Source organism: Petralouisia sp., assembly GCF_056822245.1.
The window spans coordinates 1-45,558 of the sequence record NZ_JBQIOP010000032.1 but is presented as its reverse complement, the minus strand read 5'-3'; the positions used below and the strand labels follow the sequence as shown (position 1 = coordinate 45,558).

The following is a 45,558-nucleotide window of genomic DNA, read 5'->3' as shown; positions in this document are numbered from 1 at the left end:
TGGGTCATAACCAAAAGCAGAGAGTATGGCAGTGCGCCACTGGTTAAAGCTTCTAAGAATGTGGTGCTTTTCACGGGAAATGGCTCTATGGAGCTTTTTATCAATCTCCCGGTGGCGGGCATAAATGCCGCCGTAACGGATCATTTTGAAATGCTTTTCCGGGATATGGCGGATAAGACGCTCTATGAACTCCATAACAGGAAGGGTTTCTTCCATATAGGAGTCATCTTCGTGGCGGTTGTAATGGAAGGTAACAAAGTCGCCATCATAGTTGTCAATCCGGGACGTGGCAATAACGGGGCGCCCCAGATAGCGCCCGATATATTTTATGGCAGTGTTGGGGTCACATTTATTCGGTTTTGCATAGATATAGAAACCGTTTTTGTGTTCACGGTAACAGCGGGATTTTACCTTTTTAAAAGAAGGGCCGATTCTGGATTCCATTTCACCCAGCAGGGCAGTGCGGAAAGCAGTGCGGAGGTAGGTATAGTTGAAGTAATTGATATTGCGCCAGAAACCGTTATCGCTGTAGCCGCCTTCAGAAATCAGGCAGTGGATATGAGGGTTCCATTTCAAATCTCTGCCAAAGGTGTGAAGGACCATGATGAAACCGGGAGTGAAGTTCATGGTCTTATTCTGCTTAAAAAACATACGGGAAACAACACTGTTCACGGCATGGAAGAGGCAGTCAAGGAGGGAACGGTCACCCAGAAAAAACTCCCGGAGCTGCTCATCAATCGTGAAGACGCAATGGCGGTGGATGACATTTACGAGCTTAAAGGACATAGAAGTAGTGCGTTGCATGGCGTAGAGATTACCACAGGTAGGGCAGAAGCGGCTGTGACAGCGGAAAGGGACAAATTTCAGCTTGCCGCAGTGGGGACAGCCGTACATGGCGCCGCCGAAAGAGGGATCACCACAGTTGATCATTTTATCTACGTTGTCAATAACAGACTGACGTGGATGTAATATATAAATCATTTCTTCATAATGGTCTCTAAAAATATCCTGTAGTATGCTCATGAGATTATTATGAAGGAAAACGACACAAAAAGGAACCCCTAATTCCCCCATGAATGGGGGCTAGGGGGTTGAAGTGTCGAAGACACTTTTTTATATTTGAAATATGGAATAACAGAGCAGTCATATATTTGGCTGCGGGCAAAACTGCCGGATTGCTCTCTGGCACGCAAACCGGACAGCAAAATAGATTTGCTGCTTAAAAATATTCTAAATCGTATTCCCTACAATCAGCAGTTCTACGGCCATCCGGTCGTTTAAATTTCCGGTTTTAACGCTTTCTTCTGTTTTCACGCAGTTTAAAACGGCGTTTTTTAACTGTTCTGTGGTAAATCTGCCTGACTGGGACAGATTCCGCCTGACCGTAAACTCCGGAATGCCTGCTTTGGAAGCAATAAACTTGTGATCGTATCCCTGCCTGCCCAGTTCTTTCACCTGCAGAAGAATCTGAAACTGTCTTGCGATGAGAAATAAAATCCGCATAGGCGGCTCTTTTAAAGCAAGCAAATCATAGTACAGCTCCAATGCCTGTTTCCGCTTTCCCTCTGCAATGCAGCTGATCATCTCAAAGATCCGTCCGGTGGTCTGCACGGTGCAGACCGCTTCCACATCCTCTGCCGAAATTACTTCTTTTCCCAGGGTATAGCAGAACAGCTTTTCCAGTTCCCTGTCGATATTCTCCATGTCATTTCCTGTTTTTTCCAGAAAAAGCTGCATGACAGACTGAGTTATTTTTTTATTTTCCCGTTTCAGCCGGCCCAGTATCCACGGAACAAGCAGGGCGTCCTTCTGTCTGGCAAATTCCACCGCACGGCCTGCGTTTTTCACCGCCTTGTACATTTTGCTGCGCTTGTCCACGTCCTCTTCTTCAAATACAAACACTGTGGTTTCTGCAATGTGTTTCATATACTCCGCCAGTTCTTCACAGGAGCTTTTGAAGCAGCCGCTGTTCTCCACCAGAATCAGCCTGTACTCTGCCAAAAAAGGAAGGGTTTCCGCCAGATCAATCATTTCTCCGATATTACAGTTTTTCCCTTCATAATACGCGGCATTCAGAGTATCTCCCGAGGGAGCCAGGGCATTTTTTAATTTCTGCTTATACTGCCGTTTCAGATAGCTTTCTTCGCCGTACAAAAGATAGACCCGCTGAAAACTGCCGTTTTTAATATCCTCATCAATGCTTTTCATAAACACCTGCTGTTCTACTTATAAGCCCGCAGAATCTGATAAATCTCATCCATATTTTTGTTTCCCAGAAGCACCTCTTTTTCATTAATAATGGTCATGGGAATCCGTTCGATCTTGTATTTCTCCACCAGTTCCGGATACAGCCGGGCGTCAATCATCCTGGCCTCCAACACCGGGCACTCTGCGGCCATTTTCTGGCAGGTGATAACCTGTTGGGCGCAGTGATGGCAGGAAAGGGAAACAAATATTTTAATCTCGCTTTTATGGGTAAGCTTATCCAGTTTTTTCTTCATCCGCTTTTCCAGTTCCTGTCCGGGGCCTGCCACATTATAAATGGCAAAAATCAGGGAATTCATTTCCTTCCCTCCGGTGACTCCGTGAAACGAAATGCCGGCATACTGTTCCTGCCGGTACAGCCCGGTAACAGGCAAAAGAGAAGTATCCAGTTCCGGCGCTTTTTCTTCTGCCTCCGTCTTATCGTAAATCCGGCAGGAAAGTTTCCCGGTAAGGCCGGAAATATGACGCACCAGCTCTGCCATTTCCACAGATACGGCGTCCTCCGGGTCAATGACGCATACAAGTCCGGCCTCACCCTCCAGTTTCTCAAACACTCCCTGCATCTGCCCTTCCAGTTCCGGAGTAATCAGACTGCTTGACGAAGCAATTTTATCAATATCCATTCTATTCCTCCTACAACATTCCCACCAGATCCAGGCTGGGGCTTAAGGTCTCCTCTCCGGGCTGCCATTTGGCCGGGCATACCTGGTCTCCGTGCTCCTCCACAAACTTCGCTGCCTGTACTTTTCTCAAAAGCTCCGCCGCATTCCTTCCAATGCCCATATCATGAATTTCGTAAGCCTTCACCACGCCTTCCGGATTCAGAATAAAAGTTCCCCGAAGGGCCTGTCCCTCTTTTTCCACCAAAACTCCGAACTGACGCGCCAGCTCCCCTGCCGGATCTGCCAGCATCACATACTGGATTTTCTTAATGGTTTCAGAAGCGTCTGCCCATGCCTTATGAACAAAATGGGTGTCCTCTGAGACAGAATAAATCTCGCATCCTTCTTTTTTAAATTCTTCATAATGATCTGCCAGATCTCCCAGTTCTGTGGGGCATACAAAGGTAAAATCTGCCGGATAGAAAAACAGCACTGACCAGTGTCCCATCAAGTCCTCCTGGCTTACCTCTGTAAAATCTCCCTTTGTATAAGCAGAAACATGAAATTCTTCTATTTTTCTGTTAATCATATGCTCCATTGCATCTTCCTCCTTTTATTCTTTGCTTTAAATTATAAAGATCTTTCCTGCAAAATGCAACTTTATTTTTTCCTTGTACACATTATCCCAAATGTCAAAAACCTATCTTTTCCACTTGTAACCAAAAAGGAATCAGGATATAATAAAATTATCATATGTATTTGGGACTATTTTATCCATCGAACAGGAGGAGGAACCATGGAGAAGAAGAATTTAGATATTACCAACATGAACGGTGTAAGCAACGATGATGATACCACCTGCGGATTGAATGACATGAACTGTCTGGGAAACACTGCAGAGGACGACAGCACTTGCAGCATCACCAATATGAACTGTAATTCTGACGACGATGATACTACCTGCAGCATTACAGATATGAACTGCACCGGCGACAAATAGTACATTTTTCTGAACGTCAGCGGCGTCGCAGCTGGATTGGCATTTGCTGTCCTGCTGCGGCGCCGTAATTGTTTTTGCCCAGTGTTACGGAAGGGGCTGAATCAAAATCTGCCCTCGTTCCATGGTACTCACCACCCGGCTCCCCGCTTCCCGCATCCTCTCTACCGCCTCTTTTCCCGGATGCCCGTAAGAATTCCCTTCCCCACAGGAAATCACGGTAAGTTCCGGCGACAGCAGCTCCAGGAATTCCTGACTGTTGGAACCGTCAGAGCCATGATGGGCAGCCTTATAATACGTAATCCCCCGGATTCCCTTTTGCTCCATCCATTCCTTGATTTTTCCCTCTTCCACCAACTGCCGCTCCTGCTCTGCTCCGATGTCCCCGGTAAAAAAACCGGTGAAATTCCGGTACTCCAAAGACAGCGCCAGAGAATTCCCATTCCGATCCCCTGCACACTCTGCCTGGGGATGCCAGACTGTAAAAACTGCTTCTTCGCTTCCAAACTGCATTCCAGGCGAAACAAAAAGAATCCTGCATCCCCTGCGCTCAGCCAGTTTCAGCAATTCCGCCCCTGCTTCGTCTCTGACCATCCCTTCCGCCACGATCAAAGCTTCGACAGAATATCCCGCTTCCAGCAGCTCTTTCAGGCCGCTGATATGATCCTGGTCTGCATGGCTTACCGCCCATCCCTGGATGGATGTGATGCCCCTGGACTTTAAAAAAGGCAGAATCCGGTAAGTTCCGGCTTTTGGCACATCGCTGCTGCCGCCGTCCACAAAGAAATGCTCTCCTGTTTCCGTCTGAATCAAAATACCGTCTCCCTGGCCCACATCCAACACATCAATTTCAAACTGAGGGGGCTTGCGCAGAACTAAAATCATGAAAACTGCCGCCCCAAGAACTGCCAGAAATCTTCTTTGGCCCTTGAACCGGTACAGGTATAATGCAGCCGCCAAACTCACGTAATAACACGCAATAAGCGCCAATTCCGGCCTTCCGGCTGTCCACACCGCGCCGGGCAGCTCTAAAGATTTCCTGCAAATCCATTCATTATTTGCGAGCATCCATCCCACTGGATACAGAAAGGTTTTTCCAGCCGGGAGAAAAATACTCCCGACACATGCCCCCAGGGCCCCAAGGGATAACAGCAGCCCCAGAAAGGGCAGAATACACCCGTTTACCAGAATGCCGTAACAGGGGATTTCATAATAAAAGTACAGAGAAAGAGGCAGCGTTGCAAGCTGAATACAGCCGCTGATAAACAGGGAATCCCCAAAACGCTCCAGCCATTTTTTCCAGGCAGAATTGTATTCCTCCTGGGCTCCCTGCGCGGCCTGTTCCTTCCTGTCCCTTTGTTTCTTAAAAATCCTTCGGAAAAAAGACGTTCCAGAACACCTTTGATCCGCATCTTTTGAGGCAGGCTCTTTCAAAACCGCCGCAATCACGGCAACTCCCAGTACTGCTCCGTAGGAAAACAAAAATCCTGCATATTCCAGTACAAAGGGATTCTCCCACATCTGAATTCCGGCGCTGAATCCCAATGCGGTTAAGGTATCGTAACTGCGCCCCAAAAGATAAGCCGCCATCTGTACGGCAAACATCAGTAATGCCCGCACTGTGGAAATTTCCAGGCCGGAAAGCTGCCCGAAGCCAACAGCAATTGCCACAGCAGCCAGGCTGCTGAGTTTCCCGGGACAGCCCAGTCTGCGAAGCAGACGGAATACCCCCATGCCGAACAGAGACACATGCAGGCCGGAAATGGCCAGAATATGGGAAATTCCCGCCCTTTGGTATAAATCCTTCACTTCCCGATCCAACAGGCTCTTATCTCCAAGCGTCATGTCCGCCAGCAACCCGGCGTCTTTTTCAGACATGCACTGCAGATAAACCCTGCGGAATTTTTGCCGCAGATTTTCCAGAAACACTGACATTTTACGCTCCCTGGCTGAAATCAGCGTTTCCTCTTCTGCGTACAGGCGGAATTCTATTTTTTTACTCTGGTAATATTGTTTTTCATCGAAATTCCCTTCATTGCGGGATATTTGAAATGGCGCATAGCTGCCGGTAACTCTCAGTATATTTCCCGGCCGGATATGCAGATTAGAACTGTAGACCAGAATCCCGCAGGAAGGGTAAATACTTTCCCCTGCCAACACCCGGGTATCTGTCAGATAATATATGCACTGCTCTTCCTTCTCTTCTCTCTTCTTTACTTCTCCCCAAAGGGTAATCTGAGCTCCTTCTTCCAATACCGTTTCCAGGCGGTTCCGTACCTGCTGCTGCGTCTGAAACTGAAAAGAACCGGCGCAGAATGCCAGCAGGCAACACAGGCTGCGGAACAGGATTGCCGCACGAATGCTCCATTTCCTGGAGACGGCAGAAAGTGAATCCTGATACCCGGCCGCTTCCTTACGGCAATCCATATCTTTTAATCCACGGCAGCCCGCTTCCCCGTAACAGCCGGTATTTTCTGCAAAAAGGCGGCTCCTTTCCCATGCCTTTTTCCTGTCTCTGCCTGCCGCCAGGCCCAAAGCAGCCGCAAATGCCAGAAAGCCCGCCGCAAACAGGAGATTCTGTTCTTTTCCGAAAAGAATTCCCAAAAGAAGAGAAAGAGCCAGGCAGCAAATCATACGGTTAGTCACCGGCTTCCTCCTCAATCACTACTTTCTCCGCGCCCTCTTCCATCTGCTCCTCCTTGGTACGGGCGCTTTCATCCAGGTAATCCAGATTTCTTTCGTACATAACATTCAAATCCATTTTTTCCCGGTAAGTCATGTTGCTGTCTCCGTTGACGGAAATCTGGACTTTATTGATGTTTGACAGCTCCGCCAAAGAATTGACAATAGAATAAATCACCACAGGCTCCGCAATCTCGTAATTCTGGGTGAGAAACCCTTCATTCAGATTTACAAATCCAACGCCGTCCAACACGGATATATTGACCAGTTTGGTGCCCTCCGGAATGGCGGAACGCTCGCCTGCGCCCTCCGGCCCCTTCAAAAGCTGCTCCATCACCAGTTTTTCAATGGAAATATTGCTGCTGTAGTGAACCTCCTGCACCTTTGGAATTAACCCTGTCCCGTCTTTGTTGGAAAAATACAGGGTAATACTGGCTGTCTGAATGGTATTGATCTGCTCTCCCGGATTCTCAATGAAGGTTTCCGCCGTCATAAGACCAATCAGGCTTCCGCCCGCATCCATCAGCGGGGAATCCTCCACATAAAAAGAAATGCAGTCCACTCCTTCTACCTGGGTTAAAGTCCTTACAATCGCAGCCCGGCACAGCACCTCCGTGACATTGTCCATTTCCATATAACTGCTGCCAAAATGCAAATACAGCTGGGCATTTTCCAGCTTCCAGGACACCAGCTTCACATCCAGAGGCACTGCCTGCCGGTAATCCTTATTTTCTTCCGCCTGAAACAGCCGGTCCAGAAACTCCTGGATCATCCCCTCAGTATCCTTCGCTTCAGGCTCATATCCCCTTGCCACTGTTTTGGTATTTTCTTTATTCACATAGAATATCCTGTACTCCGAATCATCCTCCTGGCCTCTTTCACATCCTGCAAGCCCCACAAGGGAAAGAATCAGAAGCAACAGATACAGACCTTGTTTTTTTCTTCTCATTCCATCCTCCTATACAATATACATCAGGGGAATACGGACCGTAAAAACCGTTCCCTCTCCCTCTTTGCTGTGGGCTTTGATGGCGCCCCGGTGCATCAGAACGGCATTTCTTGTGATGGCAAGGCCAAGGCCCGTTCCGCCGATTTCTCTGGAATGGGACTTATCCGCCCGGTAAAACCGCTCATAGATATGCTCCAGGGATTCTTCCGGTATTCCGATTCCGGAATCCTCCACCCGCACAAAGAAATATTTGTGGTCTGCATTCAGGGAAACATGCACCCATCCTTCCGGTTTATTATACTTGATGGCGTTTTCCACCAAATTCGAAAGGGCAAGAGAAAGCTTTACTTCATCCACTTCTGCGCTGACAGGCCGGAAACTTTCCAGTACCAGTTCAATGTTCTGCCCTGCCGCAATGGGCCGCAGCCGTTTCAGAATCGTCTCTAAAAGTTCATTGATATTTACTACAGAAACATTCAGAGTTCCGGCAGATTTATCCATTTTCACCAGGGACAGCAGATCATTGATAATTTTATTCTCCCGTTCAATCTCCTCTGCAATATCCCCCATAAATTCCTTGTACAGTTCCGCCGGAACATCTCCCTGAGCTAACAGGGAATCCGCCAGAACCTTCATGGAGGTCAGGGGAGTTTTCAGTTCATGGGACACATTGGATACAAATTCCTGCCTGGAATCATCAATCACGCGCATTTTGCCCCAAATCTCATTAAAAGCCTGGGAAATCGCTTCTGTCTCCGCATAATCGGAAATCATTAACTGCTCTTCATCCTCTGTCTGCACCTCTTCCAGATATTTGGTTAATTTTCCCAAAGGCCGCACCAGACGTCCGGACCAGAACAGGGCAAATCCCAGAATCACTGCCAGACAGGCCAGTTCCACAATCATAGCGTTGTCCTTCAGATAATCATAATTCATCATAATGCTGTCTGTGGACACACTGACTAGCATAACGCCCTGGTTCTCTTCCGAATCTGCCTTTTTCAGAGGAATGGCAAGCTCAATATAGCGGTTTCTGGAATCATACTTTGTGATTTCCTCTCCCTGAAAACTCTTCACCACTTCCTCAGAGATAATGGTTTTCCCGGTATCCAGGCCATAGGTATCTTTTACAATCTGAAAACGGCTGTTGATAATCATAATTCTGCCGTCATAGATATTAGACAGCATTTCCAGCTGGACATTGATCATTTCTTCAGAAGGGTCCTGGAGATAATTGTATGTAATCACCTGATTTCCCAGCATCTTCGCCTGTCCTGCAATGTCAATGCTCCGGTTGGATACCGCCCGGCTTTCATAACTGATAAGAATTCCTGTGCGCAGTACAAAGTTCGGAATAATCCCCACCAGCGCCATCAATAAAAACAGCCGGAATTTCAGGCTGTGCAAAAATTTCAGTTTTTTCATTTCTTTCCTTTATATCTAACCCTGATAATAGTAGCCTACGCCCCATTTTGTGTGCACATATTTCGGCTCACTGGGATTGGCTTCAATTTTCTCCCTCAGACGCCGCACATGCACATCCACCGTACGTACATCCCCTGGGTACTCAGGCCCCCACACCAGGTTCAGAAGATTTTCCCGGCTGTATACTTTATTGGGATTTAATACCAGATGCTCCAACAAGTCAAATTCCCTGGCTGTCACATTGATTTCCCTGCCCAGAATAAACAGCCGCCGGCTCTCCTGATCCAGTTTCAAATCTCCGTTTTCTATCACTTTGGACTTCTCTTTTTTCGGCTGATTGGGCGAGGTTCTGCGCATAATGGCCTTAATCCTTGCCTTGACCTCCAGAATGTTAAAGGGCTTGGTTATGTAATCATCCGCCCCATATTCCAGGCCCAGAATCTTATCCATATCGTCCCCTTTGGCGGTAAGCATTACAATCGGCACGGTAGAAAATTCCCGTATATGCTGACATACTTCAAAGCCGTCCATTTTGGGAAGCATAAGATCCAGCAGTATCATATCATACGGCTGCTCCGTTGCAAGCTTCAGCGCCTCTTCTCCATCGTAAGCGCAGTCCACCTCCATGCCGTCCTGCTCCAGACTGAACCGGATTCCTTTCACGATTAACTTTTCATCATCCACTACAAGAACTCTCTTTGCCATAATCTGCACCTCAATCAACTTTAACGCTGTCCTTTATTTTTGCAAATACACCGTCTTTGATTCCCTCAACCTTCATCAAATCTTCTATCTGACCAAAACCGCCGTTTTTTTCCCGCCAGTCCAGAATGCTTCCCGCCTTGGCTGCTCCGATTCCCGGAAGGGCCATAAGCTCCGCTTCTGTGGCGGTATTCAGATTAACTCTGCCGTCCTCATTTCGGGATTCCCCGAAAGAATCCTCCGGTTCCTCCTCGCCGGCGGCCGGAATATAAATCATCTGGCCGTCCTTTAAGCACTCTGCCTGATTGATTTTATCCGCTTCTGCCTGCTCCAGCAGGCCCCCTGCCAGTTCCACTGCCTGAAAAATGCGGCTGCCCTCCGCCAGCCGATAGACGCCGGGGGATTTTACGGCCCCGCTCACCTGCACATAAAGCGCATGTTCTTCCTGTTCCGGAACCTGGCCCTCTGCCGGCTTCTTTGCCTGGGGCGAACCTGCCTCAGACGGATTCTTCCCTGGAGACGGATTTTCCCCGGAAGCATTCCCGGTCACAGCCCCGTCGTTCTGCATCGATTCTTCCAACAGAATATTTTCCGGCCCGGGGCTCCCGCAGCCGCCTGCAAGCAGCAATGCTGTCATACTGAAAATGATAATAATTTTTGCCATAGGTTTCTCCCTTCCCGCTGTATGCGTTTGCATCTCTTACAATTTGCCTCTTTCAAAACAATACTGCAAGAAGAGAAAATCTTATTCACGAATCTTTTCTATTGTAACGAACTTCCCCAATTATTACAAGAGTATTTCAAAAATATTGAGAAATTTTTGTTACAATAAGGTCCAAAACTGATCCGGGGCAAATTTTACCGGGTCTCCCATTTAAAAAGGATAATTCCTCCGATACAAACTGCCATCCCAATCACTTTACGCCATTCAAAGGGCTGCTTTTCCATGCCGAACAAGCCGAATATCTCAATCAGATACGCCACAATCAACTGGGCAATCACAATCAGCATTACCGCCTGGGCCGGCCCCAGCGCATCCATGCTTTTAATCACCGTGTAGGTAATAAACGCCCCGATTACGCCGCCCAGCAGCATGTATTTGGGCTGTACCTGCAGAATCCCCGCAAAGCTTGTCCGATCGGTAAAAAACCACCCTACCAGGCAAATCACCAATGCCGAAAACTGCACCCAGCTGTTGCTGACCCACATACTGGTTCCCTTGGTCACCTCTGTGTTAAACACTCCCTGAACACTCATCAGCGCCCCTGACAAAAGGGCAATAAAAATTCCAATCATGATAATCCTCCTGACTGTTTTATTTTATACCCGTGAGCCGAATGTTTTGCCAAAAGTTTTGCTGTGTAACTACAGCAAGTCCTTGGGCAAATACGTATACTCTCGAATATATGTAGGATATACCATAATTGGAATTTTTATACCGGGAAAACCTGTTCCCTTTAATAACGTCCGTTTATCTGTTTTTCTTTTTAAAGTAATCGTCAATCTCTTTCTTAATCTTCTCCGGAGCCAAAGACTTCAAAAGATATCCGGCCGGCTTTAAGGATATGACTTTCTGAACGCTCTCTCTGTCTACCCGGCTGGTCAGAAACATAACCGGAATATCTGCAAATTCCTTCTCAGAACGAATCATCTCCAACACCTGTCTGCCGTCGCAAACCGGCATCTCATAATCCATCAGCACCAAATCCGGCCGGTTTAAGGTAATGCAGCGAATAGCTCCCAATCCGGAATCCGTTTCTGCAATCTCATAGTCCTCTCCCAGAAGCTCCTGCATAGCCAGACGCATAAATTCCGAATCATCCACAACCAGCAGTTTCTTTTTCCCGCTCACCTGTTTCTGATGCTCATGGCTTTTATTCAGGTATTTTTCCACCTCAGACATGGCGTTTCCTGCCTGAATGGAAGCTGCGCTTCCCAAAGCAGCTCCCTTTCCGTCCTGAATCAGATGAGGCGCAAGGGCACAGAAAGCGAAATAGCCTTTCCCTGTATCGAACAGCAGGCTGAACTGCGGCTTCTCGCCTGTAAACCGCTTCTCAAACTGCTCATGGCTGAGCAGATTTTCTTCTTTTACCTCATACATGTCAGGAGGAAGGAACTGATCCCGAATCCGTTCCACAAACTGACGCGCAGTATACCGGGCTGCATTCATCACCAGAACGCTCATTTCCTCTGATTCTGCTCCCAACAGGCTTCCTATGGTTTTCACCAGGAGCTTTTCTTCAAAAACCAGCATTATCTCCCATTTTTCTTCTTTGCTTGCACCATAAACAAGACGGTAGTAAATCCCTTTTCCAAACTGCTCCCCGCCGTAACATTCACTGACTACCCGGGCCTTTAACCCGAACATTTCATCCAGAAGATTGAGAATCATTCTTCTCATTGCCGACTGCTCCTCTTCCGGAAGCAATTCTCTCCACCGGCTCTCTACTCTCCCGGTAATCGCACGATCTTCTGTCAGTGTGTGTCCAATCAGCCATCCGGCGCAGACTCCCAGAAAATGTTCCATTGCCTCTTCTGAGTAATTGGACTGATTCAGCTCTTTTTCCAGAGACGGAAGGGTTTTCTTCCGAAAATTGTCGTGCACCCGTCTGTGGGTTTCAAACCCCGGATAACTGATGGACGCCATATAGACTTCTTCTTCTGCAAAATGTTTCATGGCATGCTCTTTAAAGTATTTGATTCCTTCCTGACAGGCCCATTTGTGCTTCTCATCCTGACCTTTATTGGAAAAGAGCTTACCCAGAATACTGAAAAGTTTTTTGTGTTCTTTGTCGATTACTTCTACTCCTATGTTGAATCGATCCTGCCACACTAATTGATTTCCCATGATATCCTCCTTGCGTAATGATACAATATTATAATATAAGATTTTTTTCGATTTGTCATTACCTTTTCCCCTTTTTTTTGGGTAAATTCTCCTACAATTTTTCACATAATCTTTCTGTATCGGAGGACTTTCTACGGCTGATATTCTCCCAGCACATTGCGAAGGATTTCTGTCATTTCATCCACATGCTCCTTCTCAAGCACAAGAGGCGGAAGAAACCGCAGCACATTGTTTCCTGCCGTAATCAGAATCAGTCCCTGCTGCAGCGCTTTTGCGCTTATTTCGCCTGCCGGCACGCTGGATATCAGCTCCAATCCCTGCATCAGCCCCCGGCCCCGCCGTTCCGTAATGCAGGGGAATTCTGCTTTCAGCTCTTCCAGACGTTTCCTTAAATATCCGGAAATGTCCTGTACATGCTCCAAAATTTTCTGCTCTTCAAAAATATCCAGCACCTTGCTGACCGCTGCGCCTGCAAAGGGATTTCCGCCGTAAGTGGTGCCGTGATCGCCGGGCTTCAAAGAAGCATCCGCCACCTGCTTTGTCATCAAGAAGGCTCCCACCGGAATGCCGCAGCCCAGGGCTTTGGCGCATGCCATAATATCCGGCTTTATTCCGTATTCCTGCCATGCAAACATGGTTCCCGTCCTTCCCATGCCGCATTGAATTTCATCCAGGATCAGAAGGATATCATGCTCTTTACAAATTTTTTTCACTCCTGCCAGAAATTCTTTTTGGGCCGGATAGATGCCGCCTTCTCCCTGAATGGTTTCCATGAGAATTGCACAGGTTTTGTCATTTACCAGGGATTCCACGCTTTCCAGATGATTGTACTCTGCAAATTTCACAATTCCCGGCAGCGGCTCAAAAGGCTCCCGGTAATGGGCGTTTCCCGTTACCGCCAAAGCCCCCAGGCTCCTTCCATGAAATGAATGCTCCATCGCAATGATTTCGTGGTCTGTGGTCTGATCCTTGTCATAGGCATATTTCTTGGCAGCCTTGATGGCGCCCTCTATGGCTTCCGTACCGCTGTTGGTAAAAAATACCCGGTCCAAACCAGAGACTTTACAGAGTTTTTCCGCCGCTTCTATGGTAGGCTGATTGTAATACAGGTTGGAAGTGTGAAGCAGCCTGTCAATCTGCATTTTTAAGGCATGATTGTATTCCTGGTTTCCATAGCCCAATGCCTGCACTCCGATTCCCGCTGCAAAATCCAGATATTTTTTCCCCTCTGTGTCATAGAGGTACATGCCCTGCCCCCGTTCCAACACAATCTGATAACGGTTATAGGTATGTAAAATGGTCTCTTCCGCCTGTTCCATCCATTTCTTTGCTTCCATTCTGATTCTCCTTTTTCGTGATCCCATTGCTGGGGGAAACTTTAATTTTTCGAATAAAACCGCTCTTCGCTGTCTCCTAAAATAGCGGTTCCGATTCCCCGGTTGGTGAAAATCTCCAGCAGCAGGCAATGGGGAATCCGACCGTCTAAAATATGCACTCTTGACACCCCGTTTTCAATGGCGTCAATACAGTTATTCAGCTTCGGCAGCATCCCGCCGCCGATAAATCCGTCGCCGATCAGCCTGTGGGCTTCGGATGCAGACAGTTCGGAGATCAGCGTGGATTTGTCGGAAGGATCTTTGTATACCCCCTCAATGTCCGTGAGAAACGCCAGTTTTTCCGCACTGACTGCCCTTGCAATGGCGCATGCCGCATCATCTGCATTAATATTGTAGGTGTCAAATTCATCTCCCAGGCCGATGGGGCATACAATCGGAAGAAAATCTTTTTCCAGAAGGTCGAAAAGAACTTTGGGATTGACTTCTTTCACATCTCCTACAAAACCAATGTCCTGCCCGTCAGAATATTTCTTATCCACTTTCAGCAGGCCGCCGTCCTTGCCGCTGATCCCAATGGCGTTTACTCCCAATTCCTGTACCATCTGCACCAGGGATTTGTTTACTTTTCCAAGAACCATTTCAGCAATTTCCATGGTCGCCGCGTCGGTTTTCCGAAGGCCGTTGACAAATTCCGGTTCCATGCCTGACTTCTCCACCCACTTGCTGATTTCCTTGCCGCCGCCGTGAACGATAATGGGCTTAAATCCCACCAGCTTCAGCAATGTCACGTCCTGAATGACGCTTTTTTTCAGTTCTTCATCCACCATGGCGCTTCCGCCGTATTTTACTACGATAATTTTGCGGTTGAACCGCTGAATATAAGGCAGGGCCTCAATCAATACTTCTGCTTTCTGCAGGATTTCCTGCATGTTCTTTTCTTCCATCTTTACTTCCTCTTTTCTCTTTTCTGTTTCTGCAGGCATCCGTATCGCATGCCGTCATATCCGGCCGTTTCTGGCCATATGTTATCTGTCCGGCGCAGCGGCAGATTCGTAATCCCGGCGGATATCTTCTGCCAGTTTCTGCCAGGATTCATACTTCAGCTCTTTTTTTAGTTTCTCCCAGCCGCCTTCCGCTTCAAGAGGAATCTTCCTGCGGCCAAACTCCCGGCCAAGCCACCGGGCATAATCATACACATCCTCAGGGAACCGGCGTTCAAACCCATCGCTGAAATATTCTGCGCTCCACAGCCATCCTCCGTTAAAACTACGTTCTGCGCCGTCCGCCATTTGAAATTCAAAGGTCAGTACACCCTGAAAATCCCCACGCAAAGTAAAACATTCCACATCTTGCCAGGTATATTCCTTTTGATAGAAAAAACAGCGGTATTCCACCCCGTCCAAGGTAAACCTCTGATACCAGCACATGCTCCCAATCATCCCTGTTACAGCAAGCAAACAAGCTGTCAGCCCGGCCAGATATTTCTTTTTGCCGGAGAAACCGGCCCTGCTTCCCTCCCCGTGTTCTCCTTCAAAACAACCCGCCAGCCCATCCCTGCGAAACAGCCAGAGAACTGCCATAAATAATACCAGAGACAGCAAAATGGGAATCCCTGTTCCGGTAATCAGATAAACGCTGTCGGCCCCGTAATAACGCTGATACCCTTGCTCCACCATTGGAAGCAAAACAAAAAAAATGATCAGAATGCACAAAGCCGCCGCCAACAGGCGGCAGAAAACGTCTCGTATTCTCATAGGCGTTCTCCTTAAGATCGGTAATCCGCATTAATTTTCACATATTCGTAAGTCAGATCACAGCCCCAGGCCGCCGCCTCTTCGTCTCCCATCTTCATATCCACAAGAACTGTCACTTCCGGATCTGAGAGAATCTTCGTGGCTTCCTCTTCACTGTAATCTGCGGCAGTTCCATTCTGATAAATCTGAATCCGGCCGGATTTGCTCTGGAAAAACAGTTCAATGGCCTCCGGATCAAATTTGACGCCGGAATAACCCAGGGCGCAGAGAATTCTTCCCCAGTTAGCGTCATGGCCGTAGATTGCGGCTTTTGTCAGGGAAGAGCAGATAACAGATTTCGCCAGAGTGCGGGCATGCTCCTTGGTATCTGCATGAATCACTTTTGTTTCAAAGAGAGCCGTTGCGCCTTCCCCGTCCCCTGCCATCATTTTCGCCAGGGCAGTATTGACATAATTCAGAGCCTCCGCAAATTTCTCATAGTTTTCATCTTTACTGGTAATCTCAGGATTGCCTGCCATTCCATTGGCCAGCAGCAGCACTGTGTCATTGGTGGAGGTGTCTCCGTCCACAGAAACCATATTGTAAGTGTCCACAATATTTTCCCGCAGCGCCTCCTGCAGCAGCTCTTTGGAAATGGCCAGATCCGTGGTAAGGAATCCCAGCATCGTGCACATATTGGGATGAATCATGCCGGAGCCCTTGCACATGCCGCCAAGGGTCACGGTGTATCCTTCCACCTGAAAAGTAACGGCTGCCTCTTTTGCTTTTGTGTCTGTGGTCATAATGGCACAGGCTGCCTGATGGCCGCTTTCTTCGGTATCTTTCAATTCCGGCGCCATGGCCTCAATGCCTGCCGTCAGTTTTTCCATGGGAAGCTGCATGCCGATTACTCCTGTGGAGGCGGTCAATACCTGGTTTGCCGGAATCTTAAGCGTACGCTCCACTGCTTCTGCTGTTTTTCGGCAGTATTCCATTCCTTCCGCTCCGGTGCATGCATTGGCAATTCCCGCATTCACCACAATGGCCCTGGCATGGCTTTCTTCCATAACCAGACGCTTATCCCACTTTACCGGCGCCGCCTGCACCACATTGGCAGTAAAAGTTCCTGCTGATACTGCCGGAACCTGGCTTACAATCATTGCCATATCCATTCTGTCCTGATATTTAATCCCGGCCGCTGCCGCTGCCGCCTGAAATCCCTTTGCCGCGGTTACCCCGCCTGTGATAATCTCCATTATTTCTTCCTCCTGTCCCGACTTTACTGAAATGTGGTAATATTTTCATCATTCAGCACAAAATCATAATAATTCAAATCCTCCCGGAACGTCCATCCTACGCTTTTCCAGAAAGAATTTCCCACCTCATTTTTCTTAAAAGCGATAAGGCATACTTTATTGATATGTTCTTCCTGCAGAGCCTTCATGGCAAATACCGCCATATTTTTCCCAATGCCCTGCTGCCGGAACTCTTCCCTCACGCACACATGGTAAAAGCACCCCCGCCTTCCGTCATGGCCGCAGAGAATCGCTCCCACCACCTGCCCATTTGCCTCTGCCACTACGCTGATACCGGGATTGCGGCGGATAAACCGGATGACGCCCTCCTTAGAATCATCCACGCTGCGGATGCCGAAGCCCTTAATGGTTTTCCATAGTCCAAATACTTTTTCATAATCCGCCTCTTCCATGGAGCGGATGGTAATTTCCTGATTGTAATTTTCCATTTTCATTTTCCTGCTCTGTAATTATTCAAACATTAAAGTACGGACAAAACTGCCCTGGTTTCCGTTAAGGGAACACAGGCGCCAGAACAAGGCCCTCCTGCTCTTTCAGGCCGAACATCAGATTCATATTCTGCACCGCCTGTCCCGCCGCTCCTTTCACCAGATTGTCGATGGCGCCCATCATGATAATTCTTCCGGTACGCTTGTCAATCTGAAATCCGATATCCACAAAATTACTTCCTTCCACCCATTTCGTCTCCGGGCATCCTCCCGGCCCCAGCAAACGGATAAAATATTCATTTCCATAATATTTCTCATAAACGGCCTGTACCTGTTCCTGGGTGGGAATTGCCATTGTTCCGTCCGGCTGCTTTATTTTTCGCAAAGATGCATACTCGGTAGCCAATATCCCCCGGTTCATGGGCACTAAATGGGGCGTGAAATTAATTGTCACCGGACGCCCTGCCCCATAGCCTAACTGCTCTTCAATTTCCGGGGTATGGCGGTGGGTGGATACTCCGTAAGCCTTTATATTTTCGTTGACCTCACAGAACAGATTGGGAAGCTTCGCGCCCCGGCCTGCGCCGGAGGTTCCCGACTTGGCGTCCACAATCAGGGTATCCGGATCAATCAGCCCTTCTTTTACCAACGGATAGGCCGTCAGTATGGAGCATGTGGTATAGCAGCCCGGATTGGCCGTAAGCCTTGCCTGCTTCACCTGCTCTCTGTTGATTTCGCACAGGCCGTACACTGCTTCCCCGATAAACTGAGGGCTTTTATGTTCAATTTTATACCATTCTTCATAAATCTTCACATCTTTCAGCCGGTAATCCGCACTTAAGTCTATAACCTTTGTTTCCTTTAAAATATCCTCCGTCAAAACGCCTGCCAGAAATCCCTGGGGCGTGGCTGTGAAAATCACGTCCGCCTCCCTGGCCAGTTCTTCTATCTTATCATCCCGGCAGACATTCTCCACAAGCCGAAACATATTTCCATAGACCCTGGCATATTTTTCATCAATATAGCTTCTGGAACCGTACCATATAATTTCCACTTCCGGATGTCCCAGAAGAATCCGCACCAATTCCGCCCCCGCATATCCGGTAGCTCCGATAATTCCCGCTTTTATCATAATCTTCCTCACTTTCTTATTCAGACAACTGCATTCTTAAACATATTAATACATCTCTTCTGTTTCGTAAAGTCTTTTTTATTCATTCGAGATTGAATAATTATACATTGATTTCGATTTTTATTCAAGCAGGAATTTTGATTTTCCCAAAATATCACGTTCTGTTTAGCGTTTTGTACGTAAATTTGCATTTTTATTACTTTATTATGTATAATTTTTCACTTGTCTTTTTACGCACATTAAGATATAATGATGTGAGCATTGAAAAATAACGTAAAACAACGGAGGAAATGTAATGAAAGAAAAAGTCATCTTAGCTTATTCCGGCGGCCTGGACACCACCGCCATCATCCCATGGTTAAAGGAGAATTACGATTATGACGTTATCTGCTGCTGTATCGACTGCGGGCAGGAAGAAGAACTGGACGGTTTAGAAGAACGCGCCAAATTATCCGGCGCTTCCAAATTATACATTGAGGACATCACCGACGAATTTGCAGAAGAATACATTATTCCCTGCGTACAGGCAGGCGCTGTCTATGAGAATAAATACCTTCTGGGAACCTCCATGGCACGCCCCGGTATTGCCAAACGTCTGGTGGAAATTGCAAGAAAAGAAGGAGCTGCCGCCATCTGCCACGGCGCTACCGGCAAAGGAAATGACCAGATCCGGTTTGAACTGGGCATCAAGGCCCTGGCTCCCGATTTAAAAATTATTGCAGCATGGAGAAGCGACAAGTGGAACATGCAGTCCAGGGAAGAGGAAATTGCATACTGCAAGGAACACGGCATTGACCTTCCCTTCTCTGCAGACAGCAGCTACAGCCGCGACCGCAACCTGTGGCATATCAGCCATGAGGGCCTGGAACTGGAAGATCCTGCCTGCGAACCCAACTACGACCATCTTCTGGTACTTGGGGTATCCCCGGAAAAAGCGCCGGATGAAGGAGAATACGTTACCATGACCTTTGAAGCCGGAGTTCCCAAAACCATCAACGGCAAAGCCATGAAGGTTGCTGACATCATCCGCGAATTAAACCGTCTGGGCGGAAAACATGGCATCGGCATCATTGACATTGTGGAAAACCGGGTAGTAGGCATGAAATCCAGAGGCGTATATGAGACTCCCGGCGGAACCATTCTGATGGAAGCGCAGCAGCAGCTGGAAGAACTGGTGTTAGACCGGGCCACCATGGAAGTGAAAAAAGACATGGGCAACCGGCTGGCTCAGATTGTATATGAAGGCAAATGGTTCACTCCGCTGCGTGAGGCAGTGCAGGCTTTTGTGACTTCCACCCAGCAATATATCACCGGAGAAGTAAAATTCAAGCTTTATAAAGGAAACATTATCAAAGCCGGAACCACTTCCCCCTACTCTCTCTACAGTGAATCTCTGGCAAGCTTTACCACCGGTGATCTGTATGACCATCATGATGCAGAAGGCTTTATCACCCTGTTCGGGCTTCCGCTGAAAGTGCGGGCCATGAAGATGGCAGAGCTTGAGAAGGGACAGAATTAATCTGCTGCATATGATTTTAGATTTTATCTGAAAAAGACTGCCGCGTGGAAGATGCCTGTTCTTCCTGCGGCAGTTTAGAGTATTTCATAAAAACTTATTTTTATTTAAAATTTCCATCATTTCCGCAGGCGTTACAATGTATTCTTCTTTTGGAAAATGCTTGGTATTTCCCGTGATCAGATAAGCTCCATCGCCCCTCTTTTCCATTACCACTTCATAAAACACCAGATCCGTCATATCCGGCAGTATTTTCCCTGTAGGACTTGGGAATACCTCAATTCCAAAATCCCGTATCATTTTAAGAATCCTCTGTACGGATAACTCTGAAAAGGGAAATTTATCTCTTTGAAGCACTTCGCGATACTCTTTCAAAATTTCCTGATTATAAAGCGGTATCACATCACCTATGGAAATCGCATCAACCACCATTGCCGTTGCCGTATCCGTTCTTTTTGTCAGCAATGAAGATACAAGGACATTTGTATCAAAAACAGCATAACACTTCATTCTCCTGCGTTCCTCTCCATTCTGGCGGCCTGAATTTCTGCATTGATTTCATCCAGTGACAGCTCCGGCATATCTGCCGCCTCTTTTCTCATTGTATCAATAGCGGCCTGAGCCTCCGCTCTTGTCATCTTATCAGCCGGAAGCACAGCCGGAAATGGAAGCCCTCTGACCATTCTGGTTCTCTCCATAAACATTCTGAATGCTGTATTCAAATCCATCCCCATCGCTTCATAGATTGCAACGCACTCTTCTCTGAGTGCCTTATCCGAGCGAAACTGATTTAACACTTGTTCTGACATATTAAGCCCTCCTTTCCCAACTGCAGATCATATCCCAGGAATCCTCTATCACATATATTATTCATACAAAAATCTTTGTTTTGTATGAATAATATATCATATGAAGAATTTGAAGTCAAACACTTAATACCCATACCGCTTCCTGTATTTCAGAAACATAAAAAAAGACAAACCAAGAGCCATCAATTCCGCTGCCGGCGTAGCCAGCCAGATTCCATTAACGCCGAGCACCAGAGGCAGGGCTATCATTGTAATCAGCATAAAAACAAAAGATCTGGAAAATGCCAGAACCGCAGAAACCACTCCATTGGACAACGCGGTAAACATCCCGCTGGCAAAAATATTAAATCCGATAAAAAGCAATGCTGCCGTACAGATCCGATTGCCGGTAACCGCCAAATCATACACCGGATTTTCCGGAGAGGCAAAAACCGCTACCAGCGGCTTTGTCATCAGGAAAGAAGCCGCTACTGTCACTCCGGAGATTCCTCCAATCACCTTCAGGCTCACTTCCACCAGTTTTTTCAGTTTATCATGGTTTTGCTCCCCGTAATAGTAACTCAGCATCGGGGCCACTCCGTAAGAATATCCCGTATACAGAGAGCTTGCAAACATCAACACATACATAATAATGGTAACAGCCGCAACGCCGTCTTCTCCAACGTAATGGAGCATCGTCCAGTTGAACATCATAGTGACAATTCCGGTAACAAGGGCCGTGGCCATCTCAGAGCATCCGTTGGAAGCGGCGCCCGCCAGAACACGGAGCCGAACTGCCGGTTTCTTAAAGTGCAAAAGATTCTTTTTCTGGCTGAACACAAACAATCCCGCCACTGCCGTTACGGAATAGCCCAGGCCGGTGGCCGCTGCCGCTCCGCCGATTCCCATATGAAGCCCTGCCAGAAATACATAGTCCAGAATCATATTGAGCACGCCGCCTGCCACAGAGCAGACCAGGGACAAGGCAGCCTTCTCACTGGCAATCATATAAAGGGTAAAGTTATTCATCAATAGAATCGGCACTGTAAATACCAGATAACGGCTTAAATATTCCACACAGTACTGTTCCACCGCTGCCGAAAGATTCATTCCCCCAAAAATACGGCCCATGGCAAAATATCCCAAAGCGCACATGACAAGCCCCACTATCACATTCACCAGAATCAGAAAGGTAAAATCTTCTTTTGCTTCTTCGGTCTTATGCTGCCCCATCTTTTTCATAATCACTGCGCTGCCGCCGGTGGCAAGCACGGTGGAAATGGCAGTCACAAGCTGAATGACCGGCGCTGTCAGGTTAATGGCCGAAAGTGCGTCTGTGCCGATAAGGTTAGACACAAACAGGCCGTCCACCATGGTGTAAAATGACATAAAAAGAGTCATGGCAATAGTGGGCACTGCGAATTTTAAAATATTTTTCAGAGTTACAGGTTTTAAATATGCATTTTGATTTTCCATACAGGTTCTCCTCTCGTAAACTGTCGTTACTGTATTTCCTGTAACCCATCATAAACCATACAGTAACAGTACGGTCAATATGAAAAATCAAAAAAATAGTCTATAGGAAACCCCCATCATGCTCAGACTTCCGTCCGGCGGGCCGCATGGCCATCCTGGCTATGGAAGCCAAGGGCTTTCATAGCAAATTTGCCCGCTGCAGCGCATTGTAAATCTGCGGCGCAATCATCACTGCAAGAACCATCTTAACCAGATCCCCCACAAGAAAAGGCAGCACTCCAGCCGCCAGGGCAGCGGGAAAATCCATATGGGCCGAAACTGCCAGCCATGCCGTGCCGAACCCATAGCATACCACAGTGCCCAGAACCATGCCGGCAAGGCTTAATGCCGCTTTCCGTCCGGATTTCTCAATAAAAAGCCCGGCAATCACCGCCATGGGGATAAAGCCAATCAAATATCCTCCGGTGGGCCCAAGCAGCTTCTGGGGGCCTGCTGTAAATGCGGAAAATACCGGAACCCCCACCAGTCCAATAAGAAGATAGACGCAATAACTGATGGTTCCCTTTTTCCACCCCAGAATATAAAGCCCGAAATAAATCACCAGGTTTGTCAGAGAGATGGGCACCGGCCCGATGGGAATGGAAAGGGGCGCCAAAATACAGGTTACCGCCGTAATCATTCCGATTGCTGCAATTGTCTTAACCGATAATCCTTTCGTTTCTGTCATACATACTTCCTCCTGCTTAAAATTCTTTTCTTCACGAGTATACATGGAAAACCTTCAATTGTCAACTGTAAATAAATATTAGTTAACAATTGAAGCAGATTTTAAACTTTACTGAAGAAATGCAGCAAAAAAGCAGGAACAGCATTCCTGCTTTTTTATGAAGCGTTCTATCACTCGTCAGAATTTCTGAAAATTAATAAAAATGCTTTACGCCTCTGGTGGCGTCTTCGGCATACACCATGGTGCAGCTTTTGATTTCTCCGGCTTCGTTGTAGAGAAACGCAATGGCTAGATGGGGCTCTGCAGGCACCACAAAATTGTTCTGCTCCAGCTCCTCATCCGAAATCGTCACGTATTTCCCTTTCTGCAGCTCATACTTGCCGGTTACTGCCGTCCCGTCCTCCAGGGTATCCTGAATGTCATAGGTTCCGTAAAACAACCCGTTTTCTACCTGAAAGTCCTGATCTGTGTCCACCGTGTCTCCCAGAGCGATCACCTGATGCCCTGTTCCATTGGGCGCGTCCCCGCTCCAGTCTCCATTATAGACCTCCTTATAGAGACTTTTATCCTCGGTATGGCTGCTGACGTAATACCAGATTCCCTTTCCTTCCCGTTTGCCTTCCTGGTAATCTCCATAGTACCATTGATCGCAGTCACAGTCATTAAAGGTATAAAATCCAATGCCCTTGCCGCTGGTTCCTCCCTCCGGCATATAAAGATAGCTTCCGGTTTCTTTTGCCGCCTTCACCAGCGCCTTTCCTGCGTCGCTTTCCTGCAGGGCGTCCAGAGCAGCCGCGTCGTCCGCTTCTATGGCCTGCCGGGCAGCCTCCATTGTGGCATTGTAGCCGTTGATTTCATCTATCTTCCGATCGATCTCCTGATTCATCTTATCGGAAGCTGCCAGAAGCTCTTCATCCTCAGGCGTCTGCTCCAATGCCTGCTCCATGGCCTTTCTCGCCTCATCATACTGTCCCTCTTCCAGAAAGGATTCTGCTTCCTCCCGGTACTGCCGGGCCGCCTCCCTCTGTTCCTCTGTCGTACAGCCTGTCAGAAAAATCATTGCCATTGACAGGAGCATAATGCCTGCCTCTGCAATTGTTTGATGCTTCTTCACTTTTCTGCCTCCTTCCATACTGCACAATATGATTTCTGTTCCATTTTCGCCCGGACGGCCTCTGCATCCGCTCCATGCAGAATACCGTTACCGTTTCATCTGCTCTATAATATCTTCTTTCAGATCCAATGCCATATCCTTCAGCCGCCGGCTTGCCGTGCCGGAGGTCAGTACGCCTCCCAGAAATTTAGAAGCCATTTCAAATTTCTTGAAGTAAAAGGACATATAAGCCAGAAGATAATCCATCGTACTCTCATCCATTCCGTAAATCGGAAACATTTCCTGGGAAATGGCCTTGCTGAAGCCTTCATATGCCTGCAGGTAGAAGGTGTCTTCTTCTTTCTTCAGCGCTTCTTTCACCGCCAGTTCTTCCGGCGTATTCCCCTCTAAAGTATCTGCTTTGCCCCTGAGCAGCCATGAAATTTTCAGGCATGTATAGGCTTTCTCACTTTCTTTTCCCCGTTTGACCGCAGTATTCAAAAGCGCCAGCTTGTAGCGTTCAATGGCGGTATTATAAGAATAGCTTCCCTCTTCCGTCTCCTTGCGGGGCTGAAATTTGGAAGAAATCTGCTCTTTTATCATTTTAATCTGGGTGGGGGTAACTCTGTCAAAATCCCGTGTCATAGCCGTATAACCGCAAAAAGGACAGGAAGCGACGTCATATTTTAAGGTGTCAATATATTGAAACCTGGGACGCAAATCGCGATCCGGCTGCAGCCGCCTTGCTTTTCCGCTTTTTACCGTTTTGTTCTTAAAGTCCTGTTCACATACTTTACAATGTACGGTCTTGGGAAGCAGAAAATCTGCTTCGGGAGGAACCGCTTTTTTCTGCTGTTTCTCCTGCTCCTCTTTGCCTGTCTGCGCATTTTCCTTCTTTTCCATGGTTTCCGCAGATTTTGTACCGAATTTCTCTAATCCTGAAAATAAACTCATATCCTTCTCCTCCTGTGTGCTGCTAGTTCTGGGTCGGCAGCTTATAAGAACTCTTTAACGATACAATTCGGTTGAAAACCAGCGCATCCGGCCTGGAATCCTTTGCATCCGTACAGAAAAATCCCTGTCTTACAAACTGATAACTGTCATATGGTTTCGTGTCTGCCAAAGCAGGCTCTACATAACAATCCGTTAAAACGGTCAGTGATTCCGGATTCAGGTTCAGGCTTCCGTCTTCTTTGTTATATACTCCTTTTTCTTCATCCACCAGATTCTCATACAATCGTATTTCACATTTTTCAGCAAAAGGCGCCGGCACCCAATGGATCGTCCCTTTTACTTTGCGGCCGGTAAAACCGCTTCCTGCCTTTGTCTCCGGGTCATAGGTACAGTGCACCTCGGTGACAACTCCATTTTCATCCTTTACAAAGCTTTCGCATTTCACAAAGTATGCGTGCATCAGACGCACTTCATTTCCCGGATAAAGACGGAAATATTTCTTCGGAGGCTCCTCCATGAAATCTTCCCGTTCAATATACAATTCCCGGCAGAATGGAATCTTCCTTGTGCCCAGCTCCTCATTTTCCAGATTGTTGGCTGCATCCAGGTATTCCACCTGCCCTTCAGGATAATTGTCAATTATCAGCTTGATGGGGTGCAGCACAGCCATCATCCGGGAACGCTTCAGCTTCAAATCCTCACGGATGCAGTATTCCAGCATGGCATAGTCCACAGAACTGTTAGCTTTGGAAACCCCGCACAGCTCCACGAATTTCTGAATGGACTCCGGCGTAAATCCTCTTCTGCGCAGCGCCGCTATGGACACAAGCCTGGGATCATCCCAGCCGTCCACAATGCCGTCCTCCACCAGCTTCTTGATATACCGCTTTCCCGTCACCACATTAGTTAAATACAGCTTGGCAAATTCAATCTGTCTGGGGGGATTGGGGTATTCCAGCTCCCGCACTACCCAGTCATACAGCGGCCGGTGATCTTCAAATTCCAACGTACAGATGGAATGGCTGATTCCCTCAATGGCGTCCTCAATGGGATGGGCAAAATCATACATGGGATAGATACACCACTTATCCCCTGTATTGTGATGGGACATATGGGCCACCCGGTAAAGAATCGGATCGCGCATATTGATATTGGGGGAAGCCATGTCAATCCTCGCCCGAAGCACCAGCGCGCCGTCCTCATATTTTCCGTTCCTCATATCTTCAAACAGCTGAAGATTTTCTTCCACGCTTCTTCCTGTATTGGGATCTTCTTTTCCCGGCTCTGTCAAAGTGCCCCGATATTCCCGAATCTGCTCCGGATTTAAGTCAGACACATAGGCTTTGCCTTTCTGAATCAGCTTCACTGCCGCCTCGTACATCTGTTCAAAATAATCCGAAGCAAAAAAGAGACGATCCTCCCAGTCCGCGCCAAGCCACTGAATGTCCTCTTTGATGGATTCTACGAATTCTGTTTTCTCCTTGGTGGGATTGGTATCGTCAAAACGCATATGAAACTTTCCGTTGTATTTTTTTGCCAGACCATAATTCAAAAGAATGGATTTGGCATGTCCTATATGGAGATAACCATTGGGCTCCGGTGGAAAACGTGTTCGAATTGTTTCGCAATGTCCCTCCTTTAAATCCTCTTCAATCTCCTGTTCAATAAAGTTCCTGGAAACCACTTCATTTTCCATCTGTGCTCCTCCTGAGTTTTGTATTTTCAAATTTATTTCCTATAAGAGAATGAAGCATATCGGAAGCTTCAGTACTTCTGATATGCCACATTATGGATATTATAAGTTCTTATCTTACGTTTGTCAATGGACAGAAACAACCAATTCCGCCCGCTTAACTGCGTTTTATATGCTGATGGGTAAACAGATGATCCTGACAGTATTCATAATTGCCGTCACATTTTGAACAGAACCGAAACTCCAGTTCCGCCCCGTCCCGCTCCGTCCTGCCGCAGACCGCGCATTTATGCCTGGTAACATTCTGGGCCTGGCGCATCTGCTGCCGGTATACCTGCTTTATGTGTATTTCCTTCGGAGACACCCGGTGGTAGTCCCTGGTGCTGAAAAAGAAAATCAGGAAATTCATCACAGACGCAAGAATCGCCGTCCGCCCTGCCGCGTTGCTTGCAATCAGCATAAACGCCATCCAGACCGCATCTATAATTCCCATCCATTTTGCCTTAATGGGAATCAAAAAATACAGCCTGAATTCCACATTGGGATAAATCACTGCAAATGCCATAAACAATGACATGGTGATATATTCCGTACTGAAATAATACCCGATTCCGGTGACCGCCACTCCCCTGAATACATAATAAAAGCCGTACAGCAGGAAAGCCCCCAGAACAGAACACAGCAAACCGCCGATTAAATACACATTGTAGCGGAAAGTTCCGATGGCCTGTTCAATGGAATTCCCAATAAAATAATAGCAGGATAAAAAGAAAATCAAAAACAGGAGATTCACCGGCGGCGGAACCAGCAGCCAGGAAACAATTCTCCATACCTGCCCTCTCAGAATCAGCGCAGGTTCCAAAATCAGCAATTTTTGAACCTCCGGCATTGTATACTGAATGATAAAGCCTAAAATCCAGGCTCCGATTAACCAGAAAGTCAAATTTTGAATGGCGTACTTTCCAAATTTCCGCTCCATTTTGTTCAGAAAATTCATAATATCCTCCTATGCAGACAGGCATTCTTCAAGTATCCATTATAGATTTTCCTTTCTGGTTTGTCAACGAAAGCCGCACAGTTTCATAAAAAGTTTATAATTCCTGATCCGGCGCTGTTTCCCTGCCCTGCATCAGTTCTCCCTGCATTCCGTGCTCCGGGGTTCTGGGCTGAATGCTGATTGGGATGCAGAGTTCATCTCCAATCTGCAGATTGTAAACATTTACAAAGGGATTTGCGAACATCAGCTGCCCCACGCTGACATGGTAGCGTTTTCCCAGCTGGTAGAGTGTGTCTCCCTTTTCGATGACATGCACCATTCCCCGGCAGGAGCCTTCATTGTAAATGGGGCCGATGGGAATCGGAATCATTTTTGCCATAAGCTTCCTCCATATCATTTCTGTTATTACTCCGGCGGTTAAATATCGTAGTAGATTACGAAGAACAAATCTTCATATGCAAGGCGGAAGATTGAGCTGTAGCGAGTGCTACAGCGATTGATGACAACGCAGCAGATGGAGGTTTGGGCAAGTAAGATACTGCGATATTTAACCGCCGGAGTGATATCCTCCCTACTATTATATTCCCGGAATGGAAATGGGTTCTGCCAAAGGGAATTTCCGGCCCATGGAAATCTGCTCTTTTGTTCTGTATTTTTATTTCAGACATATACTAAAATACAAAAAATAAAAAAAATAATTGTTTTTTGCTAATTCCTGTCGTATAATAAGCGGTGTTTGATTTTTGGACCCTTATAATAAATAGGAAGAAACAGCAAAATTTACCATTTAAATTCTACAGGAAACTGGAGGAACTGATATGGAACAGCATACTTTACACAAGCTGGGCATTGACATTGGCTCAACGACTGTAAAAATTACAATATTAGACACTGACAATCAGATTTTGTTTGCCGATTATCAGAGACACTTCGCAAATATCCGGGAAACTCTCTCCGACCTTCTGGCAAGAGCGCAGGATGAACTGGGCAATCTTTTCCTGTCTCCTGTGATTACCGGTTCCGGCGGACTGACCCTGGCCAGACATCTGGACATTCCCTTTGTACAGGAAGTGATTGCCGTGGCTTCTGCCCTGCAGGATTATGCGCCCCAGACGGACGTTGCCATCGAACTGGGCGGCGAGGATGCTAAAATCATATACTTCGAAGGGGGCAATGTGGAACAGCGCATGAATGGAATCTGCGCCGGCGGTACCGGCTCTTTCATTGATCAGATGGCTTCTCTGCTTCAGACCGACGCCACCGGACTGAATACTTACGCCAGGGATTACAAGGCAATCTATCCCATTGCCGCCCGCTGCGGCGTGTTCGCCAAATCTGACATTCAGCCCCTAATCAATGAAGGCGCTTCCAAGGAGGATTTATCCGCTTCCATTTTTCAGGCGGTGGTCAATCAGACAATTTCCGGCCTGGCCTGCGGAAAACCCATCCGGGGGCATGTTGCTTTTCTGGGCGGCCCCCTGCATTTTCTGGGAGAACTGAAGGAGGCTTTTATCCGGACTTTGAAGCTGGATGAAGCGCACATTATTGCACCGGACCACTCCCACCTGTTTGCAGCCATGGGTTCCGCCTTAAACTGCAAGCCGGAAATATCCATGGAGCTGAAAACCATTTTACAGAAACTTTCCTCTGAAATTAAAATGGAATTTGAAGTGGAACGGATGGAGCCTTTGTTTTCCACCCAGAAAGAATATGACAGATTTCAGAGACGCCACAGCAGGCATCGGGTGACAGCCGGAGATTTGTCCACCTACCGGGGAAACTGCTATCTGGGCATAGACGCCGGCTCCACCACCACCAAGGTAGCTCTTGTGGGGGACGACGGCGCCCTTTTGTACTCTTTTTACAGCAGCAACAACGGCAACCCTCTGGCTACCGCCACTCTGGCGATTCGGGAAATCTATTCCCTGCTGCCGGAAGAGGCCCATATTGTACATTCCTGCTCCACCGGATACGGGGAAGCGTTGTTAAAGTCCGCCTTTTTACTGGATGAAGGGGAAGTGGAAACTGTGGCCCACTATTATGCGGCGGCATTTTTCAACCCTGAGGTGGACTGTATTTTAGACATCGGCGGCCAGGATATGAAATGCATTAAAATCAAAAACCAGACGGTGGACAGCGTACAGTTAAACGAAGCCTGCTCCTCCGGCTGCGGCTCTTTTATTGAAACTTTTGCAAAATCCCTGAATTATTCTGTGGAGGATTTTGCCCAGGCCGCTCTGTTTGCCAGACATCCCATTGACCTGGGCACGCGCTGCACGGTATTTATGAATTCCAAGGTAAAGCAGGCCCAGAAAGAAGGCGCCGAAGTATCCGATATCTCTGCCGGCCTTGCTTATTCTGTCATCAAGAATGCCTTGTTTAAGGTAATCAAGGTGTCCGACGCCAAAGACCTGGGGAAACATATTGTAGTCCAGGGCGGAACCTTCTATAATGACGCAGTGCTGCGCAGCTTTGAAAAAATATCCGGCTGTGAAGCCATCCGTCCGGACATTGCAGGAATTATGGGCGCTTTCGGAGCTGCGCTGATTGCAAAAGAACGCTATGAGGATAATCCCCGCACCACCATGCTGCCCATCGAAGAAATTAAAAGCCTGAAAGCAGACACCAAACTGACCAGATGCCAGGGCTGCACCAACCACTGCCTGCTGACCATCAACCGTTTTACCGGAAACCGTCAGTTCATCACTGGAAACCGCTGCGAAAAGGGCCTGGGAAAAGAGAAAAATAAAGAGCAGATTCCCAACCTCTTTGAATATAAAAACAAATGCATGTTTTCCTGCGAACCTCTTTCTGAAAAAGAAGCCCTTCGGGGAAGCGTGGGAATTCCCAGGGTGCTGAACATGTACGAAAATTATCCTTTCTGGGCGGTATTTTTTAAGACTTTAAAATTCCGCACGATGCTGTCTCCCCAGTCCACCAGAAAGATTTACGAGCTGGGCATTGAATCCATTCCCAGTGAATCGGAATGTTATCCGGCAAAGCTGGCCCATGGACATGTATCCTGGCTGATTCAGCATCAGGCAGACTTTATTTTCTACCCCTGCATTCCCTACGAGCGGGATGAATTTCCGGATTCCAACAACCATTTTAACTGCCCCATTGTCACCTCCTATGCGGAAAATATCAAGAACAATGTGGATGAAATCACCTCCGGCAAGGTGCGTTTTCTCAATCCTTTTCTGTCCTTTGCTTCCAAAGAAACACTGGCAGAACAATTGCTGCCTCTGTTTTTGCAGGAATTTTCCATTCCGCCGGAGGAGACGCAGGCCGCGGTAGACGCCGGGTGGCAGGAACTGGCCCGTATGCGGGAGGACATCCGCCGCAAAGGGGAGGAGACTCTGAAATACATGGAAGAAACCGGCCGCCGGGGAATTGTCCTGGCCGGACGGCCCTACCATATTGACCCGGAAATCAACCACGGCATTCCGGAGCTGATTAATTCCTACGGCATTGCGGTACTGACAGAGGATTCCGTTTCCCATCTGAAGGAGGTGGAGCGGCCCCTGCTTGTGATGGATCAGTGGATGTACCATTCCAGGCTCTATGCCGCCGCAAACTTTGTCAAGACCAGGGAAGATCTGGATTTGATCCAGTTAAATTCCTTCGGCTGCGGCCTGGACGCCGTCACCACCGACCAGGTCAATGATATTCTGACTAAATCCGGCAAAATTTACACCTGCCTGAAGATCGATGAAGTAAATAACCTGGGCGCCGCAAGAATCCGTATCCGCTCTCTTTTGTCCGCTCTCCGGGTGAAGGAGAAGCAGAAAAACTGCCGTACCATCCTGCCCTCCGCCTTTGACCGTGTGGTATTTACAGAGGAAATGCGCAGACACTACACCATCCTCTGCCCCCAGATGTCTCCCATCCACTTTGAACTGCTGCAGCCCGCCTTCCAGTCCGCCGGATACAATATGGTGGTTCTGGGCAATCAGGGCAAAAGCGCTGTGGACATGGGGCTGAAATATGTGAACAATGACGCCTGCTACCCTTCCCTGATTGTGGTAGGGCAGATTATGGACGCCCTCTTGTCTGGAACGTACGATTTAACAAAAACCGCTGTGGTCATCACCCAGACCGGCGGCGGATGCCGGGCTTCCAACTATATCGGCTTTATCCGCCGGGCCCTGGAAAAAGCCGGCTGCCCGGATATTCCGGTGATTTCCTTAAACTTAAGTGGATTAGAGGCCAACCCGGGCTTCAAGCTTACTCTGCCACTGCTGCAAAAAGGGCTGTATGCTTTGATTTTCGGAGATATTTTCATGCGCTGCCTGTACCGTACCAGACCTTATGAGGCCGTTCCGGGCGCAGCTAATGCCCTTCATGAGAAATGGAAGCAGAAATGCATGGAATTTGTCTCTCACCCCAGAATTCTTTCCCACAGAACCTTCAAACGCTACTGCCGGGAAATCATCCGGGATTTTGACCAGCTGCCAGTCACCGGAGAACGAAAGCCCCGGGTGGGCATTGTGGGAGAAATTCTGGTAAAATTCCTGCCTGCGGCCAACAATTATCTGGTGGAGCTTTTAGAAGCGGAGGGCGCAGAAGCGGTAGTCCCCGATTTGACAGACTTCCTGCTCTACTGCTTCTATAATCAGAATTTCCGTGTGGAAAAACTGGGACAGAAAAAATCCGCCGCCAGAATTGCCAATCTGGGCATTCGGATTCTGGAGCAGCTGCGCAGCGCCGCAAGAAAAGAATTTGAAAGAAGCCGCCGCTTCGACCCCCCTGCGCGGATTGATGCACTGGCAGACTATGCTTCTCCCATCGTATCCCAGGGAAACCAGACCGGGGAAGGCTGGTTTCTGACCGGAGAAATGTTAGAACTGATTCACTCCGGCACGAATAACATTGTATGCGCCCAGCCCTTCGGCTGTCTGCCCAACCATGTAGTGGGCAAAGGCGTCATTAAGAAAATACGGCACCAGTATCCCGACGCCAATATTGTAGCCATCGACTACGATCCGGGAGCTTCTGAAGTAAACCAGTTAAACCGGATTAAACTGATGCTGTCTACGGCGCAGAAAAATCTGGCGAAGGAACATCCTGGCAGGGCGTAGGGGAATTTCTTTCTGTAATAACGAATGAAAGGCGGAATATTGCAATGTATATCAGAAAAGCATCGTATCATGATTTAGAAAATATCCTGCCCATCTATGCTTATGCAAGAAAGCAGATGGCATTAAACGGCAATCCCGGGCAGTGGGGAATGGACAAACCGGAGCCTGAAACCATCCGGCAGGATATTGAACTGGGCAGATTGTTTCTGATAGAAACCGAACCGCAGGCAAATACCGAAGGATTGACAGCTTCCGCCCGGCAGATTGCCGGGGTATTTGCGTTCCAGATAGGAGAAGATCCCACTTACCGGAACATACAGGGCAGATGGATCAACGATCTTCCCTACGGCGTCATTCACCGCATCGCAAGCGCCGGCGGTCAGAAAGGCATTCTGACAGAATGCCTGAATTTCTGCAATACTCTCATTGGAAATCTCAGAATTGACACCCATGAAAACAACTTTGTCATGCGGCATCTGTTAGAAAAAAACGGGTTTCTGGAATGCGGGATCATCCATGTGGAGGATGGAAGTCCGCGCATTGCTTTTCAGCGTCTGATTCAGCAAAATTAAACCTGGTACCCTTCATCCAGGAAATGATGGGTACCAGGACATCTGGTATCTTTTATATGCTCTACTCTAAAACTCCTTACGAAGCTCTCTTATCAATTCAAGATGCCTTTCATGCGGCTTAATTGATACTTAAACCGGCGCTTGCATATCCTGCAACTGTATTGAGCAAAGTCACTCCGCTGGCCGTCGCTGAAAATACCAGCATCAGCCGAGTTTGAGCCGTTACAGGAATATTAAGTCCTGTAAGCGCGCCATTCAGCAGCGTGCCAATGGATATAATTCCGGAAAGCGACGGCGTCAGATTGATCTGTGTTCCTGCAATCGGAGAAAAAACATTATTCGGCGTTGCAGACTGATAAATCTGCGCTCTTATTGTAACAGTAGAACCTATTAAGGACAAACCTACCGTAGTGCTGAAAAATGCGCTGAACGAAGTGATAATACCGTCGCGGGGAACCTGAAATGCAAAGTTAGAAAGTGTTCCGCCGGCATTTGTAATATCAATGGTTGAGCCCAAAAGCGTAAGCCCCTGCGCACTGCTTCCAAAACCAACAAAAGCAGGAATTCCTGCAAGCCCTCCGGCAATTGTCGTCAAAGAAACCGGAAGCCCCGATGCAAAGGGAATAACAGCTCCTGTGCCTGCAACTCCTGTGGCTCCCGTTGCTCCTGTGGCTCCCGTTGCTCCGTCTGCTCCCGTTGCTCCCGTGGCTCCTGGCGCTCCATCTGCTCCCGTGGCTCCTGTGGCTCCCGGCGCTCCATCTGCTCCCGTTGCTCCTGTGGCTCCCGTGGCTCCCGGCGCTCCGTCTGCTCCCGTGGCTCCCGTTGGGCCTGTCGGACCGGTTGGACCATCATCTCCCGGACAGCCTTTCGGACCCTGAACACCATCCGGACCTGTGGCGCCCTGAATCCCTTGCGGACCAGTTACGCCTTGCGGACCCATCGGGCCGGTTGCCCCGGTGGCTCCTGTCGGACCTGGAATACCTCTGGGGCCCTGGAGCCCCACATCTCCTTGCGGACCTGCAGGTCCTGCCGGGCCTGTGGGGCCTGCAGGTCCTACCGGACCGATATCTCCCTGGGGACCTTCGCAGCCTGGATCGCCTTTCGGCCCGATATCACCGCGGACTCCCTGAATTCCCTGAAGCCCTTGCGGACCTGCGTAACCTCTCGGACCTGCACAACCTCTCGGACCCGTATTTCCAGTAGGCCCTACAGGCCCTGTGTTTCCCCTGGGCCCTCTTGCTCCGGGAGCGCCGGGAATTCCCTGGGGGCCCATAGGGCCCTGATCTCCCCTGTCGCCTTTTGGTCCGGGACATCCCATATCGCCTTTGATTCCCTGGGGGCCCATGGGGCCCTGATCTCCCTTAGGACCTGCCGGCCCGCGTTCACAACAGGAATAATGACATTGATTCTGACAGCTATTACACAAATTTTTATTATCCATATCATCTAATTCCTTTCCAAATTATTTGAAAAAAATACATAAAAATGTTTTTTTCTACAAATATTTTATGTTCACTCCACAAAAAGGTTACATATTTTAGAAGGATTCAGAATATATTAGAAATATACTTCAAACTCAAACATAAAGGGCAATCCGGCAGTTCCTGTGCATCGAAATATAGATTGTTCGCTGTACTAACATACCCCCAAACTGTCAAAATACTGTTTGTTATACAAATACGCTTTAGCATATGGTTTACAAGCTCCTGCTTTTTCATTGTATTCTTTTGCCTTCTTCCGGTCTCCCATTTTATCATAGCATACGCATAACTGCATATAAGGAATATAATCATAACAGTCTAAAAGGATAAACCCGCCTGAACATTCATTTCCTGGCCTGCTTAAAGCAGTTTCATACCAATAAACCGCAGTATGGTAATTACCATGCTCCAAGAAGTATTTTCCGATTTCACAGCACAATTCCGCTCTCGGCAAGTCAAAGCTCATACTGCGCAGAAGAGAATTTAATGCAGATTTTTCCTGTCCCAAGCCATAATAACAGTTTGCGCAGACGGCGCACGCCTCTATTTTATTTTCAATCCATCCTTCTTCCGAAAGCAGGAATTGTTCCAGCACAGAAACAGCTTCTTCATATTGTTTGTGATAATATAATTCGCGTCCATAATAATATTGCTGCCGCGGCTCTAACGTTTTTCCTTCTGCCAACGCCTTTTGGTATATCTTAAGATTCCGATCCGGATCGCCTGCGTTTATTTTTTTGTGGGAAACTGCAATATCAGAATACACAATGTTTCCGCTTGGAGATATTACTTCATGAACTGCGCCAACCCAACGGTACTCGGAACAATTTCTAATCCATCTTTCCCTAAAATATGAAAAAGAAGGCTTCCCGTCCTCATCAAAAGCAGTATTATATTTCATCATGACCATATCAACATCCGATGACAGCGTCTGCTTTAACTGCAGAAATTTATCCTTTTCCGTTTCCTCCAGTATATCGTCGGCGTCCATCCACATACAGAACTCCATCGACGCCTTTGAAAAAGAATAGTTCCTGGCTTCAGAAAAATCCTCCCGCCAAGGATAAAAATATATGTTTGTTGTATATTGAGACGCGATTTCTACGGTCCTATCCGAAGAGCCAGTGTCTACAACAATAATTTCATCTACCAGATCCGCCACACTTTCAAGACACCGGGCAATATGCATCTCCTCATCTTTAACAATCATACAAAGACTTATTGTCGGCATATTGAAACCTCCCTCCTAATCAAATGATTGCCTGCCAAGCTTTTCTATACATAAATTCATATTAATTCTGGCCGCGCCTGCCGAAGAATTCCATGCAAAGCACAGGGTAGATGCACAAGGTATTTCAATAATAAAACATCTTGATACCACTAGTGTTTCCTTCCGTTTTGCAGTCTCTGCATATGTGCGAAATACCGTCTGAGCACAGTCATTTAATACTGGCGTCAGCTGAATCATCCCGTGCTTTTTAACTGCCGCAGAGATATAATACCAGATTGTATAACATCCAGGCGTCAGCGATACGGAATAACCGTTGCACAGAGATATATTTTGAGTAATATCTGATATGTCCGTTTTAAGGGGAAGATTTCCGTTTTCCGGCAATATCAGCTCCTGTCCTAAAAATGATGCAAATATACTGTTCTGCGGATATCCAGGCGGCCCTTGCGGGCCGCGCGCCCCGGGTTCTCCTCTGGGTCCCTGGGGCCCTGTTGCCCCTTGTGGGCCCTGCGGGCCTGTAACTCCCTGCGGGCCAGTTTCTCCCCGTTCTCCTGCACAGCCCGGCGGCCCGGGTTTTCCCCTCGGGCCCTGGGGGCCAGGCTCTCCGCATATTTTCCCACAGCACGGAACGTCGGCTTCTACATGTATTTCCCCACAGCACGGAGCGCCGGCTTCTTCCCGCATTTCTCTACAGCACGGGACGTCGGCTTCTACATGTTCTTGACAACAATTCCTCTGACAATTCCTTCCTCTGCAAAACAAATTCGGCGGATTGAACATCCAGTTATAATTAAAATTATTCAATGATAATCACCCCATTCATACTCGGTTTCCAGCCATAATACGCTTCGGTTACTGTTTACCAATTCTGCGCGAACAGCAACACTTGCCAAACCTTTTACTATCCCTCTGAAAAAAATGGTTCTATATTATCCTGAGGGTATAATAAATTATATGCATAAAACGTATTTTTGCTTTTCTCATGCCGCAGCAAAACTTCTTCCCCATCCTGAAGTCATTCTCCCCTGCCAATCGTTTTAATGATCAGACAGAGTAAAACCATTCGCAAAGGAGGATATGTTATGAAAAACCACAACAAATTTCTGTTCATTCTAATTGGCATTGCCATTTTTTCCGGCATTCTGTGCTCCGGCATCATCATCGCGTCCGGAATCCAAAATGATTCCCCGGCTTCTGCCCGCAGGGATTCCCCCCGCAGAGAAAAATACCCGGAGCCTCACATTCTGGAAAAAACAAAACTGGAAGATTTCTCGGAAATTTCCATCTGCTTAAATTATGCTGATGTATCCATTCTGCCCTCTGACGGCTTTTATCTGGAGTACAGCCTGGACGGCAAATGCAGCAAACCGGATTACGGCGTATCCGAGGGGAAATTTCATTTCCAGGAAGGCAAGATGCAAAACCCCTATCGTATTTCCCTGGATTTGTTTCATAAGCCGGTATACCAGGAGCCCTTTTACATGAATCTCTACGTCCCCAAAGAACAGTATTTCGATCTAATACACATGTCCATAGAAAGCGGAAACCTGGAAATTGATCAACTCAATGCTAAAAAAGCCGATTTATTCCTGACATACGGAAATCTGACCCTTGGAGCATTTACCGGAGATACTCTGGAAATTGCTTCCGAATCCGGCAATATTAATGCAGAAACCGTCACCTGCGGCCGTTTGACCCTCTCCGCTTCTTATGGAGATTATACCGGCGATACCGTTTCCGTTTCTGAAATAGGAAATTTTAACCTGGAATCCGGCAATCTGAAAATTTCTTCCCTGACCGGAGGGAATTATTCTGTAAATTCCATGTACGGAACTTGTACCGTTGAAAGTTTCCAGGCAGAAAAAGGCACATTTTCTCTGGAATCCGGCGATCTGGAAATTTCTTCTCTGACGGCGGATGCGTTCTTTGCAAATGCCAGTTATGGAAATTGTACCATTGACAGCTTCCAAGCAAAAAACAGCGATTTTTCTATGGAATCCGGCAATCTGACTCTGAAGCAGGCAGTTCCGGAACAGATAAACGCCTGCTCCGAATACGGAAACGTAACCCTGAAGCTGGCTGAACAAGCAGCGGATTTCAATTATGATCTGGATGCAGAATACGGAACCATTCAAGTGAATGGGAAAAAGATAGAAGAAAACGAAGACGGCGCAACTCATTATCAAAAGCAGGACAGTCAGAACGCCCGCAGTATTTCTGTTCAATGTGAAAGCGGAAATATTACCATAAAATAACTGCCGGCGTAATAAAACAAGGGAATGTCGGGAAACAGCAATTTTTCACAATATATAGCTGCGGCTTCTAAAAACTTGCAGCTATATATTGTGTATAAATCCTGTTTTCCGACAGCCCCTGTTTTACTTCGGTATAAAATTTATAAAACCCTGACCGCTCTGTCCCTATTTATGCAGGTAATCCACATGCAGAAGATCATGCTCCCGGTTTTTCAGCAAATCTTTGTAAAGGCTTTCCACCAACGGATTTTCTTCGCTGCGTTTAATCTGCATAGCCTTGTCATTCTTATAAAGGCCTTCCGCGCGCATCCGTTTCTCAGTGGAACGGGCAAAGGGCTGACCTGCTCCGGCCACACATCCTCCCGGACAGGCCATCACTTCCACAAAATCAAAATGCTCCTCACCGCTTTCTATTTTCTGCAGCAGGTGATCCGCATTGCCAAGGCCGCTGACTACGGCAATCCTTATCTGCCGTTCTCCAAAGGGAAGCTCACAGATTTTGACTCCTTCCATGCCGCGGGCGCCGATAAATTCAATCTCCTTCAACGCTTTAGGGCTCTTATCTTCCACCACCCGCCGCACTGCTGCTTCTGTCACTCCGCCGGTTGCACCGAAAATCACTCCTGCGCCAGAAAAAATAGAAAACGGCATATCATATGCTTCCGGCTCTAAACGGTCAAAACGGATACCGATTTCCTGCAGCATGGTAATCACCTCTTCAGAGGTCAGCACATAATCCACATCTGGTATGCCTTTCCGCTTAAATTCTTCTCTGGAAGCTTCGAATTTTTTGGCCGTACAGGGCATAATTGCCACAGATACCGTCTCTTTTCCTTCTTTTTTGTCCTGTTTCCGGTAGTATTCCTTAATAACTGCGCCGAACATCTCCATGGGAGATTTGGAGGTGGACACATACTGCATCAGATGGGGATACTGAGTTTCCACAAAGCGAATCCATCCGGGGCAGCAGGAGGTAAACAGCGGATATTTCCGGTCTTTCTCCTCCAGGGCCTCCAGTAACTCCTCCGATTCTTCCATAATGGTAAGGTCTGCGCCCACGGAGGTGTCAAAAATAGCGTCTATGCCCAGTTTCCGCAGGGAGGCCACCAGTTTTCCTATGGTATTTTCCCCCGGCTCATAGCCGTAAGCCTCACCGATTGCCACACGGACTGCCGGTGCAATCTGCACAACCACCCGCTTCTTTGGATTGTGAATTGCCTCCCACACATCATGGCTGTCACGCTTAATGGTAATGGCTCCTGTGGGGCAGACTGCCGCACACTGGCCGCAGCTTACGCAGTTGGTATCCGCAATATCCCTGCCGAATGCAGTGGAAATCTCCATTTTGGAACCCCGGTGGGCAAAATCAATGGCTCCCACATGCTGAATTTCGCTGCATACCCGCACACAGTCGCCGCAGAGAATGCATTTGTTGGGATTGCGGACTATGGCTTTGGAGGATGTGTCAATGGGCCGGATGGGATTGGTATTTTCAAATCTTACCCCAGGAATCCCGAACCTGGTTGCCAGTTCCTGCAGCTTGCACTTGCCGTTTTTCTCGCAGGTGGTGCAGTCCCTGCAGTGAGCCGCCAGCAGCAGCTCCAAAATCCGCTTTCTGTGATAATAAAGCTGAGGCGTATTGGTACGGATTTCCATCTGGTGTTTGGGGGGCGTGGAGCAGGAAGCGATAATGCCGCCCCATTGATCCTCCACCACGCACATCCGGCATGCGCCGTAAATAGAGAGATCTGAATAATAACAAAAAGTCGGCAAAATAATTCCTGCTTTCCGAATAACGGCAAGAATATTTTTTTCATCGGCAAAGGATACCCGTTCGCCGTCAATGATCATATATTTTTCCATGTCCAGACCTCCTACACTTCTTTTACTGCGTGGAAACTGCAGCCTTCTTTGCAGGCTCCGCACTTTATGCACTTCGACGTATCAATGGTAAAGGGCTTCTTGACTTCACCGGAAATGGCTCCCACCGGACAAAGCCTGGCGCATTTGCTGCAGCCTTTGCACAATTTCGGATCGATTTGAAGGGATACCAGCGCTTTGCACTGCCCGGCAGGACATTTTTTATCCACCACATGGGCCAGATATTCTTCCCGGAAATATTTCATGGTGCTCACCACCGGAGAAGCCGCCGTTTTGCCCAGACCGCAGAGAGCCGTAGCGGAAATGGTTTCTGCCAGTTCCTCCAACAGCGTGATGTGGTTCATGGTCCCTCTGCCCTCGCAGATATCATTTAACAGCTCCAACATCCGTTTGGTGCCCTCTCTGCAGGGAATACATTTGCCGCAGGACTCATTCTGAGTAAAATTCATGAAAAACCTGGCCACTTCCACCATACAGCTCTTGTCGTTCATCACCACCAGGCCGCCGCTTCCAATCATGGCCCCCACTTTTTTCAGGGAATCAAAATCCAGATGCAGATCCAGATGGTCTTCCGTGGGGTTGATGCAGAGGCACCCGCCGGAAGGCCCGCCGATTTGCACCGCTTTGAATGCGCCGCCCTTGACGCCGCCGCCGATATCAAAAATAACTTCCCGAAGAGTAGTCCCCATCGGCACTTCAATCAATCCGGTATTCATCACATTTCCCGTTAAGGCAAATGCCTTGGTGCCGTGATTGTTTTTGGGGCCGATGGTCTGATACCACTCCGCCCCTTTGCTGATAATGGGCGGAACATTGCAGTAGGTTTCCACATTATTCAAAACAGTGGGCTTCTCAAACAGTCCTTTTTCCACCGTACGGGGCGGCTTCACCCTGGGCATGCCCCGGTTTCCTTCAATAGATGCCGTCAGGGCAGAGCCTTCTCCGCAGACAAATGCGCCGGCTCCCTGGCTGATTTTTAATTCGAAGTCAAAGCCCGAATTCAGGATATTTTTGCCCAAAAGCCCCTTCTCTTCCGCTTTGCTGATGGCTGTCTGCAGCCGTTCCACTGCCAGGGGATACTCGGCCCGCACGTAAATATAACCATAATGGGCTCCGGTTGCAATTCCGGCAATCAGCATGCCTTCAATGACCCGGTGAGGATCGCCTTCCATCATGCTCCGGTCCATAAATGCCCCCGGGTCGCCTTCGTCGCCGTTGCAGACCACATATTTTACTTCTTCCTGCTGGGCAAGCACCTGAGACCACTTCCGGCCGGTGGGGAATCCACCGCCGCCCCGGCCCCTTAAAGATGCTTTGGACACTTCATCCACAAGCTGCTGAGGCGTCATGTCAAACAATGCCTTTGCCACTGCCTGATAGCCGCCTACCGCTATGTATTCCTTAATGGACTCTGCATTGATCCGTCCGCAGTCCTCCAATGCCACACGGGTCTGCTGCTTGTAAAAGGGAATCTCTTCCTGTTTCTCATAAGGTTTTCCCTGAGGGTCATGGTAAACCAGACGGTCAATCACCCGATCATTTACAATACTTTCTTCTATAATTTCCTCACAGTCCTCCGTCTTTACCTTAATATACAAAAGACCTGACGGTTCAATCCGAAGCAGAGGGCCCATTTCACAGAACCCATGGCAGCCGGACTTTTTTAAGCCTACGCTGTCGCCGTGAGGCTCCTTTTCCAGTACCAGAGCGCATTTAATGCCCCGTTTTATGAGAATCTCCTGCATTTTTGCATAGATATTCAAAGAACCTCCCGCCACGCAGCCTGTGCCGGCACAGATTAAAATCTGTTTTTTCTGGGTCTTTAAGGACGCTGCATATTCTTTTCTTCTGGCTTCTAATTCTTCTCTTGTATTAATTCTCATCTGCAACCTCCTTTGGGGCCCGTTCCATTCTTTCTGTTAATTCTCATCTGCGGCCTCCTCTCCTGCGTCTTTGTCTGCGTTTTCCTGCAATTCCCTGATCAATTCCCTGGCCTTTTCCGGCGTCATGGCAGGATGCACCACGTCATTGACGGTGCAGACCGGAGCAAGCCCGCAGGCGCCCAGGCAGGACACTGTCTCAACGGTGAACATCATATCCTCTGTAGTGGGCTTTGCCTCCGTCACTCCCAAAATTCCGCGGATTTCATTCAGAATCGCTGTGGACTGACGCACATGACAGGCTGTGCCGTCACAGATTTTGATAACGTATTTTCCCTTAGGCTCCAAAGAAAAATTCTCATAGAATGTGGCTACCCCATATACTTTCGCTTCGCTTAAATGCAGCTTTTTTGCAATATAGCAAAGCATTTCCTCCGGCAGATAACGGTATACCTTCTGGATCTCCTGCATAATTCCGATGACTGCCGTCTGGTCATAACTGTGAGATTTTAAAATCTCATCCAGTATCTTTTGATCCTTTGTTTCCAATCCTTCTCCTCCTTGTTTCGCATATTCCGAACGCTTACTTGTCGCTTACCCCCACAGTATAACATTGTTAAATAATTAACTCAATCATTTTGTATAATCTTTGCGATTTGTTCTGGTAATTTTTGTACAAATTTTACCGATTGTACATTTTTTTGCAGAATAATACTGTGTAAATCCATAAGGCACTCTGATTCTGCTCAGAGCAGCCATTAAAACCTCAGTTTAATGATTTTATGGGCAGCATTTTTGAAGATATCTGCCGGCAATATCTCTACCGCCCGGATATCTATCCCACCCTTCCCTTTCCTTTCGGAACACTGGGCCGGTGGTGGGGTTCTAATCCGGCAAAAAAACGCCAGGAGGAAATCGATATTGCGGCCCTTTCAGACAAACAGCTACTTCTGGGAGAATGCAAATGGAAAAATGAAAAAGTCGGTACAGATGTTTTAAAAACCTTAGTGGAACGGGGAACATTGTTTTCTTATCCGGAAAAGTACTATTTTGTATTCTCCAAATCGGGATTTGAAAAGAATACCACAGCATTGGCAGAAGAATTTGGAATCCGGAGAATTTCCTTTACTGAAATGCTGGAATGCAATAAATAACCTGAATTTGGCGCAAATATTGCTCTAAGTAGGGGATACAGATGGCGGGAATGAATTTTTAATTTCCCTTGCGCCCTTCCGATATGCAACAGCCTGATCCTCTACACAGGTTCCCAGTCCCTTTTCCATAGCTGCAAACGTAATATTCTGCGTCAAATAATCTCCTTCGTTTTCCATCCTCCCTGGAAATACCGCGCCAGCGCTATCACAAGCCCCACTGCCCATCCTGCCGGATTGGCCCACATAATAATCATCCCGTGGGTGGCGTCCGCCAACAGATACGTAAGAGCTACCCGGACGCCCAGATTGCACAGGCTGCAGGTCAAAAACCAGCCCATATCCGCGGCTCCCCTTAAGACGCCGTTGCTGACATTTAAAATTCCCATCATAAAATAAAACAGCGAAACAATGCTCAGATACCGGGCGCCGATCTCAATGGCCTCCCTGCTGGATTCTGAATCCAGAAACAGCCCCACAAAATCATTGCCGGCAAAATGCAGAATCACTGCGATAATAAGACCGATGCCTGCCGCCATCACCAGGCAGATCCGGTAACCTTTTCCAATGCGTTCCGGCTTTCTGGCTCCCATATTCTGGGCCACATAAGTGGAAACGGCATTTCCAACGGCCACCATGGGGATAATGGCGATTCCGTCAATTTTCGTCGCAGCAGTATACCCGGCCAGAAATGTGGAGCCGAACCGGTTGACTGCTGACTGTACCAACACCATGCCCACTGAAACAATAGACTGCTGCACAATGGTGGGAATTGCCACTTTTACCATATTTTTCAGCAATGCTCCGTCAAACCTGCTGTACGTATCCGTTTCAATCCCCTTTAATTTCTTTAACAGAAAACCAAAGGACAATACTGCAGAAATCCCCTGGGCAATCAATGTGGCCCAGGCCACACCGGCCACGCCCATATGAAGCTCTGCCACAAAATACAAGTCCAGCCCAATGTTCAGCAGGGAAGAAAAAATCAAAAACATCAGCGGTTTCCTGGAATCCCCCAATGCATTGAAAATAGCAGAAAAAGCATTATACAGAAATAAAAATGCAAACCCCAGAAAATAAATCTGCATATACTTTGCCGCATCCTCAAAAATATTATCCGGCGTTCCCATCAGACGCATCAGGCCCCGGTTAATGAAAAGGCCCAGGGCGCTTAAAAAAATGCTGAATGCCAGAACAGACAAAAGCGCTGTGGAAATGGCAGTTTTCATTTCTTTTAACTTTCCCGCCCCGAACAACTGAGAAATCACCACTGAACAGCCGATGCCCGTCCCCAGGGCCACCATTACAAACATCATGGTAATGGCTGTAGAAGCCCCCACTGCCGCCAACGCTTCTTCCCCTACCACATTTCCCACAATCACAGAATCCATAATATTGTAAAACTGCTGAAACAGATTTCCTGCCACCATGGGAAGGGTAAAGCTGATTAACGCCTTGGTGGGATTCCCTGTTACCATATTTCCTTTGATTTGTTCTGCCATAACTTCTGTACACTCCTGTTCTGCCGTAATTTAGATTGCTGTCGAATCAGTTCCTGATCAGATCGACACCGCCAAGTATATTATTATCTACGTCATTTATATAATCCTGGCTTCTATTTGCTTTAATTCGTCAAGTGTTAACGCAGGAACACAATCCGCAATTTCTTCAAGTGTCATTTTCCCTTTTTTAATCATTCTTTCTGCCGTTTTTCTTTCTGTTTCTCTTTCCTTATTATCCTCAATATCCTTTGCATAAGCCTTCAAAATCTGCTCGTCATCAAACAATGTCATCATAATATCCACAACCTCCTGTTCCCTGCTTTCAAGATACTCTTTCAGTACGTTCCTATCCTTGCAAATACGGATTGTTTCTGTTACTGCCTGTTTTGTATTTCCATATAATTTTCTCTGTTCGTTATATACTTTAGAGAAGATAATATACTGTCCGATAATATCTTTCTCATTTTCCTGATATAAAACTTTCACTTCCACATCAATAGCAATCTCTGCTCCACCAAAAAATTCTTTAGAAAGCGAAATTGTATCGGGAATATTTTTTCTTTCTCCTGTAAATATCACATACAGCTCGGGAATTGGCATATTCACCTTTTTGCTCCCATACAGATTTTGGTTTGTGCGTTTAAAATAATCGTGATAAGTCTGTATTAAATACATCAGTGCACGAATGATGATATTCAATGTCCATGTCGACTGGCTCTCTATCAGTATCATTAACCGGTTTCCAACAGAAAAACCCAAATCGTTATTATTCTGAAATCGGGATAATAATGATTATTCCGATTCTTGGTTTATCCCGATTTTAACACAGGCAGACTGGGAAATGCAATAAATAACTGCTTTCCC

Annotated in this window: 38 protein-coding genes and 1 pseudogene; 6 read left to right on the top strand and 33 right to left on the bottom strand. The window is 47.5% G+C overall.

All coding sequences use genetic code 11. From position 1 onward, the window contains the following. The 4 genes from ACTO17_RS13260 to ahpC all read right to left on the bottom strand — a co-directional run. Positions 1-1,023: IS91 family transposase (locus ACTO17_RS13260; RefSeq protein WP_482558261.1), on the bottom strand; the 1,023-nt coding region annotated here is incomplete at its 3' end. A 207-nt stretch (positions 1,024-1,230) separates the two neighbouring features. Next, complete coding sequence (gene holA, locus ACTO17_RS13255; protein WP_482558260.1) at positions 1,231-2,208, bottom strand: DNA polymerase III subunit delta; 978 nt, start codon at positions 2,206-2,208, stop codon at positions 1,231-1,233. A gap of 14 nt (positions 2,209-2,222) precedes the next feature. Further along, positions 2,223-2,888 (bottom strand): thioredoxin family protein, encoded by a 666-nt coding sequence (locus ACTO17_RS13250; protein ID WP_172536578.1) that lies wholly within the window; start codon positions 2,886-2,888, stop codon positions 2,223-2,225. 10 nt (positions 2,889-2,898) lie between these two features. Next, entirely contained in the window at positions 2,899-3,465 is a 567-nt protein-coding gene (ahpC, locus tag ACTO17_RS13245) for an alkyl hydroperoxide reductase subunit C (protein ID WP_482558259.1), read from the bottom strand. A 198-nt stretch (positions 3,466-3,663) separates the two neighbouring features. Between ahpC and ACTO17_RS13240 the strand changes: the two genes are divergently transcribed. Next, complete coding sequence (locus ACTO17_RS13240) at positions 3,664-3,867, top strand: hypothetical protein (protein WP_172536576.1); 204 nt, start codon at positions 3,664-3,666, stop codon at positions 3,865-3,867. Between the two features lie 84 nt (positions 3,868-3,951). Here ACTO17_RS13240 and ACTO17_RS13235 read toward each other — a convergent pair whose 3' ends face one another. From ACTO17_RS13235 to argC, 13 genes are all read right to left on the bottom strand, one after another. After that, positions 3,952-6,510: a ComEC/Rec2 family competence protein gene (locus tag ACTO17_RS13235; RefSeq protein ID WP_482558258.1), complete on the bottom strand. Its 2,559-nt coding sequence runs from the start codon at positions 6,508-6,510 to the stop codon at positions 3,952-3,954. Beyond that, positions 6,503-7,495, bottom strand: a complete 993-nt coding sequence (locus ACTO17_RS13230; protein WP_172536574.1) for a GerMN domain-containing protein — start codon at positions 7,493-7,495, stop codon at positions 6,503-6,505. The genes ACTO17_RS13235 and ACTO17_RS13230 overlap by 8 nt, the downstream gene beginning before the upstream one ends. 9 nt (positions 7,496-7,504) lie before the next feature. Next, positions 7,505-8,920: a sensor histidine kinase gene (locus tag ACTO17_RS13225; protein WP_172536573.1), complete on the bottom strand. Its 1,416-nt coding sequence runs from the start codon at positions 8,918-8,920 to the stop codon at positions 7,505-7,507. 15 nt (positions 8,921-8,935) lie between these two features. Beyond that, positions 8,936-9,625 carry a response regulator transcription factor gene (locus tag ACTO17_RS13220; protein WP_172536572.1) on the bottom strand — a complete coding sequence of 230 codons (690 nt, stop codon included), beginning with the start codon at positions 9,623-9,625 and terminating at the stop codon, positions 8,936-8,938. A gap of 10 nt (positions 9,626-9,635) precedes the next feature. Then, entirely contained in the window at positions 9,636-10,286 is a 651-nt protein-coding gene (locus tag ACTO17_RS13215; RefSeq protein WP_482558257.1) for a helix-hairpin-helix domain-containing protein, read from the bottom strand. 194 nt (positions 10,287-10,480) lie between these two features. Then, the gene (locus ACTO17_RS13210) at positions 10,481-10,918 is read right to left on the bottom strand and encodes a DMT family transporter (RefSeq protein ID WP_172536570.1); all 438 of its coding nucleotides are present in this window, start codon (positions 10,916-10,918) and stop codon (positions 10,481-10,483) included. Between the two features lie 175 nt (positions 10,919-11,093). Beyond that, on the bottom strand, positions 11,094-12,470 hold the full coding sequence (locus ACTO17_RS13205) for a hemerythrin domain-containing protein (protein WP_482558256.1): 1,377 nt from the start codon (positions 12,468-12,470) through the stop codon (positions 11,094-11,096). A 131-nt stretch (positions 12,471-12,601) separates the two neighbouring features. Continuing rightward, positions 12,602-13,807, bottom strand: a complete 1,206-nt coding sequence (locus tag ACTO17_RS13200; protein ID WP_482558255.1) for an aspartate aminotransferase family protein — start codon at positions 13,805-13,807, stop codon at positions 12,602-12,604. A 41-nt stretch (positions 13,808-13,848) separates the two neighbouring features. Then, complete coding sequence (argB, locus tag ACTO17_RS13195) at positions 13,849-14,751, bottom strand: acetylglutamate kinase (protein WP_482558254.1); 903 nt, start codon at positions 14,749-14,751, stop codon at positions 13,849-13,851. An 81-nt stretch (positions 14,752-14,832) separates the two neighbouring features. After that, positions 14,833-15,561: a hypothetical protein gene (locus tag ACTO17_RS13190; RefSeq protein WP_482558253.1), complete on the bottom strand. Its 729-nt coding sequence runs from the start codon at positions 15,559-15,561 to the stop codon at positions 14,833-14,835. Positions 15,562-15,572: 11 nt separating this feature from the next. Then, positions 15,573-16,796: a bifunctional glutamate N-acetyltransferase/amino-acid acetyltransferase ArgJ gene (gene argJ / locus ACTO17_RS13185; RefSeq protein WP_482558252.1), complete on the bottom strand. Its 1,224-nt coding sequence runs from the start codon at positions 16,794-16,796 to the stop codon at positions 15,573-15,575. Positions 16,797-16,819: 23 nt separating this feature from the next. Continuing rightward, positions 16,820-17,284, bottom strand: coding sequence for a GNAT family N-acetyltransferase (locus tag ACTO17_RS13180; RefSeq protein WP_482558251.1), 465 nt, complete (start codon positions 17,282-17,284; stop codon positions 16,820-16,822). Between the two features lie 64 nt (positions 17,285-17,348). Then, positions 17,349-18,416, bottom strand: coding sequence for an N-acetyl-gamma-glutamyl-phosphate reductase (argC, locus tag ACTO17_RS13175; protein ID WP_482558250.1), 1,068 nt, complete (start codon positions 18,414-18,416; stop codon positions 17,349-17,351). Positions 18,417-18,711: 295 nt separating this feature from the next. Here argC and ACTO17_RS13170 point away from each other — a divergent pair, with 295 nt between their 5' ends. Beyond that, the gene (locus tag ACTO17_RS13170) at positions 18,712-19,935 is read left to right on the top strand and encodes an argininosuccinate synthase (protein ID WP_482558249.1); all 1,224 of its coding nucleotides are present in this window, start codon (positions 18,712-18,714) and stop codon (positions 19,933-19,935) included. Between the two features lie 84 nt (positions 19,936-20,019). Here ACTO17_RS13170 and ACTO17_RS13165 read toward each other — a convergent pair whose 3' ends face one another. The 9 genes from ACTO17_RS13165 to ACTO17_RS13125 all read right to left on the bottom strand — a co-directional run bounded on the left by ACTO17_RS13165 (position 20,020) and on the right by ACTO17_RS13125 (position 28,039). Beyond that, on the bottom strand, positions 20,020-20,442 hold the full coding sequence (locus tag ACTO17_RS13165; RefSeq protein ID WP_482558248.1) for a PIN domain-containing protein: 423 nt from the start codon (positions 20,440-20,442) through the stop codon (positions 20,020-20,022). Then, on the bottom strand, positions 20,439-20,741 hold the full coding sequence (locus ACTO17_RS13160) for a type II toxin-antitoxin system RelB/DinJ family antitoxin (RefSeq protein ID WP_482558247.1): 303 nt from the start codon (positions 20,739-20,741) through the stop codon (positions 20,439-20,441). Before ACTO17_RS13160 ends, ACTO17_RS13165 begins: the two co-directional genes overlap by 4 nt. Before the next feature lie 123 nt (positions 20,742-20,864). Continuing rightward, positions 20,865-22,196, bottom strand: coding sequence for an MATE family efflux transporter (locus tag ACTO17_RS13155; RefSeq protein WP_482558246.1), 1,332 nt, complete (start codon positions 22,194-22,196; stop codon positions 20,865-20,867). A 178-nt stretch (positions 22,197-22,374) separates the two neighbouring features. Next, positions 22,375-22,923, bottom strand: a complete 549-nt coding sequence (locus tag ACTO17_RS13150) for a biotin transporter BioY (RefSeq protein WP_482558245.1) — start codon at positions 22,921-22,923, stop codon at positions 22,375-22,377. A 193-nt stretch (positions 22,924-23,116) separates the two neighbouring features. Further along, a complete protein-coding gene (locus ACTO17_RS13145) occupies positions 23,117-24,037 on the bottom strand; it encodes a hypothetical protein (RefSeq protein WP_482558244.1) in 921 nt (306 codons plus the stop codon). A gap of 87 nt (positions 24,038-24,124) precedes the next feature. Further along, positions 24,125-24,970: a DUF2225 domain-containing protein gene (locus tag ACTO17_RS13140; protein WP_482558243.1), complete on the bottom strand. Its 846-nt coding sequence runs from the start codon at positions 24,968-24,970 to the stop codon at positions 24,125-24,127. Between the two features lie 22 nt (positions 24,971-24,992). Further along, a complete protein-coding gene (locus ACTO17_RS13135) occupies positions 24,993-26,666 on the bottom strand; it encodes a glutamine--tRNA ligase/YqeY domain fusion protein (RefSeq protein ID WP_172539206.1) in 1,674 nt (557 codons plus the stop codon). 154 nt (positions 26,667-26,820) lie between these two features. Next, on the bottom strand, positions 26,821-27,660 hold the full coding sequence (locus ACTO17_RS13130; RefSeq protein WP_482558242.1) for a hypothetical protein: 840 nt from the start codon (positions 27,658-27,660) through the stop codon (positions 26,821-26,823). A 94-nt stretch (positions 27,661-27,754) separates the two neighbouring features. Next, positions 27,755-28,039: a LysM peptidoglycan-binding domain-containing protein gene (locus ACTO17_RS13125; protein ID WP_482558241.1), complete on the bottom strand. Its 285-nt coding sequence runs from the start codon at positions 28,037-28,039 to the stop codon at positions 27,755-27,757. Between the two features lie 439 nt (positions 28,040-28,478). Here ACTO17_RS13125 and ACTO17_RS13120 point away from each other — a divergent pair, with 439 nt between their 5' ends. Then, positions 28,479-32,741 (top strand): acyl-CoA dehydratase activase-related protein, encoded by a 4,263-nt coding sequence (locus ACTO17_RS13120; protein WP_482558240.1) that lies wholly within the window; start codon positions 28,479-28,481, stop codon positions 32,739-32,741. A gap of 44 nt (positions 32,742-32,785) precedes the next feature. Further along, positions 32,786-33,313: an N-acetyltransferase gene (locus ACTO17_RS13115; protein ID WP_482558239.1), complete on the top strand. Its 528-nt coding sequence runs from the start codon at positions 32,786-32,788 to the stop codon at positions 33,311-33,313. 118 nt (positions 33,314-33,431) lie between these two features. On the opposite strand, the gene ACTO17_RS13110 is transcribed toward ACTO17_RS13115, so the two are convergent. Together ACTO17_RS13110 and ACTO17_RS13105 are read right to left on the bottom strand one after the other, a co-directional pair. Beyond that, positions 33,432-34,754 (bottom strand): exosporium glycoprotein BclB-related protein, encoded by a 1,323-nt coding sequence (locus tag ACTO17_RS13110; RefSeq protein ID WP_482558238.1) that lies wholly within the window; start codon positions 34,752-34,754, stop codon positions 33,432-33,434. A 194-nt stretch (positions 34,755-34,948) separates the two neighbouring features. Further along, entirely contained in the window at positions 34,949-36,025 is a 1,077-nt protein-coding gene (locus ACTO17_RS13105; RefSeq protein ID WP_482558237.1) for a tetratricopeptide repeat-containing glycosyltransferase family 2 protein, read from the bottom strand. 1,082 nt (positions 36,026-37,107) lie between these two features. Here ACTO17_RS13105 and ACTO17_RS13100 point away from each other — a divergent pair. Further along, positions 37,108-38,280 carry a DUF4097 family beta strand repeat-containing protein gene (locus ACTO17_RS13100; protein ID WP_482558236.1) on the top strand — a complete coding sequence of 391 codons (1,173 nt, stop codon included), beginning with the start codon at positions 37,108-37,110 and terminating at the stop codon, positions 38,278-38,280. Between the two features lie 165 nt (positions 38,281-38,445). On the opposite strand, the gene ACTO17_RS13095 is transcribed toward ACTO17_RS13100, so the two are convergent. Genes ACTO17_RS13095 through ACTO17_RS13085 form a run of 3 tightly spaced genes read right to left on the bottom strand, consistent with a single transcriptional unit; the run spans position 38,446 to position 42,590 of the window. Further along, positions 38,446-40,143: a [FeFe] hydrogenase, group A gene (locus ACTO17_RS13095; RefSeq protein WP_172536142.1), complete on the bottom strand. Its 1,698-nt coding sequence runs from the start codon at positions 40,141-40,143 to the stop codon at positions 38,446-38,448. A gap of 11 nt (positions 40,144-40,154) precedes the next feature. Next, on the bottom strand, positions 40,155-42,044 hold the full coding sequence (locus ACTO17_RS13090; RefSeq protein WP_172536143.1) for an NADH-quinone oxidoreductase subunit NuoF: 1,890 nt from the start codon (positions 42,042-42,044) through the stop codon (positions 40,155-40,157). A gap of 36 nt (positions 42,045-42,080) precedes the next feature. Continuing rightward, positions 42,081-42,590, bottom strand: coding sequence for an NADH-quinone oxidoreductase subunit NuoE family protein (locus tag ACTO17_RS13085; protein WP_172536144.1), 510 nt, complete (start codon positions 42,588-42,590; stop codon positions 42,081-42,083). 221 nt (positions 42,591-42,811) lie between these two features. Here ACTO17_RS13085 and ACTO17_RS13080 point away from each other — a divergent pair. Beyond that, positions 42,812-43,195, top strand: a pseudogene (locus ACTO17_RS13080) (DUF234 domain-containing protein); the annotation flags it as partial. 152 nt (positions 43,196-43,347) lie between these two features. Here ACTO17_RS13080 and ACTO17_RS13075 read toward each other — a convergent pair. Both ACTO17_RS13075 and ACTO17_RS13070 read right to left on the bottom strand, forming a co-directional pair. Further along, on the bottom strand, positions 43,348-44,694 hold the full coding sequence (locus ACTO17_RS13075) for an MATE family efflux transporter (protein WP_482558235.1): 1,347 nt from the start codon (positions 44,692-44,694) through the stop codon (positions 43,348-43,350). A gap of 96 nt (positions 44,695-44,790) precedes the next feature. Further along, positions 44,791-45,300, bottom strand: a complete 510-nt coding sequence (locus ACTO17_RS13070) for a hypothetical protein (RefSeq protein ID WP_482558234.1) — start codon at positions 45,298-45,300, stop codon at positions 44,791-44,793. Positions 45,301-45,558: the final 258 nt, after the last annotated feature.

Coding starts and splice junctions, on each gene's coding strand:
- ACTO17_RS13205 (WP_482558256.1), bottom strand. CDS start 12,470: ATGGGAAATCAATTAGTGTGGCAGGATCGATTCAACATAGGAGTAGAA.
- ACTO17_RS13180 (WP_482558251.1), bottom strand. CDS start 17,284: ATGGAAAATTACAATCAGGAAATTACCATCCGCTCCATGGAAGAGGCG.
- ACTO17_RS13075 (WP_482558235.1), bottom strand. CDS start 44,694: ATGGCAGAACAAATCAAAGGAAATATGGTAACAGGGAATCCCACCAAG.
- ACTO17_RS13200 (WP_482558255.1), bottom strand. CDS start 13,807: ATGGAAGCAAAGAAATGGATGGAACAGGCGGAAGAGACCATTTTACAT.
- ACTO17_RS13210 (WP_172536570.1), bottom strand. CDS start 10,918: ATGATTGGAATTTTTATTGCCCTTTTGTCAGGGGCGCTGATGAGTGTT.
- ACTO17_RS13165 (WP_482558248.1), bottom strand. CDS start 20,442: ATGAAGTGTTATGCTGTTTTTGATACAAATGTCCTTGTATCTTCATTG.
- ACTO17_RS13215 (WP_482558257.1), bottom strand. CDS start 10,286: ATGGCAAAAATTATTATCATTTTCAGTATGACAGCATTGCTGCTTGCA.
- ACTO17_RS13250 (WP_172536578.1), bottom strand. CDS start 2,888: ATGGATATTGATAAAATTGCTTCGTCAAGCAGTCTGATTACTCCGGAA.
- ACTO17_RS13135 (WP_172539206.1), bottom strand. CDS start 26,666: ATGGAAAATGAAGTGGTTTCCAGGAACTTTATTGAACAGGAGATTGAA.
- ahpC (WP_482558259.1), bottom strand. CDS start 3,465: ATGGAGCATATGATTAACAGAAAAATAGAAGAATTTCATGTTTCTGCT.
- ACTO17_RS13170 (WP_482558249.1), top strand. CDS start 18,712: ATGAAAGAAAAAGTCATCTTAGCTTATTCCGGCGGCCTGGACACCACC.
- ACTO17_RS13095 (WP_172536142.1), bottom strand. CDS start 40,143: ATGGAAAAATATATGATCATTGACGGCGAACGGGTATCCTTTGCCGAT.
- holA (WP_482558260.1), bottom strand. CDS start 2,208: ATGAAAAGCATTGATGAGGATATTAAAAACGGCAGTTTTCAGCGGGTC.
- ACTO17_RS13090 (WP_172536143.1), bottom strand. CDS start 42,044: ATGAGAATTAATACAAGAGAAGAATTAGAAGCCAGAAGAAAAGAATAT.
- ACTO17_RS13115 (WP_482558239.1), top strand. CDS start 32,786: ATGTATATCAGAAAAGCATCGTATCATGATTTAGAAAATATCCTGCCC.
- ACTO17_RS13155 (WP_482558246.1), bottom strand. CDS start 22,196: ATGGAAAATCAAAATGCATATTTAAAACCTGTAACTCTGAAAAATATT.
- ACTO17_RS13230 (WP_172536574.1), bottom strand. CDS start 7,495: ATGAGAAGAAAAAAACAAGGTCTGTATCTGTTGCTTCTGATTCTTTCC.
- ACTO17_RS13110 (WP_482558238.1), bottom strand. CDS start 34,754: ATGGATAATAAAAATTTGTGTAATAGCTGTCAGAATCAATGTCATTAT.
- ACTO17_RS13100 (WP_482558236.1), top strand. CDS start 37,108: ATGAAAAACCACAACAAATTTCTGTTCATTCTAATTGGCATTGCCATT.
- argC (WP_482558250.1), bottom strand. CDS start 18,416: ATGATAAAAGCGGGAATTATCGGAGCTACCGGATATGCGGGGGCGGAA.
- ACTO17_RS13220 (WP_172536572.1), bottom strand. CDS start 9,625: ATGGCAAAGAGAGTTCTTGTAGTGGATGATGAAAAGTTAATCGTGAAA.
- ACTO17_RS13150 (WP_482558245.1), bottom strand. CDS start 22,923: ATGACAGAAACGAAAGGATTATCGGTTAAGACAATTGCAGCAATCGGA.
- argB (WP_482558254.1), bottom strand. CDS start 14,751: ATGGAAGAAAAGAACATGCAGGAAATCCTGCAGAAAGCAGAAGTATTG.
- ACTO17_RS13240 (WP_172536576.1), top strand. CDS start 3,664: ATGGAGAAGAAGAATTTAGATATTACCAACATGAACGGTGTAAGCAAC.
- ACTO17_RS13140 (WP_482558243.1), bottom strand. CDS start 24,970: ATGAGTTTATTTTCAGGATTAGAGAAATTCGGTACAAAATCTGCGGAA.
- ACTO17_RS13120 (WP_482558240.1), top strand. CDS start 28,479: ATGGAACAGCATACTTTACACAAGCTGGGCATTGACATTGGCTCAACG.
- ACTO17_RS13225 (WP_172536573.1), bottom strand. CDS start 8,920: ATGAAAAAACTGAAATTTTTGCACAGCCTGAAATTCCGGCTGTTTTTA.
- ACTO17_RS13160 (WP_482558247.1), bottom strand. CDS start 20,741: ATGTCAGAACAAGTGTTAAATCAGTTTCGCTCGGATAAGGCACTCAGA.
- argJ (WP_482558252.1), bottom strand. CDS start 16,796: ATGGAGATTATCACAGGCGGGGTAACCGCGGCAAAGGGATTTCAGGCG.
- ACTO17_RS13125 (WP_482558241.1), bottom strand. CDS start 28,039: ATGGCAAAAATGATTCCGATTCCCATCGGCCCCATTTACAATGAAGGC.
- ACTO17_RS13190 (WP_482558253.1), bottom strand. CDS start 15,561: ATGAGAATACGAGACGTTTTCTGCCGCCTGTTGGCGGCGGCTTTGTGC.
- ACTO17_RS13130 (WP_482558242.1), bottom strand. CDS start 27,660: ATGAATTTTCTGAACAAAATGGAGCGGAAATTTGGAAAGTACGCCATT.
- ACTO17_RS13105 (WP_482558237.1), bottom strand. CDS start 36,025: ATGCCGACAATAAGTCTTTGTATGATTGTTAAAGATGAGGAGATGCAT.